Annotated in this window: 44 protein-coding genes, 3 tRNA genes and 3 pseudogenes (1 of these 50 only partly in view); 26 read left to right on the forward strand and 24 right to left on the reverse strand. The window is 51.9% G+C overall.

Annotated elements, in window-relative coordinates:
* Window positions 1–248, forward strand: a pseudogene (locus tag HMPREF2756_RS10010) (ABC transporter ATP-binding protein); the annotation flags it as partial.
* A 2-nt stretch (window positions 249–250) separates the two neighbouring features.
* Window positions 251–2,977 (forward strand): FtsX-like permease family protein, encoded by a 2,727-nt coding sequence (locus tag HMPREF2756_RS10015; protein ID WP_070620828.1) that lies wholly within the window; start codon window positions 251–253, stop codon window positions 2,975–2,977.
* 130 nt (window positions 2,978–3,107) lie between these two features.
* Here the strand turns inward: HMPREF2756_RS10015 and metG are convergent, their stop codons facing one another.
* The 5 genes from metG to HMPREF2756_RS10040 form a co-directional block, all read right to left on the reverse strand.
* The gene (gene metG / locus HMPREF2756_RS10020) at window positions 3,108–4,655 is read right to left on the reverse strand and encodes a methionine--tRNA ligase (protein WP_070620832.1); all 1,548 of its coding nucleotides are present in this window, start codon (window positions 4,653–4,655) and stop codon (window positions 3,108–3,110) included.
* A gap of 207 nt (window positions 4,656–4,862) precedes the next feature.
* Window positions 4,863–5,672, reverse strand: a complete 810-nt coding sequence (locus HMPREF2756_RS10025) for a YwqG family protein (protein WP_238382280.1) — start codon at window positions 5,670–5,672, stop codon at window positions 4,863–4,865.
* A gap of 307 nt (window positions 5,673–5,979) precedes the next feature.
* Window positions 5,980–7,008 carry a ketol-acid reductoisomerase gene (gene ilvC / locus HMPREF2756_RS10030; RefSeq protein ID WP_004004951.1) on the reverse strand — a complete coding sequence of 343 codons (1,029 nt, stop codon included), beginning with the start codon at window positions 7,006–7,008 and terminating at the stop codon, window positions 5,980–5,982.
* Window positions 7,009–7,165: 157 nt separating this feature from the next.
* On the reverse strand, window positions 7,166–7,666 hold the full coding sequence (gene ilvN, locus HMPREF2756_RS10035; protein WP_004004952.1) for an acetolactate synthase small subunit: 501 nt from the start codon (window positions 7,664–7,666) through the stop codon (window positions 7,166–7,168).
* Window positions 7,666–9,486, reverse strand: coding sequence for an acetolactate synthase large subunit (locus HMPREF2756_RS10040; protein WP_048753200.1), 1,821 nt, complete (start codon window positions 9,484–9,486; stop codon window positions 7,666–7,668). The genes ilvN and HMPREF2756_RS10040 overlap by 1 nt, the downstream gene beginning before the upstream one ends.
* Window positions 9,487–10,027: 541 nt before the next feature.
* On the opposite strand from HMPREF2756_RS10040, the gene HMPREF2756_RS10045 reads away from it, so the two are divergent.
* The gene (locus HMPREF2756_RS10045; protein ID WP_070620834.1) at window positions 10,028–10,546 is read left to right on the forward strand and encodes a hypothetical protein; all 519 of its coding nucleotides are present in this window, start codon (window positions 10,028–10,030) and stop codon (window positions 10,544–10,546) included.
* A 113-nt stretch (window positions 10,547–10,659) separates the two neighbouring features.
* On the opposite strand, the gene HMPREF2756_RS10050 is transcribed toward HMPREF2756_RS10045, so the two are convergent.
* Window positions 10,660–10,732, reverse strand: a tRNA-Lys gene (locus HMPREF2756_RS10050).
* Between the two features lie 186 nt (window positions 10,733–10,918).
* A tRNA-Lys gene (locus tag HMPREF2756_RS10055) sits at window positions 10,919–10,991 on the reverse strand.
* Window positions 10,992–11,258: 267 nt separating this feature from the next.
* Here HMPREF2756_RS10055 and bcp point away from each other — a divergent pair.
* The 8 genes from bcp to HMPREF2756_RS10095 all read left to right on the forward strand — a co-directional run bounded on the left by bcp (window position 11,259) and on the right by HMPREF2756_RS10095 (window position 20,371).
* Window positions 11,259–11,735, forward strand: a complete 477-nt coding sequence (gene bcp / locus HMPREF2756_RS10060; RefSeq protein ID WP_070620838.1) for a thioredoxin-dependent thiol peroxidase — start codon at window positions 11,259–11,261, stop codon at window positions 11,733–11,735.
* A gap of 65 nt (window positions 11,736–11,800) precedes the next feature.
* A tRNA-Leu gene (locus HMPREF2756_RS10065) sits at window positions 11,801–11,885 on the forward strand.
* A gap of 254 nt (window positions 11,886–12,139) precedes the next feature.
* Window positions 12,140–14,122 carry an ABC transporter substrate-binding protein gene (locus HMPREF2756_RS10070; protein ID WP_070620841.1) on the forward strand — a complete coding sequence of 661 codons (1,983 nt, stop codon included), beginning with the start codon at window positions 12,140–12,142 and terminating at the stop codon, window positions 14,120–14,122.
* Between the two features lie 182 nt (window positions 14,123–14,304).
* Window positions 14,305–15,786: a malate:quinone oxidoreductase gene (locus HMPREF2756_RS10075; RefSeq protein ID WP_070620843.1), complete on the forward strand. Its 1,482-nt coding sequence runs from the start codon at window positions 14,305–14,307 to the stop codon at window positions 15,784–15,786.
* A 231-nt stretch (window positions 15,787–16,017) separates the two neighbouring features.
* Entirely contained in the window at window positions 16,018–17,313 is a 1,296-nt protein-coding gene (locus HMPREF2756_RS10080) for a YihY/virulence factor BrkB family protein (protein WP_070620845.1), read from the forward strand.
* Window positions 17,314–17,476: 163 nt separating this feature from the next.
* Window positions 17,477–18,412: an alpha/beta hydrolase gene (locus HMPREF2756_RS10085; RefSeq protein WP_070620847.1), complete on the forward strand. Its 936-nt coding sequence runs from the start codon at window positions 17,477–17,479 to the stop codon at window positions 18,410–18,412.
* Between the two features lie 198 nt (window positions 18,413–18,610).
* Complete coding sequence (locus HMPREF2756_RS10090) at window positions 18,611–19,702, forward strand: S-(hydroxymethyl)mycothiol dehydrogenase (protein WP_070620849.1); 1,092 nt, start codon at window positions 18,611–18,613, stop codon at window positions 19,700–19,702.
* Between the two features lie 21 nt (window positions 19,703–19,723).
* The gene (locus HMPREF2756_RS10095) at window positions 19,724–20,371 is read left to right on the forward strand and encodes an MBL fold metallo-hydrolase (RefSeq protein ID WP_070448547.1); all 648 of its coding nucleotides are present in this window, start codon (window positions 19,724–19,726) and stop codon (window positions 20,369–20,371) included.
* Between the two features lie 105 nt (window positions 20,372–20,476).
* Here HMPREF2756_RS10095 and HMPREF2756_RS10100 read toward each other — a convergent pair whose 3' ends face one another.
* The 3 genes from HMPREF2756_RS10100 to HMPREF2756_RS10110 all read right to left on the reverse strand — a co-directional run bounded on the left by HMPREF2756_RS10100 (window position 20,477) and on the right by HMPREF2756_RS10110 (window position 26,462).
* Window positions 20,477–21,997 carry a hypothetical protein gene (locus HMPREF2756_RS10100; RefSeq protein ID WP_246825921.1) on the reverse strand — a complete coding sequence of 507 codons (1,521 nt, stop codon included), beginning with the start codon at window positions 21,995–21,997 and terminating at the stop codon, window positions 20,477–20,479.
* Window positions 21,998–22,086: 89 nt separating this feature from the next.
* Entirely contained in the window at window positions 22,087–25,278 is a 3,192-nt protein-coding gene (locus tag HMPREF2756_RS10105; protein WP_070620851.1) for an AAA family ATPase, read from the reverse strand.
* Window positions 25,275–26,462 (reverse strand): metallophosphoesterase family protein, encoded by a 1,188-nt coding sequence (locus HMPREF2756_RS10110; RefSeq protein WP_070620854.1) that lies wholly within the window; start codon window positions 26,460–26,462, stop codon window positions 25,275–25,277. Before HMPREF2756_RS10110 ends, HMPREF2756_RS10105 begins: the two co-directional genes overlap by 4 nt.
* A gap of 105 nt (window positions 26,463–26,567) precedes the next feature.
* Here HMPREF2756_RS10110 and HMPREF2756_RS10115 point away from each other — a divergent pair, with 105 nt between their 5' ends.
* On the forward strand, window positions 26,568–27,701 hold the full coding sequence (locus tag HMPREF2756_RS10115) for an ADP-ribosylglycohydrolase family protein (RefSeq protein ID WP_070620856.1): 1,134 nt from the start codon (window positions 26,568–26,570) through the stop codon (window positions 27,699–27,701).
* Window positions 27,702–27,735: 34 nt separating this feature from the next.
* On the opposite strand, the pseudogene HMPREF2756_RS10120 reads toward HMPREF2756_RS10115, so the two are convergent.
* From HMPREF2756_RS10120 to HMPREF2756_RS10150, 7 genes and pseudogenes are all read right to left on the reverse strand, one after another.
* Window positions 27,736–28,600, reverse strand: a pseudogene (locus HMPREF2756_RS10120) (YwqG family protein).
* A 57-nt stretch (window positions 28,601–28,657) separates the two neighbouring features.
* Complete coding sequence (locus HMPREF2756_RS10125; protein ID WP_070620858.1) at window positions 28,658–29,545, reverse strand: YwqG family protein; 888 nt, start codon at window positions 29,543–29,545, stop codon at window positions 28,658–28,660.
* Window positions 29,546–29,557: 12 nt separating this feature from the next.
* Window positions 29,558–30,412, reverse strand: coding sequence for a YwqG family protein (locus HMPREF2756_RS10130; protein ID WP_070620860.1), 855 nt, complete (start codon window positions 30,410–30,412; stop codon window positions 29,558–29,560).
* A gap of 144 nt (window positions 30,413–30,556) precedes the next feature.
* Entirely contained in the window at window positions 30,557–31,444 is an 888-nt protein-coding gene (locus HMPREF2756_RS10135; RefSeq protein ID WP_013399322.1) for a YwqG family protein, read from the reverse strand.
* A 408-nt stretch (window positions 31,445–31,852) separates the two neighbouring features.
* The gene (locus HMPREF2756_RS10140) at window positions 31,853–33,259 is read right to left on the reverse strand and encodes an RNA polymerase sigma factor (RefSeq protein WP_070620863.1); all 1,407 of its coding nucleotides are present in this window, start codon (window positions 33,257–33,259) and stop codon (window positions 31,853–31,855) included.
* A gap of 274 nt (window positions 33,260–33,533) precedes the next feature.
* Window positions 33,534–35,171: a DUF4192 family protein gene (locus HMPREF2756_RS10145; RefSeq protein WP_070620865.1), complete on the reverse strand. Its 1,638-nt coding sequence runs from the start codon at window positions 35,169–35,171 to the stop codon at window positions 33,534–33,536.
* Window positions 35,172–35,438: 267 nt separating this feature from the next.
* The gene (locus tag HMPREF2756_RS10150; RefSeq protein WP_070554280.1) at window positions 35,439–36,350 is read right to left on the reverse strand and encodes a PAC2 family protein; all 912 of its coding nucleotides are present in this window, start codon (window positions 36,348–36,350) and stop codon (window positions 35,439–35,441) included.
* Window positions 36,351–36,574: 224 nt separating this feature from the next.
* Between HMPREF2756_RS10150 and HMPREF2756_RS10155 the strand changes: the two genes are divergently transcribed.
* From HMPREF2756_RS10155 to HMPREF2756_RS10170, 4 genes are all read left to right on the forward strand, one after another.
* Entirely contained in the window at window positions 36,575–38,068 is a 1,494-nt protein-coding gene (locus tag HMPREF2756_RS10155; RefSeq protein ID WP_048779044.1) for a leucyl aminopeptidase, read from the forward strand.
* Between the two features lie 326 nt (window positions 38,069–38,394).
* Window positions 38,395–39,777, forward strand: a complete 1,383-nt coding sequence (gene lpdA, locus HMPREF2756_RS10160; protein WP_004004973.1) for a dihydrolipoyl dehydrogenase — start codon at window positions 38,395–38,397, stop codon at window positions 39,775–39,777.
* Window positions 39,778–39,943: 166 nt separating this feature from the next.
* A complete protein-coding gene (gene sucB, locus HMPREF2756_RS10165) occupies window positions 39,944–41,614 on the forward strand; it encodes a 2-oxoglutarate dehydrogenase, E2 component, dihydrolipoamide succinyltransferase (RefSeq protein WP_070620866.1) in 1,671 nt (556 codons plus the stop codon).
* Between the two features lie 149 nt (window positions 41,615–41,763).
* Complete coding sequence (locus HMPREF2756_RS10170) at window positions 41,764–42,111, forward strand: hypothetical protein (RefSeq protein ID WP_070620868.1); 348 nt, start codon at window positions 41,764–41,766, stop codon at window positions 42,109–42,111.
* A gap of 144 nt (window positions 42,112–42,255) precedes the next feature.
* On the opposite strand, the gene HMPREF2756_RS10175 is transcribed toward HMPREF2756_RS10170, so the two are convergent.
* Complete coding sequence (locus HMPREF2756_RS10175) at window positions 42,256–43,335, reverse strand: hypothetical protein (protein WP_246825923.1); 1,080 nt, start codon at window positions 43,333–43,335, stop codon at window positions 42,256–42,258.
* A 563-nt stretch (window positions 43,336–43,898) separates the two neighbouring features.
* Between HMPREF2756_RS10175 and lipB the strand changes: the two are divergent.
* The 3 genes and pseudogenes from lipB to HMPREF2756_RS10190 form a co-directional block, all read left to right on the forward strand.
* A pseudogene (gene lipB / locus HMPREF2756_RS10180) lies at window positions 43,899–44,606 on the forward strand (lipoyl(octanoyl) transferase LipB); the annotation flags it as partial.
* A gap of 208 nt (window positions 44,607–44,814) precedes the next feature.
* Entirely contained in the window at window positions 44,815–45,822 is a 1,008-nt protein-coding gene (lipA, locus tag HMPREF2756_RS10185) for a lipoyl synthase (protein WP_004004979.1), read from the forward strand.
* A 247-nt stretch (window positions 45,823–46,069) separates the two neighbouring features.
* Window positions 46,070–46,789: a DUF4191 domain-containing protein gene (locus tag HMPREF2756_RS10190; protein ID WP_048753778.1), complete on the forward strand. Its 720-nt coding sequence runs from the start codon at window positions 46,070–46,072 to the stop codon at window positions 46,787–46,789.
* 110 nt (window positions 46,790–46,899) lie between these two features.
* On the opposite strand, the gene HMPREF2756_RS10195 is transcribed toward HMPREF2756_RS10190, so the two are convergent.
* Window positions 46,900–47,349 (reverse strand): RDD family protein, encoded by a 450-nt coding sequence (locus HMPREF2756_RS10195; RefSeq protein WP_004004982.1) that lies wholly within the window; start codon window positions 47,347–47,349, stop codon window positions 46,900–46,902.
* A 190-nt stretch (window positions 47,350–47,539) separates the two neighbouring features.
* On the opposite strand from HMPREF2756_RS10195, the gene glnA reads away from it, so the two are divergent.
* The 6 genes from glnA to budA all read left to right on the forward strand — a co-directional run bounded on the left by glnA (window position 47,540) and on the right by budA (window position 53,263).
* A complete protein-coding gene (glnA, locus tag HMPREF2756_RS10200) occupies window positions 47,540–48,964 on the forward strand; it encodes a type I glutamate--ammonia ligase (protein ID WP_070620872.1) in 1,425 nt (474 codons plus the stop codon).
* A 615-nt stretch (window positions 48,965–49,579) separates the two neighbouring features.
* Window positions 49,580–50,095 (forward strand): nuclear transport factor 2 family protein, encoded by a 516-nt coding sequence (locus HMPREF2756_RS10205; RefSeq protein WP_070620874.1) that lies wholly within the window; start codon window positions 49,580–49,582, stop codon window positions 50,093–50,095.
* 223 nt (window positions 50,096–50,318) lie between these two features.
* Window positions 50,319–51,185, forward strand: a complete 867-nt coding sequence (locus HMPREF2756_RS10210) for a GRP family sugar transporter (RefSeq protein ID WP_070620876.1) — start codon at window positions 50,319–50,321, stop codon at window positions 51,183–51,185.
* 115 nt (window positions 51,186–51,300) lie between these two features.
* Window positions 51,301–51,783: a GNAT family N-acetyltransferase gene (locus HMPREF2756_RS10215; RefSeq protein WP_246825924.1), complete on the forward strand. Its 483-nt coding sequence runs from the start codon at window positions 51,301–51,303 to the stop codon at window positions 51,781–51,783.
* Window positions 51,784–51,937: 154 nt separating this feature from the next.
* Window positions 51,938–52,423 carry a GNAT family N-acetyltransferase gene (locus tag HMPREF2756_RS10220; protein WP_070620878.1) on the forward strand — a complete coding sequence of 162 codons (486 nt, stop codon included), beginning with the start codon at window positions 51,938–51,940 and terminating at the stop codon, window positions 52,421–52,423.
* 90 nt (window positions 52,424–52,513) lie between these two features.
* Window positions 52,514–53,263, forward strand: a complete 750-nt coding sequence (budA, locus tag HMPREF2756_RS10225) for an acetolactate decarboxylase (RefSeq protein WP_004004988.1) — start codon at window positions 52,514–52,516, stop codon at window positions 53,261–53,263.
* A gap of 225 nt (window positions 53,264–53,488) precedes the next feature.
* On the opposite strand, the gene HMPREF2756_RS10230 is transcribed toward budA, so the two are convergent.
* Both HMPREF2756_RS10230 and HMPREF2756_RS10235 read right to left on the reverse strand, forming a co-directional pair.
* A complete protein-coding gene (locus HMPREF2756_RS10230; RefSeq protein WP_070620880.1) occupies window positions 53,489–53,917 on the reverse strand; it encodes an HIT family protein in 429 nt (142 codons plus the stop codon).
* 15 nt (window positions 53,918–53,932) lie between these two features.
* Entirely contained in the window at window positions 53,933–54,592 is a 660-nt protein-coding gene (locus HMPREF2756_RS10235; protein ID WP_070524250.1) for an MBL fold metallo-hydrolase, read from the reverse strand.
* 193 nt (window positions 54,593–54,785) lie between these two features.
* Here HMPREF2756_RS10235 and HMPREF2756_RS10240 point away from each other — a divergent pair, with 193 nt between their 5' ends.
* Window positions 54,786–55,250, forward strand: a complete 465-nt coding sequence (locus tag HMPREF2756_RS10240; protein WP_037231042.1) for a Fur family transcriptional regulator — start codon at window positions 54,786–54,788, stop codon at window positions 55,248–55,250.
* A 118-nt stretch (window positions 55,251–55,368) separates the two neighbouring features.
* On the opposite strand, the gene HMPREF2756_RS10245 is transcribed toward HMPREF2756_RS10240, so the two are convergent.
* The 3 genes in view from HMPREF2756_RS10245 to HMPREF2756_RS10255 are tightly spaced (each overlapping or abutting the next) and all read right to left on the reverse strand, a layout consistent with a single transcriptional unit that may run on beyond the window.
* On the reverse strand, window positions 55,369–56,319 hold the full coding sequence (locus HMPREF2756_RS10245) for a metal ABC transporter permease (protein WP_070620882.1): 951 nt from the start codon (window positions 56,317–56,319) through the stop codon (window positions 55,369–55,371).
* Entirely contained in the window at window positions 56,316–57,302 is a 987-nt protein-coding gene (locus HMPREF2756_RS10250) for a metal ABC transporter ATP-binding protein (protein WP_070620884.1), read from the reverse strand. Before HMPREF2756_RS10250 ends, HMPREF2756_RS10245 begins: the two co-directional genes overlap by 4 nt.
* A protein-coding gene (locus tag HMPREF2756_RS10255) for a metal ABC transporter solute-binding protein, Zn/Mn family (protein ID WP_238789001.1) crosses the window boundary here: on the reverse strand, window positions 57,303–57,671 show its final stretch. It continues 600 nt past the right edge of the window; 369 of the gene's 969 nt are visible here — the last part of the coding sequence; its start codon lies off the right edge, out of view — the gene reads right to left on this strand; it ends in the stop codon at window positions 57,303–57,305.

A 57,671-nucleotide genomic window follows, 5' to 3' on the forward strand; every position in this document is an offset into this window, starting at 1 on the left:
CGGACGTCGTCTTCGCCGACGAGCCCACCGGCAATCTCGATTCAAACTCCGGAGCTGAGGTTCTGCGGCTTCTTCGGGATGCAGCAACCGAGCACCAGCAGACCATCCTCATGGTGACGCACGATGCACACGCCGCATCCTACGCAGACCGCGTGGTCTTCCTCAAAGACGGTGCGATTGCTGGCGAAATGCTTAATCCCACCCACGACGCGGTGCTTCAGGCTATGGGTCAGTTGGAAGGTGAATAACATTGGCTACAACACTTAATACGGTGGCGCGGGCAAATATCCGCTCCTCCAAGAAGAAATACATTCTCACAGGTATTGGTATCGCCATTTCATCATTCTTCATCTCGGCGGTGCTGATGCTTACCGCATCGCTTCAGGCCACGATGGATGCGACTATCGGCGATGTCTACGCTAACTCCGAGAACATGGTGGTCTCTGCGGGTGTCATGGACCAGGATAATCAGAACTCAACCGCTAAGTTCCCGATGTCCAATGACACGGTTAAGAAGATTCAGGAATCTCCAGAGGTTAGCTCATCCTGGATTCTATACACTTTTTCCGGCACCTACGGAGCCGATAAGGAGAAGGTAGCATACGGTTCTGCGCCACCGTCAAAGGACCTTTCGCCCTTTGATATTGAGGGGAATCTCCCGTCCACAGACACCGAACTCCTGGTCGCTAAGAGCTTCGCCGAGAAACACAACCTGAAAATTGGCGATAAGGTGACCATGCCCAATATCGTCGCCTCAGCCACCGATAAGGATAACGCGAAAGACACCGAGTACACCCTCACGGCTACCTTTAACACCGGTATCTCAGATTCACAGATGAGCGACAACGTTTTTATTGGTGGCACCGGTCTTGCGGATACCGCGCGTCAGCTTGCAGAGGAAGAGGGCGGGATCGTCTCAGACCCCGCTAAACCCATGGCGCCTCAGGCGTTCATTAAGCTCAAGAACAATACCCAGGACTCGCGTGACGCTCTGCAGAAAGAACTGAACACCGGTGATAAAAACACCACCCCCAAGGTGCTCTCTAACACGCAGATGATAGATCACCTTAAGAAACAGTTCTCAACGCTCTTCAACTCGCTGAATACCATTCTTATCGCCTTCGCAATTCTGGCTCTGTTGGTTTCTTCGTTCGTCATTTCGAACACCTTCGCGGTGCTGGTGGGGCAGCGCGTACGCGAACTCGCCCTGCTGCGTACTCTGGGTGCCCGCGGTGGTTCGCTGGTGCGGATGCTCCTCATAGAATCACTAATAATTGGGGTCTTCTTCTCAGTCATCGGTTCAGGACTGGTATACGCGGTCGGTGGCATTCTAAACGCGATGTTCAGCTCGTTCATCGTCAATTTCTCCCCCACGGCGTTTATTGCAGGCGTACTCATGTGCACCGCTGTGACCGTACTCGCTTCACTTATACCGGCGCGCACCGCACTGAGTATTTCCCCTATTAGTGCCATGAGCGCAAGCACAAGCCAGGCGGTCAAGAAACCTAGCGTTCTAGGAGGAATCTTCGGTATTCTCTCCGCTCTTGCAGGCGTTATTATCGCTATCGCGGCTATAGGGAATAAAGACGGCGGATCCGCTATCTCTTCCGTACTGCTGGCATGCCTCTTCCTCGGCATAGCAGTCTTTCTTCTCACCCCGTGGGTTCTCATCCCTCTGGTTCGTTTTTTCGGCGTAGCTCTGCGCGGGCAAACAGGTAAACTGGCGTTAGCAAATTCCTTGCGCTCACCCAAACGCACGGTTTCCACTGGGCGAGCCGTGCTGGTAGGAACCTTGGTTATTTCCGCTGTTCTCACCAGCCACTCAGTGATGAGCGCCTCCATTGCCCAAGAGATTGATAGGATATCGCCGATTTCGGCATACGCTCCTTTCGGTGAATCTACCGCAACTAACGGCAGCGCAAGCGTGACAAAGGCTCACGAAGTTGCTGATAAGATCAGGGGCACGAAGAATGTTGAGGCTGTCAGCGTCGGCTCGGCTGCGGGCATTATCGAATACACAGCAAAGCCCGATAACGCAGACTCCGCCAATCTCAAAGACAATGTAATCGCACTTAGCAACGATGATCTGCACAAGGTAGCAACCGGAGAATCAGGTACCAATTTAAAGAATGATGAGGTACTTGTTCCCCAGGATATTTGGGATCTGGGTAAGTTCGATAACAGCACTCGTCTTAAGGTCAGCGGCCCTCTTGGCGAGATTGAGCTCAAACCCGTCAAGGCAAACACTAAGGAACCATTCTTCGTGGTATCACCGGAAACCGGTGCCCAGGTTCAGAATGCATCTGATCCGCAGGCAGCTAGTAATCAGGCATTGCCGGACGATCCCGCCGCCCAAGAAGCGCTCATGAAAGCGGCTCAAGAAAATCCTGCTTTGGCGCGTAGTTTCGCAGCACGCGGTACAGCAACCATGATTCTGGTGCGGGCAAGCACTCCACTGTCATCAAGCGATAATACCGAGCTTCAAGGGGAGCTCGCCAAGGCAAACAACGGAACTGACTTTCAAGGTGGTCTTCAGATTCGCAAGAATAATGACCAAATACTGAATATTATGCTCAGTGGTGCCTTGATCCTGCTGGCACTGGCTATTGTGATCGCCATTATCGGTGTGGCGAATACTATGACCCTATCGGTGAACGAACGTCGCAGGGAGAATGCGATGCTCCGCTCGCTGGGCCTGTCCCGCAAACAGCTGCGGCGTATGGTTTCGACCGAGGCTGTCATGATTACTCTCGGCGCGTTGGCGATGGGTATCGTTTCGGGTGTGGGTATAGGCCTTGTACTTTCTCAAGTACTGGTACACGCTACTCGCGAGTCCATGGCGATGGCAGTAGTTCTACCTGTCAGCGGTCTGGTTCTCGTACTCATCGTGGGTATCATCGCTGCGTTTGCAGCGTCGGCTATCCCAGCTTTCCGGTCAGCGCGACAATCCCCGGTAGAGGGGCTGAGTTCCCACTAATCAGGTATGCTAGATCCTGCAAAAGGTAAGGGCTCCCGGTGTTTTAGATAATACCGGGAGCCCTTACTACCAAAAATATCCCGGAACCTCTTTGGAAGTTCCGGGATATTCTGTACTTTATAGTGTGATTCTATGCCTCTTTTGGCGCTTCGTATCGCGGGAAAACCGGGGTCGGTGCAGGAAGCTCCTTCCCAGCTGTCAGGTTCTTAGGGAGCGCAGCGAAAAGGCGTCCCTCCCCTTCTGCTACCCCCAGCAGGTCAAGAAGTTTCTCCATCGAATTGGGCATCACCGGCTGCATCAGAATGGCAACCTGACGGACCACCTCAAGAGTCACGTAGAGTACGGTATTCATACGCTCAAACTCGCCGTTCTTGCGCAGAGTCCACGGTTCCTGTTCTGCAAAGTAAGCATTCGTATCGGCAAGCACAGTCCAGATGCGCTCTAGGGCACGGTGGAACGCCTGCTCATCATAGTCCGCGCGAACCGGCTCATACAGGGCGGCAGCATCAGCCAAAATCTTACGATCAGCCTCGTTGAACTTGCCGGGGGTAGGCACCCTACCGTCGCAGTTCTTCGCCACCATCGACAGTGAACGCTGCGCCAAATTCCCCAGATTATTCGCCAAATCAGAATTAATACGGTTGATAATAGATTCTTCGGAGTATGAGCCGTCTTGTCCGAAAGAGACCTCGCGCATCAGGAAGAATCGGACCTGATCCAGCCCGAACGCTGCCACAAGATCCGCGGGGTCCACCACGTTGCCCACCGACTTCGACATTTTCTCACCATTAACCAGCAGGAACCCATGCCCAAAAACACGTTTGGGCAGCTCAAGACCGGCAGACCAGAGGAACGCAGGCCAATAGATAGAGTGGAATCGAGTAATATCCTTACCGATCAGGTGCAGATCAGCGGGCCAATATTTCGTGAACAGTTCCCCGTCCGTATTGGGGTAGCCAAGCCCGGTCAGGTAGTTAGTCAGCGCATCCACCCACACGTACATGACATGTTTATCGTTGCCAGGCACAGGAACGCCCCAGTCGAAGGTGGTGCGTGAAATCGAAAGGTCGTTCAAACCACCCTTGACGAATGAGATCAGCTCATTGCGACGTGATTCAGGGAAAACATACCCTTCATTCTTATAGAGTTCTAGAAGTTTATCGGCGTACTTTGAGAGGCGGAAGAAATAAGATTCTTCCTCAGTCCATTCGACTTCCGTTCCGGTAGAAATGGCGTAGCGCTGCCCGTCGCGTTCTTCGGTCTCGTCCTCAGCGTAATAGGCCTCATCTCGCACGGAGTACCATCCGGCATATTTATCAAGGTAGATATCCCCGTTCTCTTCCATACGCTTCCAGATTGCTTGGGATGCCTCATAATGGTCCGGATCCGTAGTGCGAATAAAGCGATCGTAGCTAATACCGAGAGCATCGTTCATAGCTTTAAAACGGGCAGAGTTCTCATCGGCGAGTTCTTTGGCGGTTTTCCCCTGTTTCTCAGCGGTGGTCTGCATCTTCTGCCCGTGTTCGTCGGTGCCCGTCATAAAGCGCACGTCAAAGCCGTCGAGTCGCTTGAAACGTGCCAGCACATCGGCGGCAATGGTCTCATAGGCATGACCGATGTGGGGGTTTCCGTTGGGGTAAGAAATCGCAGTCGTGATGTAGAAGGGGGTAGCACTCATAATTATTAATCTTACCGCAGTTTTTCAGTATAGATGCGGCAAAACAGTAATGCGACAAGCCCGCCGTCATGTACCCACACACAACACCAGCTGCAGCAGCAAACCCCCTCGCACATGTCGCGCGCTGCACACCGTGACGGTGCTCGGCACGCAGAATGTGCGAAGGGGCCGCCTGCGTTTACAGCAGTGCACTGTAGGCCGGGCCCGCTAGCCGCATGACCACTCATAGAAGACCTGCGAGAAGTCACGGGCTGCCAACCGGTCCGGAGCAATCAGCCAGTTCGCCGTACCAACATCGCCCCAGAGCACCGTGTTCCCATACGAATCCATCGTTAACAGGTTCACGGTACGCCTGCGGATATCAGAGTTTTCAGGCTCTTCGCGGCGTGGATCGCCCTGCATGAAGTGCGGTAACCCACCAAGCCTTGAGTAGTCCCCTGAACCAGTAAATTCCTCAATTTCTTCCACATCATATACGTCAAGGTCAAAAAGACTCGTAATAGCCTGTTCCGGGTATGCCTGGTTCCACTTCTCAAGCAGCGGGTGATTTATCGAATCGTTCGGGGCGAATATTTCCCGCCCAAGTGTCGTAAATTCGAGTGCACATTCATGTTTGATAGGCCACCAGAAGTCTCGCTCATGATCCTCCCAAGTCGCTACCGCATCCGGATTCGCTTCACCCAGCTGAGGATAGTAGATCACACGGTGATTCTCTTCCTTATCTATCCCCCAACATACGTTTGTGCTCACCCAGAACTGCACCATGCCGGTAGGCGGATAAATGGGATTCTCAGGTAGTTCAGTACAGTTGATTTGCGCAACCATGCCCATCGGCACCCCATCTGAGTCGGTAGGAGCTTCCACCCCAGCGGGCAGATACGGCACTCCCCCGAACTTCGAGACGGTCACCGGCAGCGGCTCAGCAGCCTCAGAGGGCTTAATCCTAATAGTGGGTAATGGGTTTTCAGCATAGAGCTCTTCAACAAGGGCAGTAGCTTTCTCAACAATATCGCTCACAGGAAGCTCTCCTTCAACGGTTCTATCTATGGTCATTGCTGGGTTGTGCAGGTGTTTCCACCTGCGCCCTGGTTTAATGAGAGCACCTTCCCGAGCCAACACACAACCGATTTCGTCATTACCTATTTTGTCCGGTAGCAGGAACAGCACCATATAGCTCCAGCCGCTCAGGCAGGTGGTATATACGATAGGAAAGAAATTCCAGAGCATTGCTATTAGTAGCCGTAAATATCTCAAAGACCAAGCACACACGAAGGGGTGCCTACCATCATGATAGACACCCCCAGAAACGCTAGTAGCTTAGTGCTTAGCGAGCCACCGAACCTTCGGTATAGTCATCGTCAACAGTGTTCCACGAGAACAGCTCGCGCAGTTTGCGACCGGTAGCTTCAATCGGGTGAGACTCGCCCTTAGCACGCAGTTCCTTGAACTCGGGTGCACCTGCGGCCTGATCGTCCATGAAGCGCTTTGCGAAGGCGCCGTTCTGGATATCGGCGAGAACTTCCTTCATGTTCTCCTTGACCTGAGGAGAAATCACGCGAGGACCGGAGACGTAGTCGCCGTACTCGGCGGTGTCGGAAATGGACCAACGCTGCTTAGCAATACCGCCCTCAATCATCAGATCCACAATGAGCTTGAGTTCGTGCAGAACCTCGAAGTATGCAATTTCAGGCTGGTATCCTGCCTCGGTAAGAACCTCGAAACCGTACTGAACCAGCTGTGAGAGCGAACCGCACAGCACCGCCTGCTCACCAAAGAGGTCAGACTCAGTCTCTTCGGTGAAAGTGGTCTTAATAACACCTGCACGGGTTGCACCGAGTGCCTTAGCGTAGGACAGAGCAAGATCCAGAGCTTTACCGGACGGATCCTTCTCAACGGCAACGAGAGCGGGCACACCACGACCTGCTTCATATTCACGACGTACGGTATGGCCGGGACCCTTCGGCGCAACCATAGCTACATCCACGCCTTCGGGAACGGTGATGTACCCGAAGTGAATGTTGAAGCCATGTGCGAAGAACAGAGCATCGCCGGGCTTCAGGTTAGGTTCAATGCTCTCTTTGTAGACCTGAGCCTGTACCTGGTCCGGGGTCAGAATCATGATGAGGTCCGCTTCAGCTGCAGCTTCAGCAACGGTAGCTACGCGCAAACCTTCTGCTTCTGCCTTAGCGCGGGACTTGGAGCCCTCAGACAGGCCAACAATAACCTTGACTCCAGAATCACGCAGGTTCAGAGCGTGTGCATGTCCCTGAGAACCATAACCGATAATCGCAACGGTACGTCCCTGGACTGGGGCGAGGTCTGCATCGTCGTTGTAGAAAATGGTTGCTGCCATTTTGTCTCCTCAAAATAATAGGTTTAGCCCGAACTCAGGCTCAGGCGTTAAGTTTACTAGACGTGGCGCCGCTCATGGGCGTTCTGTGATAAATCTCAGGATGCGGGAAGTATCGAACCGTGGGCGGCGCTTCCCACATCCTGACAGGGTTTTAGCGTTAGATACGTTCACTCATGGAACGTGGACCACGAGAGAGTGCAATGGTCCCAGCACGCACGATCTCTCGCACTCCGTAAGGTTCAAGAACATCAAGCAAGGCGTTAAGCTTTTCGGGAGAACCGGTTGCCTCAATCACCACGGACTCGGTAGAGACATCAATAACCGAAGCACGGAAAAGGTCAGCGGCCTGCACAACCTGCAGGCGAGCGGCGGCATCCGCCTTGACCTTAACCATGATGTGATCACGCTGTGTTGAAGTCTCTGGGGCTAGCTCCACCACCTTAAGCACATGGATCAGCTTGTTGAGCTGCTTAGTGAGCTGTTCCAAAGTCTCAGGCTCACCATCAGCAACAATTGTGATGCGCGAAACGTCGGGAACCTCAGTGGGACCCACCGCCAAAGACTGAATATTGAACATGCGGCGAGAGAACAAACCGGTCACGCGTGAGAGCACACCGGGTTTGTCTTCAACTAAAACGGATAGGGTGTGCAGGCTCATTAGTTTTCTCCCTCTTCTCGACCGAAATCGGGTGACGTGTTTTTAGCGATTTGGATGAGGTCGTTCGATACACCGGCGGGCACCATCGGCCACACCATGGCATCGGGGCTCACGGTAAAGTCAATCACCACGGGACGGTCGTTGATAGCGAGCGCTTGTTTGATGACCTCGTCCACGTCTTCGTCCCTCTCGCAGCGGAAAGTGGCGCATCCATAGGCATCGCCAAGCTTCACAAAGTCAGGGATGCGGTCGGTTCCATGCCCGGTGCGCAGGTGAGTGTTGGAGTATCGACCATCGTAGAAGAGTGCCTGCCACTGACGCACCATGCCCAGCGAGGAGTTATTGACCACGGCAACCTTGATGGGAATGTTGTTCTGTGCGCAGGTGGCAAGTTCCTGGTTGGTCATCTGAAAACAACCGTCACCATCAATAGCCCACACAATTGAGTCTGGGTTGGCAACTTTCACGCCCATAGCGGCGGGAACGCAGTATCCCATAGTGCCGAGTCCTGCTGAGCTGAGGAAATGCCGCGGTTTCTCCTGGCCGATGAAATGTGCGCCCCACATTTGATGCTGTCCCACGCCGGTCACGTAGAAAGCATCGGGGCCGGTGAGGGCGCTCAGGCGCTCCAATACGTGCTGGGGGGATCCCAAACCATCATCGGTCTTGGTGTACCCAAGGGGGTAGTCGTTCTTGATGGTATCAAGTTCAACCCACCACTGCCCCAAATCCGGCAACTTGTTGGCGAACTCGGTGGAGAGCAGTTCATTGAGTTCGGGGAGCACATAGCGCAAATCACCCACGATCGGCACGTCTGCGAAGCGAATCTTGGAGATTTCTGCCGGGTCTACGTCAATGTGGATGACCTTGGCTTCGGGGGCGAAAGAGTCGAGTTTACCGGTCACACGGTCGTCAAAACGAGCCCCTAGAGTAATCAGCAGATCAGATTTCTGCATAGCGAACACGGCGGGAACGGTGCCGTGCATACCAGGCATGCCCAGGTTTTGCGGGTTGGAGTCTGGGAAAGCACCACGGGCGTTCAACGTGGTCACCACGGGAGCCCCGGTAATTTCGGCGAGCTTTGCCAGCTCCTCGGATGCACCGGAGCGGATAATACCGCCGCCAACGTACAGCACGGGACGTTTGGATTCACTGATGAGCTTGGCCGCTTCACGAATCTGCTTGGAGTGACCACGGGTTACGGGGGTATACCCACGCACCTCAACTTTGGGAGGCCAGTTGAACTCCATCATACCAACCTGCGCGTCCTTGGTGATGTCCACGAGCACGGGGCCGGGGCGTCCGGTGGAGGCGATATGGAACGCGGCAGAGAGCGCACGCGGAATATCCTGTGGATCAGAAATCATGAAGGAGTGCTTGGTAATCGGCATGGTCATGCCCACCACATCCGCTTCTTGGAAGGCGTCGGTGCCCAGAAGTTTGGTGGAAACCTGACCGGTGATAGCTACCAGCGGAACGGAGTCCATATTGGCGTCCGCGATCGCGGTGATCAGGTTTGTGGCGCCCGGCCCTGATGTTGCAATACACACGCCGACTTTGCCGGTGGAAGTTGCATACCCTTGAGCTGCATGCCCTGCCCCCTGCTCATGACGAACGAGGATGTGGTTAATTTTGGAAGAATCCATCAGAGGGTCGTAGGTGGGCAGAATTGCGCCACCTGGCAGACCGAAGACATCGGTAACACCCAAAAGTTCGAGTGTACGAATAATCGCTTGCGAGCCGGTCATGCGTTCGGCAGCAGGGGCTTTTTCTTCAGCCTGCCCACTACCCGCGGAGTTAATCGAAAATCCCGTGGTCATAATAATGATGCCTCGTTTGTATTGTTTTCTAGTTCTCGACAGATGCGCGTGAAGCCCGCCTGTTCGGGTATCTTACGCACTGTTTCGCTCGCTGTAGGCTCCGGTCGGGCGCCTTTAGCTATAAAAATACCCTTCGCTATGGTGTTGCGAAGGGCGCACATTCTATTCACAGAAAATCTACCTTGTGAAGCGCCCTAGGCGACGACGACAAGGCTAAGAATTCGCTGCGTCTTGCGTGTTTGCACCTTTATATAGTCTCGCTCTTGATGTCATGAGTCAAATTTCCACGCCGTTTTTATGAGAGTTTCTCTAATTTCTTCGCATTGCGTGTATTTTCGATATATTTTCGAGCGCTTACTCAACGCTTTGGATACCATGCTGGGGTCCCTGAGTTCGAGATAGCTGTAAAGTATTCAGGGAGGCGCAGGCAAGAGTCTCGTATCCTAGACTCTCACGGTAATCTGCGAGCTCCAGGAATCCCCCAGGTAAATATGTGACGTGATACAGTGACGTAGAACGCCTTCGCCGGTAAGATGAGTACATGACCGACTCGCAAAACCTGGCTGCTTCACCCTCCCCTACACCAGAGCAGTCCAGCCAACCACAGAGCGCCGAGGCTCTTACGGGAGAACAGCTCATCAAGGTACTTCACCCTGCATTCGATGAGCAGATTATTAACTATGGGGCCTACGATTTGGTCTACGCTACCGGAAGCGCCATCTACCGCAACCCCGATATCGACCAACACCAAGAACCTATGCAGGAGCATTTTTTGGTGGGCTACCAAGAGGTTCCTGACGAGGTTATTATCGCCCCTATCCGCATGCCAGATGTTACACCTGCGGGCACCGCATCCACCATTGATAACACAAATGCGCTGCATGCATACCGGGTAGGTGAACATTCGGTGGCTATTGAATCGGTGAACGGCAGCTCTTTCCTGCTTATTTTTGAGGATGCACCTGAGATTACCACCATTCACGGGACCGGTGTTCTCAACCAGAGTCGCGACGTCTCTGCTTTCCGCGAGTTTGTAACCTCACGCTGGCCTGTTCTCTAGACTCTTAAACGGCCTGTACCATACAGGGCTGTCACGGATAATGCATATACACTAATCCAGCCGGACTGTATAAAAAGCAAACCCCGTCACAGATAGTGACGGGGTTTATTCTGTGCGCCCTCTGGGACTCGAACCCAGAACCCATTGATTAAGAGTCAATTGCTCTGCCAATTGAGCTAAAGGCGCTTAGGTAACAAATATTGCAGCTTCGCAACGGCAACAGATAAATACTATACGAGCATCAAGCGCGTTTTGCAACTTACGAACACGACTGTAGTCAGTGATTTTGGCGAACATCGACGTCCAGCATCACGACTGCAAATCACCATGGTATACAACAAAACCCCGCCATAACTGACGGGGTTTATTCTGTGCGCCCCCTGGGACTCGAACCCAGAACCCATTGATTAAGAGTCAATTGCTCTGCCAATTGAGCTAGAGGCGCTTACTTGGGGTGATGTATCGCATTCGTACGACAACAGATAAATACTATACGGATAATTAATATTTCACGCAAGTTACATATAAGTGACGCTTCACACAAACTCTCATTTTCTGCTTTCGCTCATGCTCTCGATGGCACCGCAGTACCTCATCTCATGGCACACCCTCGCGAAAAAACCTCCCAGAGATCCTATAAACCCCGTACACTAAATAGAACGTTTACGGCAACACATTCAATACCGAGAACATCTACTTTTAAGGAGAAACCATGAGCACCCGACTAGAGCCCGGCACAAAAGCCCCAAGTTTTACCCTTGAAGATTACACCGGTCAGCAATATTCCCTAGCGGATTACGCAGGGCATAAGGTCATTCTCTACTTCTATCCCAAAGCATCAACACCCGGATGCACTAAAGAAGCCTGCGATTTTCGAGATAACCTTGCCTCTTTGAAATCACTCGGATACATTGTCTTAGGTGTTTCCCCCGACAAGCCCGCAGCTTTAGAGAAGTTCACCGCCAAAGAGTCTCTCACCTTCCCCCTTCTCTCCGATGCCGATCACGCCGTTGCGCTTGCCTATGGCGCATGGGGCGAAAAGAAAAACTATGGCAAAGTCTACGAAGGACTTATCCGATCTACATTCGTCATCAATGAGCAGGGCATCATAGAGCTGGCGCAATATAATGTACGCGCCACCGGCCATGTTGCTAAGCTACGCCGTGACATTGGCATTGACCCCAAATAGTCGGATTTTTCCGTTTGTATAGTCTTATATCCTCGTGTAGACTTTCCTAGGTAGCTTTGCTCCCCGCGCGAGTGGTGAAATTGGCAGACACGCAGGATTTAGGTTCCTGTGCCTTACGGCGTGGGGGTTCAAGTCCCCCCTCGCGCACCAATCTTGGGTCCGCAACGTCTTCTTATCGAAGAAGTTGCGGGCTTTTTGTTATATACCGCACAGCAGAGTACCCTGGCGCTATATTCCTAAGCCTATAATTCGCTGTGAGTCGTGCCTAAAACCCTCTTTGAGTATCGCGACATTAAATCGTGACGTTGTATTCTAAAAGAATAGTGTTTTCGCCCAGACATAAACGCCTTATCAACCACGCATTACCTATCACGGTTCAGTAATCACCATGAAAGGGCTTGTCCGTGAATCATCTCTCCCCAACCGATGCCCCCGGTATCAGCTATAGCGGTATCAGCCGCCGCACTGCGCTGCGGTTAGGGTCTCTTCTGGCAGCGGGTTATACTTTGACGGCCTGCGGTGATTCGGCACCCGACAACGGTTCAGGAGAGACCCGCAGGATCTTTAGATTTGCTCAAGGCGCGGCACCTTACTCTCTTGATCCCGCCTTTGACCCGGTCTCTCCGACGTACCGTGTAACAGCACAGATTCTTGAAACTCTCGTGAGTGCCGACCATTACACGGGCGTTCCGCAGGAGGCGCTTGCCTCCTCATGGACGATTAGCCCAGATGGTCTGACCTATACGTTTACGCTCCGGGAAGGGGTCTCATTTAGCGATGGCACTCCCCTCACGGCAGAAGCCGTACTGCGTAATGTACAGCGGTGGCAGGCGTTAGCAACATCCCCAGAAACGGCGGCACGCTGCGTTCCCTTTCAGCCGCTCTACGGCTGGGGTTTTGGTAACATTGTGCACTCCAACTCGCCACACGCAGGTAAAGCATCACAGGAGGCAAGCTCTTCGCCGTCTGCCGCCGCAACGCAAACCCCTTCGGATCAGAAAGAAGCAGAGACACCCAAGGCTGATGCACCAAAGACTGATGAACGCACCGAGCAGATACCTTTACGTTATGCTCCCCTAGTTTCCGATGTGCGCGTCACCGATTCTAAGCTTGTGTTTACGCTTGTGCGCCCTTCACAAGCATTCTTGAGGATTCTGACCCAACCGGCTTTCGGCATCGTTTCACCCGAGGCGCTTACCGAGAACCACCATATCAAAGAGATGCCCATCGGTACTGGGCCCTTTAAAATCTCAACACCCGCTTCGCAAAATACCGATATCGTTCTCATACGCAACGATAAATTTGTGAGTATCAAGCAGGAAAAGATTGAACTCGACGAAATACATTTCTCGACTCTCAATTCTTCCGACAAGCGTTACTATGCTCTCGTAGACAATAAAGTTGATGCCTGCGATCAAGTAAGCGGCAATGACTTAGGGCCGCTGGGGCGTGAAGGGTTCCTGTACCCGCTGCGTGATCCCTTCTCGCTTCTGTATCTGGGGTTCAACCTTGCGCATCCGGTCCTCAAAGATATTTCGGTGCGCCGAGCTATCGCGCGAGCTGTCGATCGCGGTGCCCTCATCCGATATTACCTTTCTGGAACTTCTGAAGCACTGCACCTTATGCCTAGGCTTTTTCGTACCTCGGATGACTCTCTGGAACGTCTGTATAAGCGAGACGTTGACCAAGCAAAATCGTTGCTCGCGGCCTCAGGATACACAGGCGAAACCATCGAATGCTACTACCCTATTGATGTTTCGCTTCCGTGGATTATGTCACCCCAAAAAGTCTACTCTGAGATGATCGGAGCTCTTCTCGATATTGGGCTCAATATTAAACCTATTCCGCTGAACTGGTCCGATTATCATACCCGCGCTACGGAAATAAATACTACTCGCGGCATTCTCCTCGGTGGTTTCTACGGAACCTATCGTGATCCTTACGCTTTTCTTGGGCCGGTTCTTGCGCCTCTTCTGGTGGCGCAGTGGATCGATGCTATGGGATTAAACCCCGTATCGCACGATACCCCCGAGGCGAAGGCGCATCCCACCGATTCTCCGATTCCATCGCCGTCAGCAAGCGCTGCCCCGAAGGACAGTTCCGAAGCCGAGACATCGCCTACCCCGTCTCCCAGCATTACTCCTGCAAAGGTAGAACCTGCGCCTACGCTGGAACAGATTATGAGTAAGATCCGCGAAGCCGATAGCGCCACTTCTTTAGACGAACAGCGTGAAAAATATCGTTCCATCAACCAGGATTTAGCGGCATTTATGCCTGCGGTCCCACTTTTGAACGTTACGTCTAACATAGGTATTAATCGACGTATTATTGGCTACGAAACCGAACAAAGCGCTATCGAGCTCTTTGCTAAAGTGCGAATTTCCTAAGGCTTCAGTTGTGGAATTTAATGTATTTTGCAGAATTTCCTCACTCTTTTGTGAACTACATTACTGATTCTGGATTTTTCTCAGTGGAATGTGTACCTACAGACCCTCAGGGAGTACGCTAGAGTCATACAACTGTCATATGACCGTGCCCAAAGCCGGGCACCAAACCCCTGGGAGTATCAGTGGTAGCACGTACTGAACAGACCGATGTCGTCCTTGTGGGCGGCGGTATTATGAGCGCAACGCTTGGTGTCTTTTTGAAGGAATTGGAACCCACCTGGAACATTACTCTTCTGGAACGCCTTGATAAGCCCGCACAGGAGTCCTCGAACCCGTGGAATAACGCTGGCACCGGTCATTCTGCACTGTGCGAGTTGAATTACGCCCCCGCTGGTCCCGACGGAAAAGTAAGCGCCGATAAAGCCTTGGGTATTAATGAGCAGTTCCAGATTTCACGTCAGTTATGGGCTTCCCTTGTAAATGAAGGTATTCTGCCCAATAACGATTTCATCCACCCTGTACCCCATATGTCCCTTGTATTCGGCGAAGATCATTCCAAGTACCTTGCGGCACGTTACGATTCTTTCCGTCAACAGAAGCTCTTCGAGCGAATGCAGTTCTCCACGGAACGCGACCAAATTGCTCAATGGGCGCCCTTGACAGTCAAGGGCCGCTCCGAAGGAGAACCGGTCGCAGCTACCTGGGCTCCGGAAGGTACCGACGTTGATTTTGGTGCGCTTACCTCCGGCATGATCGACTATCTGCAATCTCAGGGAGTCGAAGTACGCTACGGCTACGAGGTTAAGAACCTTGACCGTGAATCTGACGGTACGTGGATCGTCTCTGCCATTAACCGCATTAATACCGAAGAACCCTTGAAAATCCACGCTAAATTTGTTTTTCTCGGTGCTGGAGGCGGTGCTTTGCATCTGCTCCAAAAGTCTGGGATTGAGGAAGGTAAGGGATACGGCGGCTTCCCGGTTTCGGGTCTGTTCCTGCGCAACACCAATGAAATTACCGCCGCTAAGCACAATGCAAAGGTGTATGGTCAGGCGTCCGTAGGCGCTCCTCCGATGTCTGTTCCGCACCTGGATACTCGATATGTTAACGGCAAGCGCTCTCTGCTTTTCGGGCCTTATGCTGGGTTCAAGACTAATTTCCTGAAGCAAGGGTCTCTCCTTGACCTGCCTCTCTCACTTCGTCTGCACAATATTTATCCCATGACTCGTGCGGGTCTCGATAACCTGTCGCTCGTCAAATATCTGCTCACCGAGTTGGTTAAAGATAAGAATGCGCGTCTGGAGTCCCTGCACCGCTACTACCCTGAGGCTAACGGCGACGAGTGGGAACTCATTGAAGCGGGTCAACGTGTGCAAATTATGAAGAAGGATGCGAAGAAGGGCGGAATTCTGCAATTTGGCACCGAGGTTGTTTCTTCGGCCGATGGTTCTATCGCCGCTCTGCTTGGCGCATCACCAGGGGCTTCAACCGCAGCACCCATTATGCTGAACCTACTCAAGAGGTGCTTTCCTTCTCAGTTTGCAGGTTGGGAGTCGCGCATCCGTGCTCTGGTTCCGGGGTATGGGGTTAAACTCAACGATAATCCGGATCTCGCTGACGAAATTATGGCTCACACTGCACATACATTAGATATCGCCAACTAAGATACACTTGAGGTGCTGACTCGAAAACCTTCATCCTGTTCCCTGCCATACACAGGTTTTTGGATGGAGGTTTTCGCTGTTAAGTAATAGTAAAACTCTTCAGTGGAGAGAACTCATACGTGCCGCGCTCTATCGTTCCTCCTCATGAGAAAAACTATTTCCTGTATTATTGCCACAAGTACTTAGTACTCCTAAGCGCCGCAAGCAAACACCAAGACAAGGAACGCTCCTATGGCACGACGCCGCAAAAAATCACTTCCTCATTCAGAATATGTAAAAATACGCGAATTTCCTCAGGGCAGTATCGCCTATATTTTTCGACGCGCGGGTTTTTCCTTTGGAGCGCACGGGGGAACAGATCTAGCCGCAGCGCTCACCTATTTCACGGTGCTCTCTGCATTTCCTGCTCTGCTCGCGATCCTGTCACTCCTGGGAATTTTTGGGCAGGGAGAAGACAGCGCCAAGGTAATCTTAGAGTTCCTCCAAGAGCGTGCCCCTCAGCAAATGTACTCGATTCTGGAAGGACCTATTCATCAGCTAACCAATGGACAAGGCGCCGGGTTTGCATTAATCATTGGTATTCTCAGTGCGCTCTGGTCTGCCTCCGGATATGTAGGGTCTTTCGGGCGTGCGCTCAATAACGTATACGGAGTACGCGAAGGACGACCCGGGTGGTTCCTCAAACCCTATAACGTACTCATCACTACCGGGGTTATAGTGCTTGTGGTTCTCATGATGCTGATGTTCCTCTTGGGAGCATCAGTTCTCGACTGGGTTGCACCCTATATGCCTGGAGTAGATATAGAACTCATCAAGGTTTTGTGGCTCAATGGGCGTTGGGTTTTAATTCTCATTCTTGCGGTATTTCTCATTGCGATGCTCTACACTGCAACACCCAATGTGCGGCGTCTTAAAATTCGGTGGACCTCGCCAGGAGCCGTTATCGCCTTGTTTGGCATGGGATTAGGCGGATTAGGCTTTACCATCTACACCAATAATTTCAGCAAATATAACGCTACCTACGGACTTATCGGTGGTGTCATCGTCATGCTGGTGTTCCTCTGGATCATGAACAATATGCTGGTCTTTGGCGCTCATGTCGATGCTGAATTTGAACGGATGCGCCAAATTGTAGCGGGTGAGGATATCGACGGAAAACTGCGTGTGGACCCCCGCGACACCCGAGCCATTACCAAGTACCAGGAAAAATTAGAGGCCCTAAGCTCAAGTGCCCAAGAGATCCAAGACCTTGCAAGCGGTCAGCAGACGCTGCCCAAACCGCCCGAGCCCTCAATCCTCGAACGGGTGCAGACTGCTGTTTCTACCAACACTGAGATGCTTCGACAGGCTGTTTCCGATACCCATGCAGGGGCAACGGAGGCACAACCCTCTGAGGATTCTAGGGACGTGAAGGAGAAGGCTTCGCAGTCCTCTCAAAAACATACCCGCGATTCCACGCCACACAGCGATAATCCTCAAAACGGCAGCTCCAAGCGTCAAGACTCTTCGCGAGACACGCTTTTTTAAGTGCAGCGTGAGCGGCACATGCACTACCGGATACACCTGTGGTAGTTGGCGGAAATACACCACACCCACCACGATTGTGATCGTCATGAACGTAATTTTTCGCCCACACGTCATATATATTTTCCTCTACACAATCAGCGCGCGCAGGTGCAAAAATATACATATGTGTGAGACTCCCATACCGCCTTTTGAATACACCCGCTACACACCTGCAAACGCGGAAAAAGGTACAACTCCCGTTCTGTTTCTGCACGGCTTTGCAACCCGTAGCGACCAGCTCTGGGGCGGTACCGGCTGGATTCGTCAGTACATTCGGGCGGGTATACCCGTGCTAACCGTCGATTTACCTTTTCACGGGCAAAAATACCTCAAAGACTCCAACTTTACGGTACATGCCAAACTCCCGGTGGGAACAATCGAAGAACACGGTATTTTTCCGGTCGTCCAGACCACAGTGTCAGAAGATGGTTCACCGCAGAACGGCATGGTTCTCTTTGCTGATACGCTTTCTGCTCTCCTTGACGAACTTGCTATCCAGCAAGTACATAGCGTGGGTTTTTCCTTCGGGTCTAGGGTAGGGTGGGAGCTCGCTCTGAGGCACCCATCTCGCGTTGCATCGCTTATGCTGGGTGGTATGCCCCTGCACAATCACCTCGAAGCCCTGCACTCTATGCTTTCTGCCTCGTGTGCTGATGATGCCATTACCCAAGATCCTGCGACAGAAGAAGCCTTCACCAGCATTATTGAATCCTCACCTTTGCGCACCGATGCTCTTCTTGATTTTGTGCATATACCCTTCGGCGAGTTCTTCTCATTGCCGTCTGCGCTTGCAGACTCTACGCGCATTCCCGTTATTCACGCTGCTAACCCGCCTTTCCCGTACCCTCGTGTTCCTCTGCTGATCGCAATCGGTTCCGAAGACTCCATCGCTGCCGAGGGGCGTAGGCTATATCCCCTGCTCCAGAGGGTACATCCGTACCTAAAATTTCTTGATATTCCGGGGAGGGATCATGTGAGTGCCCTGACCTCAGGCGTTTTTAGGCGCAACGCTTTAGCCTTTGCGCGCGATTCTCAGGTAAGTGACCGGCAAGCAGTATAAGCATCTTTCATGCGCACTAACACGCTTAGCTTATAGCTATTCGTATGTACAGACCCTAGTGATAGCCCTAGAATGGAAAGACGTATCAAGAAATCTTGATGCGTCAGAACATGTGGTCATACATGCTCTATGCGACGGGTAAAGCCGCACGAGGTCCCGAAAACTTCTTCAACGATCCCGAAGGGAATAAGCCAAAGCATGCACAAGGTTAAAGCTGTTGTAGCGCTCGCTAAGAACGAGCCCGTTACCGTAACGACTATTAATGTACCCGATCCCGGTCCGGGCGAGGCTCTCGTGAAGGTTCTTACCTGCGGTGTTTGCCAGACAGATCACCACTATGTTGCAGGCGGTGTGGGCGATGATTTCCCCTACCTGCTGGGGCACGAATCAGCAGCCGTAGTGGAGGCAATTGGCAAAGACGTAACCGATATTGCCCCCGGAGATCTTGTGATCCTCAACTGGCGTGCGGTCTGCGGTGAATGCCGTGCATGTCGTAAGGGTGAGTCACAGTATTGCTTTGCTACCCATAACGCTACCCAGAAAATGACTCTAGAGGATGGCACCGAGCTCACTCCTGCTTTAGGCATTGGCTCTTTTGCTGAGAAAACCCTTGTCGCAGCGGGTCAGTGCACGAAGATTACCGCCGATATTTCTTCCGAGCAGTACGCCGCTATTGGACTGCTCGGGTGCGGTGTGACCGCAGGTCTGGGCGCCGTTCTCAATACGGGTGCACTCAAACGCGGAGAATCCGTGGCCGTTATTGGATGCGGCGGTGTGGGCACCGCAGCAATCGCTGGCGCGCAGCTGGGCGGAGCAACTACCATTATCGCCGTTGATATTGATGACGATAAGCTCGAACGCGCACGTCAGCAGGGTGCAACACACACCGTAAACTCAGCCAAGGTAGACCCGGTCGAGGCTATTCGGGAGCTGACCGGCGGGTTTGGTGCGGATCTGGTAATAGATGCAGTAGGTATCGCCCCCACCTTCAAACAGGCTTTCGAGGCACGCGATCTTGCCGGGCGCGTGGTACTTGTGGGAGTTCCTGAGCCTGGCACCACCTGGGATATTCCCCTGGATGAGGTCTTCGGGCGCGGCGGCTCTATTAAGAGCGCCTGGTATGGTGATACGCTGCCTTCGCGCGACTTCCCCGAGTTCGTGGACCAGTACTTGCTCGGTCGCCTCGATCTAGACGGCTTTGTCTCCGAGCGTATTAAGCTGGAAGACGTCAATGATGCCTTTGAAACTATGAAAACCGGTCGAGTGCTGCGTTCCGTGGTGGAACTTTAAAACCGGGAAAGGAACTCTCATATGACTGAAATTATTGAACGGGTTGTTACTCACGGAACGTTCTCGCTCGACGGCGGCACCTGGGAAGTCGATAATAACGTGTGGATTATTGGTGATGACCAGCGTGTGACAGTCATTGACCCCGCGCATGACGTCGATAAAATCGCAAAAAAGGTTGCCGGTCGCACGGTCGAGAGGATTCTACTTACCCACGCTCACGATGATCATATTCGCTCTGCGCAAGAAGCCTCCGAGCGTTTTAAAGCATCTGTCTACCTAAACCCTGAGGATCGGGTGCTCTGGGAAATGGTGTACCCGTCTTGGGACTTCGACGAGCCCCTGCATGACGGGCAGAAAATCAGTGCTGGTAATACCGAGCTACATGTGATCGCTACTCCCGGACACTCTCCCGGGTCGGTCTGTTTCTACGCGCCCGAACTCAGCTGGGAAAACAGCGAAGGCGTACTCTTTTCGGGCGATACTCTCTTCAAGGGCGGTCCCGGAGCGACTGGGCGTTCCTACAGCGACTTCGACACTATTATCGACTCCATCGAGTCGAAGCTGCTCACTCTGCCCGAATCCACTGCGGTTCTCACGGGTCACGGAGACTCCACAGGCATCGGTGTAGAGGCGCCCGATCTAGACGCTTGGAAGAAACGCGGGCACTAAGAACCTCACGACTCTTTTGCTCATATATTGAGGTGGTACAGGATTTCCTCTCGAAGACCTGTACCACCTCATATATTATTCATATGGGTAAGTCCTACTTGCTGATCAGCCGTCTAATGGCGCCAGTTGTTCCTCGTAGCGGCGGCGCCAGAGATACCCGTAAAGATGCCCCATGCAGAAGTACAGGCAAGCGGCAACGATCGGAACGATAAAGGCGTTACGGTAGTAGGGGCCGCTTCCCAGGTACCCTCCCCAGGTAGCGCCAAAAGTAAGCCCTAGTGCCATAGCACCACTAATATAGAAGCTCATCTGGGTGTCGGGAGTGCGTACCAGCACATGCGCCAAAGCTAATTTATGGCCGCCAACAACAATTCCTAACGCCACGCCGTAGATTGCTAGGCCTACCATCATCATTGATATTCGATCGACAGTAGGCAATAAAAGTGCAGCCAGTGTGAGCACAACGCCGCTCGAAAGCCAACCGTGCCAAGGAACAATTTTATCTGCGCCTAAAAGCACCGGAAGCATAGTGATAACAGCCGTCCCCAAGCATATTGTAATCATCAAGGGGTAGAGCGATAATGCATTGTGGTTGAGAGCGAATCCCAGCAGAGCTGAACCGATAGATCCGATGCATCCGCTGATAACCATGAGTCCCAAGATCAGAACCATACTTATAGAATCTGAGGGTGTCTCCTGTACATGTAGTTGTGCGGTTCCATCTGCTCGCGCCACATCTGAATCTGAGGGGAGCGACTTTGGAGTTCTAGGAAGTACGTTGGGGATAAGAACGACAACAAATATTAACAAACCAGCCAATAAAATAGCCGCCCAGAACCCAGCGTTAATACCCATAAGGCTGTTCAGAAGCACCAAGACAAATGCAGCCAGAGGATATAGCGCCAGCTTTTCGACATTCGTCCATGCAACCATGGCAAAAAGCCACTCAGGATCAGAAGTTTTTGTGGGATTATACCGAGCTTCATGCACAATCACAGGCCATGGCGGAAGGGTGTAGCCCGCCAGCATACATGCCGCCGCATACTCAAAAGTCGTGACCGAGGCTGCGGCCTCCGTAGCCAGCATATTTGACAGATGCATGAGGTACAGTACCGCAGGAATATGCAGAACCGCACTGCCTCCTAATACGAGTCTAAGACCGCAATAACGCTCCAAAATCGGGGTTGTCGATATCTTGAGGGTATAGGCAAAGGCAAGAGCCCCTACAGCATAGCCGCCATCATGCACTGTATGCAGATTTCGCGCAATTACCAGAAAAAGGGTCATACCGATCAGGGCAACAGGCATGTGCATCATAACGTCAAATGCGCTGTAAAGAAATCCTTCTTCGCGTCGGGTGCGGATAAGGTATCTTAGGCGAATCTTCAACATCCCAAGAAAGCTGCGACCGTGAGCACGGGTCGCTTCTCGCAGATCGTATTCTTCGTAAGGAACCACAATATTTGTCTGAAGTCCAGAGCTCCAGCGGGGTACCCCGGTCCCTAAAGAGCTATGCCGCTGTTGCGAGGGCTTGTTAGTAATGCGCGTACCAGGCGCACCAGAACCTAACGGTGTAGGTGAGGTTCTCTCACCGCCGTCTCTTTCGGATGTGGTGGGGCGGCGCATCCTGTTCTCCTTGGGGGTGTTTGAGGCCGGTCTTCTCAACCGTCTAAGTGATATCTCTTTGGATAGTTTACCCCCGCATTCATCCAAACCTAAACGTTAACTCGAAGAGTCGAGCCATTTTGTCGCTTTTCTATACTGACTTGGGCAGAAATACGCTCTTTCAGATCTTCAACGTGTGATATAAGTCCAATAACACGACCGTTCTCTCGAATATTCTCCAGCGTTTCCATTACAAGCTCCAGAGTCTGCGCATCGAGAGTTCCAAAACCTTCATCAATGAAAAGTGTCTCAATCTCTATACCACCGTTACGTGCTTGAACAACTTCGGCAAGGCCCAAGGCTAATGAAAGCGATGCGAGGAAAGACTCGCCGCCGGAAAGAGAACTCACCTCACGCTGGTCGTTATTCCAGTTATCCTCAACGCTAATACTCAGACCACCGCCAATACGCGCTCGTTTCTCTCGCTTGTCGCTGAGTACCAAACGGTAACGATTATCGCTCATACGCTGCAGATGCTCAGAAGCCACTTGCAAGACTTGCTCAAATTCACCGCCGAGCACATAGCTCACAAGATCTATCTGATGGTTTTTATCAGGATTGTCACCCCGAGCGATGCGCGCCAGCCCGGCGTAAAGATTGGCCTGTTCCACGGCATGGGCTGATTCCCCTTGCCGGTCTTGGTAGTCCTGAAACAGAGATTCTAAAGTTTCAATACCATTTGTACGAATACCCTCGCGTGTCATCAAAGTTTCATACTGTTGCTCAACGTTATCGCGTTCTTGCCGTATGCGGGTAAGTTCTTCTTGAGAAGGAGCCTTCTGTCCATGCTCAATAAGCGTGGCAACGGTACGCATGGCTGGTCGGTCAAGAGAGGCTTGAAGAGTGGCATGTTCTTCTCGATAAGCCGAAATAGCCTGCTCAAGATGCTGTTGCTGTGCCTCCGTGAGAACCGCCTGCTGAACCGCCTCGAAAGTCTCGAAAACCGACCGTTCCAGACTTTGCTGTGCCCGATGCGCGCTCTCTGCGGCGCTAATTGTGGCATCGTCAAGACGACGGCTTGCATCAACGGCGCGATGCGCCTGCTCCACGTAGCTCTCAAGCATGCGTACCCGGTCGGCAAAACTTATGGTAGCCACCACCTGACAAAGTTTTTTCTCAAGCTTTTTCAGGGTTTGCTGCTCACTCGCCTGCTGAGTCTGCAGTTGGGTTAAAGATGTACGTGCCCGGGTCTGCTCTTCCGAAATTTTCTGAAGTTCAAGCGTCTCTTTTTCCTGTTGATGCTGCGCTTCACGCTTGTGTTTTAAGGCTTCTTGAGCCTGGTTATAGATATTTTGTGCTTCTGTCACCTGACTCTGTGCTTCTTGAGAATCAGGCATGTGAGACTCGTTAAGTTGGTCCAAAACGGTCTGGGTTTGTGCCACGGAAGTAGCTGCTACCGATGCTTTCTGCTGCTCCCGGTGGGCACGTTCCTCGGCGGCATCAATCTCAGATTGTTCCACTAAGGTAATGCCGCTGACGCTGGGCTGGGCCGGTTGCGGATGCTCCCGAGAGCCGCACACCATGCAGGGCTGTCCTTCGTCCAGCTCCTCTGCAAGTGTGAAGGCGACCTGTTCTAAGCGCCGTTTTTGAAGCCTCGTGTACTCTTCCGATGCGGTAATAGATACCCGCTGAATTAGCTCATACGCCTGCACTGCCTGGTCGTGAGCAGTTTGCGCCTGCTCTAATTTTTCTGCATGGGCAGCGACTTCTTGCTGGGTCTTTTTCGCAGTTTCTAGGGCAAGTTGGGCTCGAGCGTAGTTCTGTTCAACATCGTGCAGGGAGCTTAGCCGCTTGCTAATATCACTGAGTTTTTGCTGGCTCTGGAGCTCGCGTTTCGCAATTCCTTCCACCGTCCGTTGCGCTTTCTCGGAGTCCCGCTTGAGCGCTGTAAGGGCTGCTTTTGCCTCTTCTAAAACTTGTTCATCATGCTGGTATACCCGAAGCTGCGCTATCACGCTTGGAGCTTGATTGAGAACCCGTTGAAGATCCTGCGCCGTGTCTATCCGGTACAGTGAAGCCTCAAGGTGCTCGGTGCAGTCCCCTAGGGCTTCTAGAGCTTGTGAGGCGCTGCTCCGAGCCATGTTCAGCGTATCCTGTGCGTGCTCGGCGGCGTGCTTCCGGCGTTCCTCATCACGACGAGAACGTTCCAGTTCAGCCTCCACAGGGGCTGCTGCCCGAGAGTTACTGAGCGTTCGGCACTGTTTCTTATGTTCCTCTTCCTGGGATTCGTGTCGCACCCATGCCGACTGCAGTTTCTCATATTCCGCCCAATCCTGTATTCGCTGGGCTATGTCCTGCTGTTGCGCGGCAAGTTTTTCACGTTTATCTTTGAGGTCGGTCAGGGCGTGCTCATCCTGCTGTTCTTGCCGGCGTACAGCGTGAAGATGCTCCGTGTACCACCCCTCGAAATCATGCCGTGCAGTCTCAAGATCGGTCGCTAGGTCAAGTTTGGTATATGCTTCAGGAACTTCGCGCTCCTGCGCATCAACGATATTTTTGTTGTCGTCAAGGTCTGTGCCGCTACGCGAAAGTCGTTCACATAGTTTTGTGTACGTCGTGACGGTCTGCTCAAGAGTCCTGTCTAAAGCATGTTTAATATCCTGTACAGCACGCTCACTAATCTGTTCTTTCTCTCGAAGCCTATTCATTACCTGTTCATAGGTATCAACCGGAAAAAGCTGTTTAAGCAACGGAATTCGGTCTTTACTGCGAGCTTTAAGAAAATCTGCGAACTGCCCCTGTGGTAAGAGCATAACCTTCAAGAATTGTTCTCGGTTGAGTCCTATAAGTTTTGTCAGGTAGTCCGCCGAGTCTGCCATGCCCTCCGCGGCTTTACGCCAGGATTGTTCATCCTGCGGGTCTCTGCCCGAGATAAGTTCAGAAACTAAAGCCTGCGGATTTTCGAGGGTGGGTGTTCCTTTATTTTTCCCGCGCGTTATGAGCCGACGATAGGCCGGGGTGCGGTCGATCCTTAGACGACGATTCTGTATGCTCAACTCCAGAAAAATATGGGGTTTTATTTCTCCAGGGGGCACATGGGTAGAGTACAAAGATCCTATATCACGCTCGGAAGAGGGCATTCCGTACAGTGCATAACAGATAGCGTCGAGTACGGTCGTTTTTCCCGACCCGGTGGGACCATTAAGAAGAAAAATACCGGCTTCGTTGAGGGCATCAAAGTCTATGACCTCTCGCTTGGGGTAGGCCATGAATGCTTCAAATTCTAGGCGATGAAAAATCATGCTGACCTCCCGCTGCTGATAACCTCATCAACAATATGTTCAAGGGCTCGGGTTTCTGCTGCCTCCAGCGGATGCGCCCGCACGGTAGCGTAAAATTCCTCGCACACATGCGCCGGGTTAGTGGTTTCGGTGATGCGCGGGCGGGCGTTCGCGCGCGGTTGTTGATGCAGAGGCTCAAAAACGAACGAGGCAATATTCTCATATCGTTTACGGAGCTCGTCGAGAGTACCTACCGGCTGCTTATCATCGCGCAGGATAATACGGCAAAAATACTCGGTTTCGTAGGGCGAGAATTCGTCGCTTTCCATCAGCTCATCGAAAGTTCCCGTCAGGGTCTTGAGGGGCAGCCGAGTGCGCCATTCATGAGATTCAATCTGCGCCTTCACGCACCCTTCGCGTGCTGTGAGGTTCAGTAAGTAGGCTCCGTTCTTATTAGCTTCTTCGCTGAAGGAAAAAGGTAGCGGCGAGCCGCTGTATCGTACACGATCCATCACCGGGTAGCGGCGATGAATATGTCCCAAGGCCGTGTAATCGAAGCCATTGAAGAGCATGGCTGGCACCCAGTCCACGCCGCCTACGCTGATATTTCGTTCCGAAGAAGAACGCACAGATTCATCGAAGTCACCATGCTCGCTCACGGTGGCATGGGTCATGACAATGGTGAAATCTGCGGGGTTCTCCCCTGCGTTCCGTTTCTCATTGTCTTCTCGAATTCGTGTGCAGACCTCTCCCAGCACGGCTGCATGGGTGGGCTCAACATCAAGCTGACGCCCATAATAACGTGGGTTTAGGTAGGGTATGGCGTAAATACGCACTCGTATATCGTCTCGGATAAGTTCTACCGGTTCAAATGTTTCCTTCAAAGTCGTCACAGGGTATATACCCTGCCTCGCTAAAGTACCTGCCCCATACCCTAACCTACGAGCGGAATCATGATTTCCCGCGCTCAGAACTACCTGAATTCCCGCGAGCGCCAGACGGTCTAAAGTCTTGCCAAGAAGCTCGGTGGTTTCGGCGCTGGGGTGGGCGCTATCGTACACGTCTCCGCTGATAAGGAGCACATCAATCTTTTCGGCAGTCGCATAGTCGATAAGTTCATCGATGAACCGTTGATGCCATTCGTGCAGGCTGTGCCGGTGGAAGGTACGCCCTAAATGCCAGTCGGAGGTGTGCAGAATCTTCATAGTTTTTAGTATTACATTGGGTGCTGGAACATGCACCCTGATTTCATCATGTACGTAACTTACGCCCGTACTTTGGCGTTATGGGGGTATGGGATAATGTGCGTTATGGGTGATTTTACTCGGGTGCCTCATATTTCTTCTCCAATGTATGCCGAACGCCTTCGGTCTGCCCTGATTGCGGGTACACTAGGCGATGCGCTCGGGTATCCTTTAGAGCTTCTGAGCGCCACCGAGATCGCGGAACGCCCGCAGAACATCGTAGCGGAAAATACCCCATTGGTCTTTAGCGATGACACCCAGCTGACCTGCTATACCGTTGATGCCCTGACCGAGGTTTTGGAATGGAACAACCAAGGAGCAGCTGCCGATGAAGCGGCATGTCTGTGGCTCGCCTATCTGCGCTGGTACCGAGGTATGGGTTTCGTTTTACCCGAGAACGCTCCTTATGCTCTGCCTCGTACCATCGATCATGGTACGTATATGACCCGAAAGGAAGGTCCAGGGAAAGCAACTCTGCGTGCTTTAGCAAGTGGAGAGATGCAGACCGCTACGCAGAACATTAATCCTGAGGGGCTAGGTTCTGGTGCTCTTGTACGGTCGGTTGCCTTCGGGTTTTTACCGGTGGAGCAGGAACGTACAGTTGTATCGTTGGCGGTACGTGGTGCGGCGCTTACGCATGGACATCCGGAGGCTCTGGTTTCTGCAGCGGCATATGCTCTGCTGGTTCGTGATGTTCTGGGTCGGGTAACTTCGGATCAGCCTTCACGATCTTCAGACATACTCGCCGCATCAGTAAAGACAATTATCGAGTGGTGCGGCACGGTGAGCACGGATGAGGTATTTCCTGGTGACGGTTCGCAGACCCGCTATGTTCTAGAGCAGGCGCTTCGTCTCGGGGGTGGGGAATATCCTGTAGAACCCTCTGCAGAAGCGGTAGCACAAGAGTTCGGCACTGATTGGACGGCTACGACGGTATTGGGGATCGCCGTGTGGGTGGCGCTCTACGCGGAGTCGCGCGCCCGCGCCTCCTCCGGTCTAGCCCGTCATATTTTGCTCGATGCTTACACGCAGGCCGTATCGGTAGATTCCGATTCGGATTCCATTGGGTCTGTGATGGGTTCTCTCGTGGCGCTTTGTTTTCAGCTCGGCAACTTGGTGGAGTCGCAGATAAAACGTGTTCGGGGTCTTGATGAAGTGCAGGCCGTTGCTGAGCGGTTTCTTGCTCAACTTGGACTATAGACTATATTTCACGCAAACAATCGGCGCGAAGCAGCTAGCCACAGGACCATTCAAAAAGGACTTTTGAAAAGTCCCGGTTTTTCAGCTGTTCGGGGGTGATCAGCCAGTTTGCGGTACCCATATCACCCCACATAATGTCACCGTCACCATCATTTTTTTGCTTCCTCGGAGGCGATGGTAAGCAGGTTAACCGTATATTCTTGCAGTTCTGGGTTGTTCTCGCGCGGGTCGCTCTGCACAAAGCTGGGGTACCCGCCAAGCTTATGGTACTCAGTGCTGTCGGTCAGGTCGTAGGCAATATTCTCCCCATCGTGCAGGCGGTCTATCTCGTAGACCTCGTTAATAGTCTGCTCTGGGTGTTTCTCGTTCCACCGGTGTACGAACCGGGCCTCAAATTCACGGCTTGTGTCGCTCAGGCTCTCATGTTTTTTCTTGAAAGTGAGCGCAAGCTCAGCCTCTGGCGGGTAGATAGGCCAATCTTCGCTCCGTGCTGCGGTGACTGCGGGGTGCCCCACAGGGGCGGCTTCACCCACCTGGGGGTAGTAAATAACCCGAATATTCGCCTGGTTGGCTATATCATTGGCGTTGAAGCCCCAGTTTTCATCGCCTTCTTCTTCGCCGGAATCAATCCAGAACTGAAGTATCCCGGTCTTGGGATAAAGCTCATTTTTAGGTAACTCAGCACAGTTAATCTGCGCGATCATCCCTAAGGGCTTCCCGCTTTCATTGGTGGGTGACTGAGCCCCGGCAGGCAGGTACGGGGCGCCGCCAAATTTCGAGGCAGTCACCGGCAGCGGTGCCTTGGCACCGGCTGTTTTAATACGGATTACTGGCTGCCGTGTGGCGGCAGTGATTTCTGCCGCGATTTTCCGTGCTTCTTTAGCTACTGTACGGCCCATAATATTTTCCTCCCAATACCTGACTTTCGTTTTCACCAGTCCTATTGATAGTTGCAGCTAGCCACAGGACCATCCAAAAAGGACTTCCGAGAAGTCTCGGTTCTTCAGCTGTTCCGGAGTTATCAGCCAGTTTGCAGTGCCCTGATCTCCCCAAACAGTAACAATTTTTTCAGCATCCTCAGAGAACATGGTGAGCAGGTTGATTGTGTAGTTATCGAGCCCATCATGCTCTTGACGCGGGTCCTGCTGGGTAAACTCTGGGTGTCCGCCAAGTTTGTGGTAACTTCTCTGATCTATGTCGCGGTAGAACGTCACGCTCGGGCGTTCCTCATCTGTGGGCGCGTATGCATCAACACCCGTGAAATCGCCGATAGGCTGCTGGGGGTATAGTTCATTCCATGACTCTACAAACCGGCTCTGGTAGACCCACCAATTCTGTGGGGTTATTCCTTCTGAGGCTTCTTCAAAGCTGAGTCCGATTTCCCATCCCTGATCCATGTGTACTGGCCAGGCCATAAATTCCATCTCGGTTTGTTTCTCTTGATCTGGCATAACAAGAGTGTGGGCACATGGGTTTGTTTCCTCAAGATTAGGATAATAGATCACGCGAGTATTGACCTGCGACACCGGGTTCTTCAGATCGACGCCCAGTCCCAAATCATCATACGGATCCAGCCAGAACTGAAGCATCCCAGTCTGCGGATAAGCCGTGTTCTGGGGCAGGTCGGCGCAGTTAATCTGCGCGACCATACCCAGCGGCCTACCGTTCTGGTTGGTGGGTGACTGAGCCCCGGCGGGCAGGTACGGCACTCCCCCAAATTTAGAGGCGGTCACCGGCACAGTTCCCTGAACTGCGTGAGGAATGACGCGCACGGTGGGTTTGCAATCCTCCTGCTGGCTCAGCCGATGATTAAGGTGCTTGACCCGCTCAAAAATAGTGCTCATGGTGTATTTTCTTTAGCAGCTATCCCACGAATAAAAGACCTCAGAGAAATCTAAATTCTTCAGTTGCTCTGGGGTAATCAGCCAGTTTGCCACTCCGGCATCGCCCCACATGATGGTTATGGTGTCACCTTCATACGCAGAGACAAGAGTGAGCAGATTAATCGTGTAGTCCTTCCATTCTTCATTGTCATCTCGGGGGTCCCAGTCGATATACTCGGGAACACCGCCCAGCTGGTGGTGATCAAGATCTTCGTAAAAGGTGCTCGCAAGGTCATCGCCTTCAAGCCCTGCAAGCTCATCAAGATCCCAAGGACTTTCAATCTGCTCCTGCGGGTAACGTTCATTCCACAACCGCGTAAATAACTGCCCGGTACTGTATTGTTTGAGTTTTAGCCCGGGCTCTAGGTTTTCAGGCTCGAAGCTCAGGGCGTATTCTCCGCCCAAAAGAGGCCATATAAAGCCATTATCCTCGGTAATGACTAGTTTATGAGCCTTCCTGTTCGCTTTTCCCAGCTTGGGATAGTAGATCACGCGATCATATCGTGATGAGGTGTAATCTTCCGTATCGGTCTCGGTCGGGCTAATCCAGAACTGCAGCAGCCCCTCCGCCGGGTAAATACTATTCGGTGGCAGGTCGGCGCAGTTAATCTGCGCAATCATGTGCAAAGGTTCACCGTCAACGTCTACGGGTCCGTCCTGGCCCTTGGGCAGGTACGGCACTCCCCCGATTTTGGAGGCGGTCACCGGCAATGTCTTGTACTTAGCGAATTCTGTATTGATACGCATTGCGGGAACTTGATGTCCCACATTCATCTCAGCCAGTAAAGCGCGAGCCCGTTCTAGTATCTCTGCCTGTTTATTCGTCACGCGTTCTCCTCGTTGGGTTGGGTGCCCAGTATTATATAAAGATGACTCACACCTTAGCATGAAGCATTATCTTTACACCCGGTCAGAGAAGATACACGCCGGAGAATTTTGTGTGTACAGCCAGCTGATCCTAAGTATTGGACCTTATGACCATTCGAAGAGAACCTTCGAGAAGTCTCGGTTCTTAAGCTGGTGCGAGGTCACCATCCAGTTTGCGGTTCCCATATCGCCCCACATAATGCCCTCATGGCTACCTGACTCCACCCGTGATATAAGCGTCAGCAGATTCACGGTGTACTGAGTAAGAGCCGCATCACCATCACGCGGATCGCGTTGCTCGAAGAGGGGGTAACCACCAATTTTGTGATGGGTATAGCTTTCGGGGGTGCCCGTCATATCGCGTAAAGTCTTGAGAGTGTCAGCACCGCCGTCGAACTTTCGAAGGTCCCAAATGCTCGCTATAAGCTGCTCGGGGTACATATCGTTCCAGATTCGAGTAAATTCCGAATGCGGGCGTCCGTCAAAAATCCATTCTTCATTACTCTGGGATTTGGCGATAAGACCATACCCATGACGTCCGCTGACCGGCCAATATAAGTCATCTTGAGGATTATTAACTATAAGTTCCGTTACGGCGGTACCGACCCCGGAGTCTGGCGCATCCAGAGTGGGATAATAGACAACTCGAGTTTTTTGTTGGCTGGTGGGATCGTCTAAGTTTAGCCCCCACAAGTCTTCGTGCGGATCAAGCCAGAACTGTAGGATTCCGGTTTCGGGGTAAATGTCGTTTGTGGGAAGCTCAGAACAATTAATCTGGGCAATAAGCCCCAAATTCTGTCCACTGCCGTTGGTCGGCGCCGCGGTACCAACCGGAACGTAGGGAACACCTCCAACCTTAGAAGCGGTCACTGGCAGAGGTTCTGATGTCTGCTGAGTGTCAAAGAAAATAACAGGCGATATCTGCTGTGCATTGATGCGGTCAATAACGTTCAGGGCTTGTTGTTCAAGAGCGGTCTTTTCAAGAATACTCACAGTATCGTCCCCTATCGGTGATGTGGATGTGGGATGCGGTTGTTGGTTGCATTTCCGGAAAAATGCGGGTTCGTTATCTTGTGGTAACCACTACTTCTAGGTAATCACAGATAAACACGCTATGCCATACCTTGCGTTCCGTGTCGTGTACCTGCAGGGTCGACTTTATACGCACGAACATGCCTCAGATTTGCGTTGTTTACCACCGCCTTGTTAGCGGGCCCTTCCAAGCCGCAACAGCGCGGTATTCAAGGCTGCGAGTTACGCTCTTTCACCCTCAAGATAGATTTCAGCAGGGGTGTTTTCTATTCGCATACTGCTTAATTGTATTAAGTGTTATACGTAAGTGCGCCCATCAGAAAGGTCTGATGGGCGCACTCAACACGTTACGACTAGGGGGTATTGTCTCTAGTCTAGATAGTCACGTAAAACCTGCGAACGCGAAGGGTGACGCAGTTTCGACATGGTCTTTGATTCGATCTGACGAATACGCTCACGCGTCACGCCATATACCTTGCCAATTTCGTCTAAAGTCTTCGGCTGCCCGTCGGTCATGCCGAATCGCATAGCAACCACGCCCGCTTCACGTTCGGAGAGCGTATCGAGCACCGAGTGCAGCTGCTCTTGGAGAAGAGTGAATGACACTGCGTCAGCCGGAACGACAGCCTCCGAATCCTCAATCAGGTCGCCGAACTCGGAATCGCCATCCTCACCCAGCGGCGTGTGCAGAGAAATAGGTTCGCGCCCGTACTTCTGCACCTCAATAACCTTTTCGGGAGCCATGTCCAGCTCTTTACCGAGCTCTTCGGGGGTGGGTTCACGCCCCAAATCCTGAAGCATCTGACGCTGCACACGGGCGAGCTTATTAATGACCTCAACCATGTGCACAGGAATACGAATAGTACGCGCCTGGTCCGCCATTGCACGGGTAATCGCCTGACGAATCCACCAGGTGGCGTAGGTGGAGAATTTAAAGCCCTTCGAGTAGTCGAATTTCTCGACCGCGCGAATCAGACCAAGATTACCTTCCTGAATAAGGTCAAGGAATAGCATTCCGCGGCCCGTATAGCGTTTAGCGAGTGAGACCACGAGGCGCAGGTTCGCCTCCAACAGGTGGTTCTTCGCACGCTTACCGTCATGGATCACCCAGCGCAGTTCCTTCTTGAGCTTCGGATCCATATCGGGGTTGTCGGCAAGCTTGTGCTCCGCATACAGACCAGCTTCAATGCGCATCGCAAGATCGACTTCCTGCTGCGCGTTCAGGAGCGAGACTTTACCGATCTGCTTCAGGTAGTCTTTCACAGGGTCAGCTGTTGCTCCGGGGGTAACGACGCGTTGAGCAGGCGCATCGTCATCATCGCTGGCGGTCAGCACGAAGCCAGAGCCTTTAGCTGCCACTTCTTCGGCAGCTTTCTTTTCTTCCTTTTTGGCAACGGCTTCTTCATCTTCGTCAGCGTCTTCGTGCTCTTCGCCGTCAACGTTCTCGGGATCTAGCTCGTCGTCAAGGTCAAGATCAAACTCGTCCTCATCGGTCTTCTTCTTACGTCCACCGGTTTTACGTTTAGTGGTTGTTTTACGCGCGCGCTTAGGCTTCTCTTCAGACACGGCCTCGGCAGTGGTTTCGACCGAGTCCTCTGCATCAGATTTTGCGTCTTCTTGAGTTTTGGCTGCTGCGCGTTTCTTAGCAGGCGCTTTTTTTGCAGGTTTGGATGTGGCTGCAGTTTTTTTAGTGCGGGTTGTCTTTTTGGGGGTTTCGGCTACAGTCTCTTCAGAGGTTTCACCGGTCGCGGTCTTCTTGCTGGTTGCAGGTGCCACAAGAACCCTTTCTAACTCGTGTTGGGGTGCTTTGTCTGCAAAACACCTAAGACCCTGTCAAGTCTTGCTCCTCACATTATTGGTGAAAGCAGGGCTGGCGGAATAAATATAACCGCTAGATACTGGGGATTATTCCCTGCGTTTTCACCTCATGAAGGCGCGCGCAAAAGCACAGACTTTACGGGGTCATCATCAAGTATGGCAGAATCTTATTTTCTTTCAAATAAGGCTCGCCTAGACAACCCTGTTTTATTCCCTGCAAACACAACGTTCGCTACCCTGCCTTGGGCTCAATCGTCTCTACCTTGGCGGCGGCTGCCTCGTGAGGCAATAGAGTACTGAAGTAAAGGTCGCCACGCCAACACCGCACGGGATCCGTAATCCAGAGCGGAAATACAGATTCTGATAGGGCCTGAAAAAGAGGCATATCTTCATCACAGTGAAGCCTAGCGATATCGGCGAGAATACCTGCATAGGTGTTTCCTCCACGTAGCCAATTTATCCAGGCTTGAAGAAGCCTCAGTCGACCATACTGTTCACCCGATTGAACCGCATGCACCAACAGATTACAGAGAACTTCGAGAGCGTTAAGACGGCTCCAGGCCGGTTTATAGTCCTTTGTTAGACCGCTTAGAAATTCCACCATCCGGTCTATCTTCGTTATGTGTTCTTCCGGTCTGGTCTCAGACGAGTCGCATGTGTCGTCTAAAATCTGCTGTTGAAGTATACGATGCGTACGCCGTATCCAGTCGTGCCAGCTCACGCGACCGTGCGCGATACCTCCGATACGGGGGCTTTCGCCCCGAAGAGTTTGATAAAAGGTCTCCGGCAGCATCGTGCGCCGACGAGTTGTTGGTTTGCCGTAACATAGCGGCTCCACCGGTTCGGATGCTCTTTCACCGCATGCGGCATGCATACAGTCATATCCGTCTAGTACCCCCAATGCTTCCGGCAGGTCTTTAGCCGCTTGGTACAGTATAAATTCTGGGGTTGCCTGGGTATTCATGCTGCACAGCAGATAGCCGGCTATTTCGGGCGATATCAGCGAACGTAACCGGTCCCCAAAACTTATGGCGTTATCGTGCGCTTCGGTGTTTTCAGGCGGATAGGTACGCATTACCCAGCGTACAGCCTCAAGGGCGCTTTCCCAGTAGCAGAGTTCAATACTTTTCTGACGGTAGTAGCCGGGATGTTCTAAAACAGTATGCCGACCCGTAGCTTGGTTAATTTCTTCTTCAAAGGTATGCATCCACAACAGACTTGCTTGTTCCCATTCTGTCACCTCATTCGTGGAGGCACTGGTTGCAGTATCCCAGAGGCATTGCGTATATGCAGACAGGGGTTCTGCGGATACTCGGCGTCCCTCATACACCCGATCGAGATAGTACGAGCTATGCATAATGTCTTCAATAGGGCCGCGGTAAGTGAGCGCAAGCTGGTTTTGATCAAGTGACCATCGCGATACGGACCCGCAGTACAGCACATCGTAAAGATCAAGATGAACATTGTTGCAAGCTGCGTAGAGTGTGGGCAGCCACTGGTTGAATGAGATTCCAGCGCGATTATCGATATACAAATCCGTATTGTGTAAGACAGTGCGTGTAGCAGGTGAAAGTTGCCGCTCTCGAGTTGCCGCATTGCCGCTAAAGATCAAAGCAAAGACCCCAGTAATGGGCTCGTACCCGTCAACGGTGGCGGGTACCAGATTCGCTAACGTATCAAAATATTGTTCTAGATCTTGTTGCTCATCAGGAAGATTAACGCGTATACACGGCCCTACAGCATGCTTCGTCACGCTTAAAAGCACCAGCGATTCTTGCGGCCAGTATCCAAACTGATGCAGCACGAGAGCTATCAAGTCTTCTTCGGTATGTAAGCTATAGGTTGTCGTTAGGTTACTCGTTGTTGTCATATCTTTACTATGGCAAGATTGCTCACCTTAAAAGTTCGCAGACCAACTAACCTGTGGATAACCCAGGTGCATTCGCTTCGTTAGGACACATATTTCGCTTCTGTGGATAAGAATTAGCTGTTTTCTATCCAAATATTACGATCCATACCCACACGAGCAACACAAGGCATATGTGACCCCTAAAAGTTTAGGGATGACCCACCATAGCTTGAATTTTCTATGTTGCGTGCACCCCTGAGTTAAACCATGGGATCTTTTGAGCCTTACTTATTCTTCATGCTCCTCAAGGAATCGCTCAAACATGGCACCGATTTCATCACGTCCAGGAATCTTATGGGCGTCGCGCTGCGAGAGCGGAATAGCGACGTTTGAGGTACGGAAGTTTTCATCGTAATTCGCTTCCATCGTCGAAATCATACGCCCAATCTCTGGGTTCTCCTTGACCTGCTCATTAATTTGCCCATGAACAGCCCTCGCAGCCTCCCTAAGCTCATCACTCGGAAAAGCCAATCGGGTTGCCATACTCACGTGTTCAAGCGCGGTCAGCGTTCCCTGCGGTAAATCAGCATCAGAAACATACTGGGGAATATTAATACCGAATCCCACAGTATCGAAGCCGTTCTCGGTGAAAAGAACCTCTAAAAGATTCGTCATATTAGCATGCAAATCAGCTTTAGGACGCCATGGCGAAATCCCTTCAATGAGGTCTTTCCGAGAGCCATGCGCCGTCACCGGCATAGGACGTGTATGCGGCACAGGCATTGGAAACGCCGACACCAGCACCACAAGTGAAGGATCCAGCGTCCGCACAATAGACAACAACGCCTGCTGAAAACGCTGCCATTGATAATCAGGTTCTGAACCGGTCAAAAGCAAGAAAGGCTTATCAAGGGTATCTTCGACCGCATAAAGCTTCAGAGCAGGCATAATTGGCTGCTCAAAATGGTCTTTATTGAAGAAAATATGTGGTCTGCGGCTACGGTAATCATGAAGCTGATCCGTATCAAACTCCACAATCTCAATATTCTTAAGTTCCTTGAGAAGAAAATGCCCCAGCTGCCCCGCTGTGGATCCTGCATCCTGTGGGCTTGAGAGAGCAATAACCAGAGTGAGATTTTTCAACCGTGCATCATGAAGAATTTTATTATTCGCCAAATATAAATCTTCAGGGTTTAACATCTTCACTCCTTTCCCTCGCCGGGTTTAGTCTCTGAACTTTTTATTTTAATGTATGTGTCTAACCGCAACAGTACTATTTCCTAGTCTCTCGCGCGAGGCGAACACTCGTAAAAGCGTTAGAAGGGTATTTTCACCGTACTGTTCGTCAAGATTTCCGATACCCGCAGTGTACAGTAGAAACACATTACCCAATATCAATATTCCAACCCATTCGCGGAGGAACTATGTCGACAGCACTTTCTCTTCACACCAACGACCTGCAATCGCTGAATGCTGAGGTACTTGTTCTCGGTGTCTTTTCGGGAGAAGACGGACCTTACCTAGCCTCAAATTCACTTCCTGATGATTCGGCGCAGAGCATCAATAAACTTCTGGAGTCTCTAGGTGCCACAGGTGCTCTCGACCAAATACTTCGCCTCCCCGGCGTAGAAGGGGCATCGTCCGACATCATCGCTCTCATCGGTTTAGGCTCAGACACCACAATTGACCAGGAGCGCCTAGATGCCCTTCGCTTCGCTGCTGGCTCGGCAACCCGTCAGCTTTTAGGAACTGCACATATCGCGCTCGACTTCGGTAGTACCTCACGCGACGAAATTGAAGCTGTAGCTCACGGTGCCGTTCTCGGATCATTCTCCGAAGAAGGAGTACGCAGCAAAACTGCAGATTCTGTTCGAGACGAAGCGGAGTCCATCACCATTGTGGCAAAAGCCGATGCCAGCGAAGCCGAACCCGCCCTTGTGCGCGCCGTTATTCTGGGCGAAGCTGCCAAGGATGCGCGCCGCCTCGTCAATATGCCTCCTTCACACCTGTACCCGGAATCTTTTGCAAATCTCGCCACAGAGCTTGTCAAAGATTATTCAGATGTCAGCATTGAAGTCTACCCTTATGACCGTTTGCTCAAGGAAGGTTTTGGAGGCATCGCAGGAGTCGGTCAAGGCTCCCCACGGAAGCCCGCACTCGCCGTTGTTAAGTACACCCCCGAGAGCCCTTCTGCACATGTGGCTCTCGTTGGCAAAGGGATTACTTTTGATACCGGTGGAAACTCCCTAAAACCTGCGGCATCTATGATGACGATGAAATGCGACATGGCAGGTGCAGCATCGGTTCTGCACGCAGTTCTTGCGGCGTCCGAGCTGGAAATTCCGGTTGAGGTCACCGGATACCTTTGCCTCGCTGAGAATATGCCCGGCGGAGCTTCCCTGCGCCCCGAAGACATCATCACGATTCGTGACGGTCGCACGGTTGAAGTTCTCAATACAGACGCTGAAGGTCGCCTAGTCATGGCGGATGGTATTGCTCTTGCCTCCGAATCAAACCCTACCGTAATCCTGGATATTGCAACGCTCACGGGTGCAGCCATGGCGGCGCTGGGATTGCGTACCGCCGCGCTTATGGGTGATGAGGATATTCGCGACCGTGTACAACAGGCAGGGGCAAAATCCGGTGAGGCATACTGGCAAATACCACTCGAATCATATCTGCGTGCCTCTATGAATTCCCCAGTAGCTGATATTAAAAATATGGGTTCGCGCTACGGTTCCATGATGATCGCAGGGCTCTTCCTGCAAGAATTTGTAGGTGAAGGCATTCCCTGGGCACATCTCGATATTGCTGGTCCTGCCTTTAACGAAGAAGGTGCTTATGGGTTCACCCCTAAGGAAGGTACCGGTTTTGGCACCGCGACCCTGGTGAATTTCATCGAATCGTACGCACGGTAAAGGAAATATCCGCCTTATATCGGGGTCCCTAGACTGACGGTCTCAGGGCCCCGATACTGCTCTTCTTCTACGTGCAAAATATCACATCATAAATTCCAGGACGGTTACGCTCTTCAAAAAATTTGCACAGTTTGTGCGATTATTGCCCCAAATTAGCGTCAGGTGAACTTAAAGGGTCTAAAACAGAGGTATTGTTGTAGTGAGTGTTTTTCTGCTCTCTCATAGATGCGTGCCCTCACGCAAACCGGAAGGTGCGGGTCTGCTGTTTGACAGAAAAGCAATATAGATAAAGAACGCATTGCACCGGGGTTACAGCCCCACAATCTATGCAAGGGAGCAACATCGTGGCTCAAGAATTCGACATCCTCATCCTTGGCGGCGGTTCCGCTGGTTACTCTGCCGCTCTGCGTGCGCGCCAGCTGGGTTTTACCGTTGGCCTCGTTGAAAAGGAAAAAGTAGGCGGCACCTGCCTGCACACCGGTTGTATTCCGACGAAGGCATACCTACACGCCGCAGAATTGGCGGAGGACGCTCGTGAAGCCTCTAAAGTAGGCGTAAACGCCACCCTAGAGTCCATCGAAATGGGTAAGGTACGCGATTACAAAGATGGTATTGTCGCGGGTAAATTCAAGGGTCTCTCCGGTCTTTTGAAGATGAAGGGCGTAGAGGTTATCGCTGGTGAAGGCAAGCTGACCGCTCAAGATACCGTGACCGTCAACGGTACGGATTACAAGGGCAAGAATATTATTCTTGCTTCCGGCTCTATTTCTAAGACTTTTGGCCTGCCTATTGAAGGTCGAGTTCTGACCTCCACCGAGGCTCTTGAAATGGACTACCTGCCGAAGAGCGCTATCGTTCTCGGAGGCGGCGTCATTGGCTGTGAGTTTGCCTCCATGTGGAAAGCTATGGGTGTAGACGTCACTATTATCGAGGGTTTGCCCAACCTCGTTCCGAACGAAGATCCCGCCATCATCAAGGTTCTTGAGCGTGCCTTCAAGAAGCGCGGCATCAAGTTCAATACTGGTACTTTCTTTGAGAAGGTTGAGCAGGACGCTAACGGTGCAAAGGTAACCCTGGCAGACGGTAAGGTATTTGAGGCCGACATCGTGCTCGTTGCTGTTGGCCGTGGCCCCAACACTGCAAATATGGGTTACGAAGAGCAAGGTATCCCCATGGATCGTGGCTTCGTGCTTGCTAACGAGCGCCTGCACACCGGTGTTGGAAATATCTATGCTGTGGGTGACATTGTTCCTGGCGTTCAGCTTGCACACCGTGGTTACCAGCAGGGCATCTTTGTTGCCGAAGAAATTGCTGGTTTGAACCCCACCGTTGTTCCCGATGTTAATATTCCGAAGGTGACCTTTTGCGATCCTGAGATTGCTTCTGTGGGTTACTCCGAGCCGAAAGCGAAGGAGAAATTCGGTGAGGACAATGTTGAAGTTGCCGAATACAACCTAGCTGGTAATGGCAAGTCCTCAATTTTGGGTGCTTCCGGCATCGTCAAGGTCGTGCGTGAAAAGGACGGTCCGATCGTAGGCGTTCATGCTATCGGTAAGCGTATGGGCGAGCAGATCGGCGAAGCTCAGATGTGGGTTGATTGGGAAGCATTCCCCGAGGATGTTGCTAAGTTTATCCACGCTCATCCGACTCAGAATGAGTCTTTGGGTGAGGCTGCCATGGCTCTGAACGGTACCCCGCTACACGGCTAATTATCGCCTTATCAAATTATGGGTATGTCACAATAGACTGAGATGCCCTATCACCAGGGCAGAGAGTTACCCCATGTTTTGTTATCACACGAAAATTATGCGCGGGTGGCCTTGCCCAGTAAAAGTTTTTCTAGTTCAAACATTCACAAGGAGAATGGGAAGAGATATGTCCCACACCGTAGAATTGCCCGCATTGGGCGAATCCGTGACCGAAGGCACCGTGACCCGCTGGCTTGTAGCTGTCGGCGACACTGTAGCTGTGGACGATCCTATTGTCGAGGTTTCTACCGATAAGGTCGACACCGAGATCCCCTCGCCCGTAGCAGGCGTTGTTGAGCAGATCTTGGTGGAAGAAGACGAAGATGTTGAGGTTGGCGCTGCTCTCGTTGTCATTGGCGATGGTTCCAGTGCTCCCGCAGCTGCACCTGCCGCGCCCACTGCCGAGGCTCCTGCAGCATCCGCCCCTGCCGCTCCTGAGGCACCCGCAGCCGCTGCGGCGCCCGCTGCTGGCTCTGCCTCCGGTCAGGAAGTAACTCTTCCCGCATTGGGCGAGTCTGTCACAGAGGGTACCGTGACCCGCTGGCTGAAGGAAGTTGGTGAGCAGGTCGAGGTAGACGAACCTCTCGTAGAGGTTTCTACCGATAAGGTCGATACCGAGATTCCTTCGCCCGTGGCAGGTACCCTGCTCGAAATTCGGATTCCAGAAGACGAGGAAGCAGAGGTCGGCCAGGTTCTCGCCATCATTGGTGATTCTTCCGCCGCAGCTGCGCCTGCTGCACCGGCCGCCCCCGCACCTGCTGCGGCAGCACCGGCTCCTGCAACTCCCGCTGCGCCTGCAGCTCCTGCTTCTGCACCCGACACCCCCGCTACCCCGGCGGCTCCCGCCGCCGATGGCGAAGCATACGTAACCCCGCTGGTTCGTAAGCTCGCCAAAGACAATGGTATTGACCTGTCCACTGTGAAGGGCACCGGCGTAGGCGGTCGTATCCGCAAGCAGGATGTTCAGGCAGCTATTGACGCTAAGGGCTCGACTGCTCCTGCTGCTCCCGCTGCATCGGCAGCTCCCGCCGCAGACGGTGCTCCCAAGGCAGCACATACCTTTGAGGTTTCGACCAAGCGCGGTACCGTTGAGAAGACCGCACGTATCCGCCAGGTTATTGCAAAACGTATGCGTGAGTCCCTCGATATTTCCACTCAGCTGACTCAGGTTACCGAAGTGGATATGACCCGTGTAGCACAGCTGCGTGGCAAGGCTAAGGACGGCTTCCTCGCTCGTGAGGGCGCAAAGCTGACCTTCCTGCCGTTCTTCGCACAGGCTGTAACCGAGGCCCTGCAGCAGCACCCCGCCCTGAACGCTTCCATGACCGAGGATCTGAAGCAGATTACCTACCCCGATTCCGAGAATATCGCAATCGCTGTAGATACCCCCAAGGGTCTGCTCGTTCCCGTTATCAAGAACGCATCAGATCTCGGCATCGCTGGCTTGGCTAAGGCAATTGGCGACTTGGGCGGACGTGCACGCACCGGCGACATTGCTCCCGAAGAGCTGACCGGCTCCACCTTTACCATCACCAACATCGGTTCCTTTGGGGCTCTGTTTGATACCCCGATTATCAATCAGCCGAACGTGGCGATCTTGGGTACCGGCTCCATCGTGAAGCGCCCCATGGTGGTTAAGGACGTTGATGGCAACGATTCAATTGCGATTCGCTCCATGTGCTACCTCTCCCTCACCTACGATCACCGCGTGGTCGATGGTGCGGATGCAGGTCGCTTCCTGTACACCCTCAAGACTCGCCTGGAAGAGGCAAACTTTGAGGCTGAGCTCGGTCTCTAAAGGGGTCCTGGCATGATGTAGCATCGTGTTTCAAGGGGTGTGTTGGCGCATAAGCCAACGCACCCCTTTTTTTATTTTTTATTCTCCGTAGTTATGCCGAGTTTTTATTAAAGTAGACATTATAGTGACAGAGTGTCAGAATATTAGCTATGTTTCTTCTCAACAACGTTCTTGTGTTTTTGCACATCATAGGTGCCGCGATTATTATTGGGCTCTGGATTGCTCATTTTCGCACACCTAAAGTTCTGCCCGGGCAGTTTCACGCATCGCTTCTGATGCTCGTAACGGGCTTACTCCTGGTAGGAATTGCTGAGGTTACCGGCAGTCCTAACCACGTCAAAATTGCGGTTAAAATTCTTATTGCATTGAGCATTGCTGCTGCCGCATTCATCGGTCAACGCAAGTACAAGGCGGGAGAACCAATTTCAACAGGCTTAGCGCATGCAGTGGGCGGTCTTGCCGTCATTAATGTTGCCGTTGCCACCATCTGGCACTAAACAGCTCTTCACTTCGGCACAATGCTCTTGCCCATGTTCCCGGTAGTTTTTATAGTCCTACCGGGGATATGTTTTTAAGAGCTGTACGCTTGAACTCGCAGCTACCTCATCTATATGCAGCTCTCCCCTGGTGGTTATTTTTATTCACGGCTCACGGACGACCGTAGGCTGCACATCGGGCTCGTTGGGTGTTTCATCCGTGACTGGTGTTGCCGTGACAATACGCCATACCCCCTCGTCGCAATGCAGCTCAAAGATAACTGTCTGCACCGGCACACCGTCCACAAGGTGAACACCGGATTCTTTCTGCTCCGCATCCGTTGGGGCGTATCCGGGCGACTCTACTTCTGCGGTTATTCCTAAAGAGTCAGAGTCTCTGTGCAGAATACGGGTCAATGAGCGCAGTTTCAGCGTCGCCGCCCCCTGGGAGCTCAACGACTGATTGCGCTCCTCTATAACCTGAGTGAGAATAGCCTGCTCATCCTGCGGAGAGTTCACGACGGCAGGCTGAGTACTGTAAGAATCATGATGATGCATGGCTTCCGGAACCCAGATTGCCCCGGCTATTGCTCCAGCTCCTAAGATTATGAGACTCCCAACCCCCAGAATCATAAGTTTGCGGGTCGTAAAATTACGAACCTTTGAACGCCCACGGCTATGCCCAACTTTGAAAGTACTCTTCCCTATAAGTTTCTGAGCGTTCTGATGTCTAACCTTGGGCAGGGTCTTAGTGCTTTTAACGGTATTCGGTTCTCGCGAAGCAACAGGGAGTTTAGACCGTACTGACTCAGGCGCGCTGGTATAAGCGTTAAGAGGCTGCGTTTGGAATGCGCTGAATGCGTCAAGAACCTCCTGTACAGTAGCCTTAGGATCATCAAGCAGACGCTCAAGCTCGGTTCCCAATGTCTGCGGTACATCGGCAAGGAGCGGCAGCGGAATGCGTTGATGAGTCTGCCGAGGCGACTCTCCGGTGAGCGCATACCACAGAAGAGCCACAAAATCATGAACTCCGACATGTTCATGTTCATCCGGCTGGCGTTTACTCGCTTTGACAGAACTGGGCAGACAAAGAAACTCGGGGAGTCCAGCAACGGTTACCATCACGTGCTGAGGCTCTAGATGCTCAGGATAGATATGCGCTGCGTGTAAGCTCTTGAGACCCCATCCTATGTGGTGTGCCAAGGTCGCAACCTCGGCGAGCGGTAAGGTTCCACGTGCCTGCACAAGGGATTCGAGTGATCCTGCCTCAACCGGTTCGTACCAATAATAAGTTCCTGTCTCTGTGCCAGACGATTGCCTTTCGTCCCGCGTTACGGCTAGTACAGTGGCGACACCGGGTAAGGGTGGTAAACCGCAAAGTTTTTTAATCTGGTGCGATGGTATTTGCTGAGAATCATGACTTATCGCAAGGGTGTAAAGCCCCGGGGCTAATTGTTTGGGAAGTATACGATTCTTAACCGATGAATCTCTATTTGCATGTATCTTAACTGTCCAAATACTCAGGTTTGGTTCTTCGTGAAGATTTTCAAGGTATGTGATGCTATCGGTGTTCATACTCTAGATGTACCGGATTTTAGAAAAGCACCGTGAAAGTTATCCACAGGAACAAGGTTTTTAGCGATTTTCATGCTGTATAACGCGTTTCTGCTCGCCTTCTGCCTTGTTTATGACGTCATAATCTGTCATACAAAGTACGAGTTGTTTTCCTAGAGCGATGCTGCGGCCCAGAGCACGTGTAATCAGGAAGCCCTAATTTTTATCGTGGTCGTTCCGGTACTAAGGTAGAAGCTATGTCCGTAATACTTGAACGTGTGGGGTTTGCCCCTGACTATGTGAATTATGTTGAGAGCCTTGATATGCAATCTCGCCTTCATGCAGAGGTAGCGGCACGCGCTCGGCAAAACACTATTCTTCTGCTCGAACATGAGCCCGTGATTACGGCTGGCAAGCGCACTGAAGATCATGAGTACCCCACAGACCGTTCAACTCCAGTCGTGAAAATTGACCGCGGCGGAAAACTTACGTGGCATGGTCCCGGCCAACTGACCGGGTATCCCATTCTGAAACTTCCTGAACCTCTTGACGTGGTAGCGTATGTGCGCCTCCTAGAAGAAATTATTATGAATGTGCTCGCTCAGCTTGGCATCAAAGGCGAACGAGTGGAAGGGCGCAGTGGCGTATGGATTCTGGGCGATGGTATTACACCGGATAAGAAAATCGCCGCTATTGGGATTCGCGTTTCAAAGCAAACCACAATGCACGGGTTCGCCATTAACTGCTGCAATGAGACCGCGCCGTTCATGCAGTTCATTCCCTGCGGTATTACGGATGCTGGTGTCACAACAATCTCAGAGCAGCTCGGTCGTACAGTAACCCCGGCAGATATTCTAGGGCCCCTTGAGCGTGAGCTCATCAAATATCAGGATCGTTTGGCGATGCCTTTTGAACCCCTTGTTCCGCAGGAGCACAAGGTGGCACACGAGACGGCTGCGTAGCCACAAGGCTCAAGTATTTCACCTTGTCAGTGCCGCTTATCGATATTCGGCGGGTAATCCGAATAGAGATTTGTGTGCGTAAACAAGACTTAAAGACAAATAAACCATAATCCACGCCACAGTGTTTTTCGCCTGCACGATGCGGGCGTAAAATAGGTTTCAGCCCGTTTTAAACCGAGGGCGCATCCAGTTAGAAGGAGCAACACACATGAGCATTAAGCCTGAAGGCCGCAAGCTGCTGCGCGTCGAGGCTCGCAATGCTGAGGTTCCCATCGAGAAGAAGCCTCACTGGATTAAGACCAAAGCCGTTGTGGGGCCTGAATACAATGAAATGAAGGAACTGGCCCGGGGCCAGGGGCTTCATACAGTGTGTGAGGAAGCTGGCTGTCCTAATATCTACGAGTGTTGGGAAGACCGCGAGGCAACCTACCTTATTGGCGGTTCCGAATGCACTCGCCGCTGCGATTTCTGCAATATTGCGACTGGTAAACCTGCTGCAGTTGATTACGCTGAGCCCTTCAAAGTCGCTAAAAATGTTAAGGTTATGGGTTTGCGTTATGCCACGGTGACTGGTGTGGCACGTGACGATCTTGAAGACGGCGGTGCCTGGCTCTACGCAGAGACTACACGTCAGATTCACAAGATGTGCCCCAATACCGGTGTTGAGATGCTGATCCCTGATTTCAAGGGTAAGCCAGAGCATGTGCAGAAAGTCATTGATGCACGTCCAGAGGTTTTTGCGCACAACTTAGAGACTGTGCCGCGTATCTTTAAGCAGATCCGCCCGGCATTCCGTTATGAGCGATCACTCGATGTGATCACCCAGGGTAAAGAGGCTGGCATGGTCACGAAGTCCAACCTGATTCTGGGTATGGGTGAAACTAACGATGAGATTTACGAGGCGCTCTGCGATCTGTACGACGCCGGATGCGATATTATCACCCTGACTCAGTATCTGCGCCCCGGTCCCCTTTTCCATCCCATTGAGCGTTGGGTGAAGCCCGCCGAATTCCTGGAGTTCTCAGCTATGGCAGAATCCATCGGTTTTGCTGGCGTTATGGCTGGTCCGATGGTTCGGTCCTCATATCGTGCCGGTCGTCTGTGGGCACGCGCGATGAAGAAGAACGGCTATGAGATTCCAGAAAACCTTGCGCATATCGAAGATGGTGGTGCGGCTTTGCAAGAGGCTTCTTCCCTCGTCGCAGCGGGTTTCTAGAATAGTTCAGTCCGCAGAGACATAGATTTAGAAGGTTCCCCGGCTCGTTTCTTCCTAAAGGTTACGAATCGGGGAACTTTGTTTACCCCAACGAGTGCCAAACTTTAGACACATTTGCCGGGTTTGGCTGTTAGGTGAGTTTTTCCTTAGGAGAATGCACGGGCATCCAGGTCAAGAACAATCTAAGATAGAATAAATACTGCAGTCTTATACTGCATTTTCCTACCCGTTGTCCAGAGGAAGCACCGTGGCAGAAAAGCGCGAAGAGAAGAAAAAGCAGAAGAAAGATAAATCTCCGGGTACGTTTGCCCAGATGAAGCAGGTCTACCAGATGACCAAAAAATCTGACCCGAATATCGGGTGGATTCTGCTTCTTGCAGTGGTCGTTACCCTGCTTGTTTTTGTCCTGATCGGAGCGTTACTCAACAACATCATCACTTTTATTATTCTTGGTCTTGCGGTTGGCGTTCTTGCCGCCATGATTATTCTGGGTCGTCGCGCGCAAAAAGCAGCATTCACGCAGATCGAAGGACAACCTGGGCGTGCGGGTGCCGCCATGAACTCCGTGCGCCGTGGCTGGATTGTGGAAGAGCAGCCTGTAGCTGCGAACCGCAATCAGGATCTTGTTTTTCGTGGTCTCGGTAAGCCGGGGATTGTGCTGGTAACCGAGGGCCCGTCATCTCGTGTGCAGAACCTTGTGAAAAATGAGAAGAAACATCTTAACCGCGTAGTTCCCGGTGTTCCCGTACACGTGATTGAGACCGGTCACGACGAAAATCAGGTTGAGTTGAAAGATGTCGTCAAGACTATGAACAAGCTGCCTAAAGCCCTGACTCAGCAAGAAGTTCAGGGAGTTTCTAATCGTCTTAGTACCCTCAACCATGTGCGTAACCCCATGAACAGCATTCCAAAGGGTATAGACCCGAACCGTGTGCGCCCCGATCGTCGCGCAATGCGTGGGCGTTAAGAAACGGTACATCCTATGGTTGAGCCCCGACATCATGGTGAGGTCGGGGCTCAGCTTTTCTGTCTAATACCCGGAAAACAATATAAGCTCTCCGGCAATACAGTTCGCATCTAGCGGATGCGCACAAGTATAGTTCCTGCCGCGCGATCGTGAAGACCGCGTGAATTCGCATCCAAAATTACGGTGGGCAACACCAGCATGGTCAGCACAGCTCGGATAAGGGCTCGCTTCCAACCAGCGGGCCTGCCATCTAGAGTTTGCACCTGGACTCCAACCAGAAAATGCCCCAGAGTGTGCCCCATAAATCCCACGAGCACGATCAGGTACAGCAGAAAAATTCCTAGTGTCGTTAGACCATGTATTTGTACGTTTTGGCCTCCGACTAGCAGAAACGCAAGACCCAAGCATAGATACCAATCTATGATGAAACCTAAGAGGCGGCGCATTGGACGGGCTATAGCACCAGGTCCTGTTTCTGGTCTCCCCATGATCTCTCCGGGGTATTTTTGGTTACTGGGCGCGCCATTGATCCACGACCCAAGATCGTCACGTTCAATCATGGCTTCTATTATCCTGTATCTCTTTCCTAAACGTACGCCACCCTACCACATCTGCAACTTTGTAACACTACCGAAACATAATAGACACGACAGAGCAAAAAATACCCCCTATGCTAGATAGTGGTGCACAACTCATAAACTGGGCGCCACACCAGACACCAAGGACAAAACACCACGAGGAGCAGTCCGTATGTTTACCAGTCCCCAAGAAGTTCTCGATTTTATTACGAGCGACGAAATTGTCTTCGTCGACATTCGATTCACCGATATGCCCGGGGTGCAGCAGCACTTCAACCTTCCGGCGAAGGCGATCGACGAGGATTTCTTCGTCAACGGTCAGCTTTTCGATGGCTCGTCTATTCGTGGTTTCCAGGGCATTGCCGAGTCTGATATGCAGCTTATTCCTGATGTTAAGTCGGCGTATGTTGATCCTTTCCGTCTTGAAAAAACCCTTGTTATTATCTGCTCTATCGTGAATCCCCGCACCGGTGAGCCCTACCACCGTGACCCTCGCGGTGTAGCCGAACGCGCTGAAGCATACTTGCAGTCCACAGGTGTTGCCGATACCGCGTTCTTTGCTTCTGAAGCCGAGTTCTTCGTCTTTGAGGATGTCCGTTACCAGGTAGAGCCCAATTCCGTGTTCTATAAAATCGATTCCGATGAAGCATATTGGAACACCGGCCGCAAGGAAGAAGGCGGCAATCTTGGTAATAAGACCCCTATCAAGGGCGGTTATTTCCCGGTCTCCCCTGTCGATAAGCAAGCCGATCTGCGTGATGCTATGTGCGTAGCGATGGATCAGGTTGGGCTCGAAGTTGAGCGCAGCCATCACGAGGTCGGTTCCCCTGGACAGGCAGAGATCAACTACAAGTTCTCAACCCTCACCAATGCCGCCGACGACCTGCTGAAGTTTAAGTACGTTATCAAGAACACCGCCGATGAGTGGGGCAAGTCTGTGACTTTCATGCCGAAACCTGTCTTCGGCGATAACGGTTCGGGGATGCATTGCCACCAGTCACTGTGGTTAGGCGGCGAGCCACTCTTTTACGATGAGCGTGGGTACGCAAACCTCTCCGATATCGCTCGCTGGTACATCGGCGGTCTGATTGAGCATTCCTCCGCTGTGCTGGCGTTTACCAACCCGACCGTTAACTCCTACAAGCGCCTTGTGCCTGGCTACGAGGCCCCCGTGAATATGGTGTACTCGCAGGGTAACCGCTCTGCCGGTATTCGCATTCCGATTACTGGCGCCAACCCGAAAGCTAAGCGCCTGGAGTTCCGTGCCCCTGACCCCTCATGTAACCCCTATTTCGCGTTCTCGGCTCAGCTTATGGCCGGTTTGGATGGTATTCGCAACCGTATTGAGCCACCAGCACCGATCGACAAGGATCTATACGAGCTGCCCGCCGAAGAGGCCAAGGATATCAAGAAGGCCCCCGCTAACCTTGAGGAAGCGCTGGCCGCGCTTGAGGCAGACCACGACTTCCTGCTCGAAGGCGGTGTATTCACCGAGGATCTTATTCAGGCGTGGATCGATTACAAGCGCACCAATGAGCTTGAACCGCTCTCATTGATTCCTCACCCGCTGGAATACCAGCTGTACTACGGTGTCTAACCGTTAGTTGCAGAAGTTAGAATGCTCCATGTTCTCATATAATGAGGGTATGGAGCATTCTCGTTAATATCTTTGTCATAGAAGCTAGGTCTGCATCTCTGACCCTAAGATATAAATAGAGCAAAAGAGCTCTCTTTTTTCTAGCGTAACGGAACCTAATGTCCGATATATGTGCATATCAAAAACTCATAATGACAGGTCCTGAGAGTTTAAGAATATGACCTCTGACAAGCATATTTATTAGATTTATAATAATTTTTAGATATTCTTATAGTTTTTTATCTGCCTTTGCTTCATCATAGATTATGCTCATGGCGAGCATACACATACTAACCTTTCCAGAATTTGTATATTCCGGTTGTGCTTTCATATTGACAATACACTGCGGCATTGCCTAGCATAGTAGCCTTCCTTAACTAGTAAACACTGAGAAGATAGACCTATTCGCAAGTTTCCCCACTCAGAAAGAACAGCTCCACAAGGTACTTGATTCCCTCAGTGGCCATAATGTGGAATACTTACAAAATCTGGAATTAAGGCTTAACCTTCACGTATGATGAAGCCGCAAGTAAGTTCTTAGGGGATTACTGCCTCCACGTTCTAAAGGAGTTTGACGTGTCGCATGTACTATCACGCCGTACTGTATGTCTATCAGCTGGTCTTACAGCAGTTGCAACTTTCGTAGGTTGCGCTTCCAGCTCGCTGTCATCCGATGAAGCACTATATAAGAATGACCAGCTATTACCCTCTGCACCAGGCGAGCCCTATACAGGTTCCGATGAGCAGCCTATTCGCACACAAGAGCGTATGTTTATGGCGATGATGGATGCTGACACCGAGTCTCTCCGTTCCACTCTCACTGAGGATGCTACACTCACCCACATCACAGGCCAAATCCAGACTCGCGATGAGTGGGTACAGTCGGTTGCCGACAAAACTATGTCCTACAGCAATATTGAGGTAATATCTGCTCGCGTGGAACGAAGTGACAATGGAGCTCAGCTCGTAGCACGCACGCGCACGACCGCAAATATTAATGGGAGCGATGGAACCTGGAATCTCCAGCTTGTATCGCAGATACACCCCGATGGTACGCACTTTACGAAGACTGTCGCCTCCCTATGGTCTTAAAGCTCGACCGAGCTATCCTAAAGATGCCCTTATGTAAGGAGGGCATCTTCTGTTTTAAGATCTCAAACAGGATGTTTACCTACAGGGCTCGAATTTTATAAAAACAAGATAAGCTGGAGTGAGCTTACAGCGTTATAGACGTTTCTAAAATGGTAATTTACTATTCTTTCCACGGAACAGCTGTATATTCTGTGTTCTCATAATGCCTAAGGAAATAATTTCCATGAATATACTTATCGGTCTTATCCCCGCGCTATTCTGGGGCATTCTGCCGCTGTGCGTATCTAAAATCGGCGGTAAACCGACTCAGCAAATTATGGGTACCACAACGGGCGTGCTCCTCGTGGGTATCGCGACTTCCCTGCTTTTCTTCCCAATTCGCCTTGACGCTTGGGCGTTTTTTCTGTGCTTCCTCTCGGGGGCAAGCTGGGCGTTCGGGCAGATGAACCAATATCGCGCGTTTACCCAGATCGGTGTTTCTCAAACCATGCCTTTATCGACTGGTATGCAGCTGGTAGGTACTTCGCTGATGGGCGTGGTGGCGTTCGGTGACTGGGGTACCGTTCAAGCTAAGATTATCGGTGCAGTGGCTCTGGCGCTCATTATCATCGGTATTTGGATGACCACGAAGCAAGAGAATCCTGACCCACAGTCTGGCGGGAATATGCGGGCCGGTATTATCACACTCTTAATTTCTACCATCGGATATGTTGGATATTCGTTCTTTCCCAACTATGTGAGTGTAGACGGGTGGTATAAATTCCTGCCCCAATCAGTGGGTATGGTGGTAGCAGCTATCACGATGTCTATGCTGACCCGTGACGGTACCCGCCCTTGGGATAAGAAGTCTTTACAGAACATTATCTGTGGCGTGATTTTCTCGGGTGCTGCGTTAGCCTACCTAGTGTCTATTGAGCCGCATCGCAACGGTGTTGCCAGCGGGTTTACACTCTCACAGATGAACGTTATTATCTCCACTCTGGGCAGTATCTTACTACTGGGCGAGAAGAAAACGAGGCTGGAGCTGCTGTATGTGTTAGGAGGACTCGCCCTCGTAGTTATTGGCGGCGTTCTTATTGGTACGCTTTAGCTGTACACGCCGCACATTTTCACCGTATATTCTCTAGATTTCGTGTGATTCGCACACATCACGTTAGAATAATGAGAACTGTCTTTTCACCGATATGACCAACGCAGGAGAGCCCGTGTCCAAATTCATCGCCAAGCATTTTGACGAGCTGACCGCTCACGAGTTGCAGCAGATTCATATTATTCGTTCGCTGGTGTTCACAGTGGGTCAGCAATCAACTGATCAGGAGCCTGATGACGCTGATTTCGAATGCATCCATATGGTGAATGAGGACGATTCGGAAAAAGTGCTCGCGTATCTGCGTCTATTCGATCTTGAGAAGGTTCAGGATGCACGCCACCGCTACATTCCGGGCGCGTGGACATTCGGTCGTGTGGCAGTTCACCCAGATGCACGCGGTACCGGTCTGGGACGCAAGCTTTTACACGCAGCCTTGGAATGGATCCGGAATAACACGGACGCAAAAGAAATCGTGATCGCCGCTCAAGCATATCTGAAAGATACCTACTACAGTCCTGAGGGGTTTGTTGAGCGCGGTGAGCACTATATGGAGTCTGGAATCGAGCATGTCGAGATGGTGCTCGATTTGCAGCGCTAATCCGGCGATTGAGCACTAGCGCATCCACGAATGATGCGGGACGGGCAAGTTTTAGGAAACTACAGTGCCGGATATGTGCCTCTAGTAGTGTAGGTTTTTACGCATTATATGCCCGCCCGCTCTCAACAGACCGTTCGTCAGACAAGCAGGATTCATGACTTCCTCTCCCGGTTTTACGGCCAAACTATTTGATGAGCTCACACCGCATGAACTTCAGCAGATTCATATAACACGCACCCTGGTTTTTACTGCGGGGCAGAAGATTACTGAGCCCGAGGCTGATGAAAGCGATTTTGAATGCGTCCATTTCTTTTCCGCTGATGATTCTGGTCGTGTACTCGCGTATCTGCGCATGTTTGATCTGGAACATGTAAATGACGGTAATCACCGCACCATCGCAGATGCATGGACGCTGGGTCGTGTTGCGGTACGTCAAGAAGTACGCGGAAATGGGCTAGGACGCAAACTTTTACACGCGGCCATTGACTGGATTCGCACGAACACATCTGCACGGCAGATTGTGATTAGCGCGCAAGCATATTTAAGAGATACCTACTATGGGGCGGTCGGTTTTGTGGCTCGCGGTGAACCCTATCAGGAAGCTGGAATCAAGCACATTGAAATGGTACTCGATCTCTAGCATGGGCATATTTTATATACAAACACGGCATTTGGAATATGCGGCGTAGAATGATGGTGTAGTCAAATATACGCGATGGAAGGTAAAACGATGGCATATCAGCCGACTCAGCTCAATGGAGAAACCGTATTCCGCAACGAGGTCTTCCAGACCGGTCTTATGTCGCAGCTGCTCGACGGCGTGTACGACGGCGAAATGACAATTGGTGAACTGTTGAGCCACGGTAACTTTGGGGTAGGAACTTTTAACGGCCTTGATGGGGAGATGGTGGTGCTCGACGGCGATTGTTACCAGGTGCGCCATGACGGCTCGGTTTCTATCCCCCAGCTTACTGATCGAACCCCATATGCAGTGGTCACAAACTTCGTACCCATGATCCGTCGTGAGCTTCCGCAAAATATGCTGCGCACCTCCACCTCACAGGTTCTCGATAATTTTACGGTGTCAAAGAACTACATGTACGCTATCAAGATTTATGGCGAGTTTGAGTGGGTTCGTACTCGTACCGTGGTCAAGCAGGAAAAGCCCTACCCGAAGATGGTGGACGCAACCGAGAATGAGGATATCGTTCAGTTCGATAATCTGACAGGAACGATTGTGGGTTTCCGTACCCCCATCTATGAGCAGGGCATTTCCGTTCCGGGGTGCCACGCCCACTTTATTGACGATGACCGTACTCATGGCGGACATGTAGTCGATTTCAAATTAAAGTCAGCAAACGTAGAAATCTGCCCCGGTACCGGTTTACAGCTGCATCTGCCGCTGACTCCCGAGTTCTCTTCCGCCAACCTCTCCCCCGAAGATTTGGCAGATCAGATCTCAAAGGCGGAAAAACACTAAACCTACCTACGGCGATGGCGAGCCTCCGAATACTTTTTTTGCGAGTATGCGGAGGCATTTGCCTGTTTCACAGCAGCAACAGGGCAGCATGCACCGTTCAAAGCGTACCGCTGAGGGGCAAGCTGTACATCATGCTCACCACAGACATGGAAAAGTGCCTTTATCTGAATAAAGGCACTTTTCCATGTCTGTGGTGAAACGGAATATTAAGAGGATCAGGCTCTCCTAAGCCTCCGGCACAAATTCACCGTGTCCGAGGTCGCGCAAGGCGGTACGCACCGCCTCCGCGTCAGCATCCAGTTCCTCGGCAGTCACGTTAGCGAGCGCATTCGCCGGGTCATATTCCGCCATACTATCCGCTGGGAACAGATGAATATGCGTGTGTGGCACATCGAACCCGGCAATCATAAGCGCCACCCGGTCTTTATCGAAAGCTCGATCTAGCGCACCGGAAATCTTATGTGCTACTGCGAAAAGATGCGCTGCAAGCTCCGCCGGAAGCTCGGGCCAACGGTCAATCTCTTCACGCGGAACCACAAGCAGATGCCCGTGCGATGCCGGCTGAATATCCATAAACGCCACGCATTTCTCATCTTTCCAGACAAAACGGCCCGGAATCTCGCCGTCAATAATCTTGGTAAAAATACTGCTCACTCTATCCTCCAAAATCTAGAACTTGACCGTGTCACCGGGGTTTAGATGCGAATATTCGGTACCGTACTTGTTGCTAAAGGTAGTAATCAAACCCTCGATAATTCCCGTACCATTCTCATTAATCATGCCATTGTGAATGGGGTACGCATGCCGTGCTCCCACCGCGATCACAAAATCGATAACTTCTTGAACCTTGCTCCAGGGCGCGTGCACCGGCACCAACACATGAGGAGCTTTCACGCCATGTGGCACCACGAGGGAATCACCGGGGTGGTACACAACACCGTTAATGAGGTATCCAATATTGGCGATCGTAGGGATCAAAGGGTGAATCAGCGCGTGCTGACCGCCAAAGGTCTGTACATCAAAACCGGGCACCGAAAATTCGCTATCTGCCGATACAACGGTGACGTGGGCGTTTGGCGCGGTATCAAGAATTTTCTCTGCGACAGCTTGCGGCGCCCAAATACGTAACTGTGGCTTTTCGGCGATCAAAGGCAGCACACGATCGGCATCGAAATGATCGGGATGCTCGTGTGTAATCAAGAGGTAGTCCGCGCCATCAAGCAGCTGAGCATGTTCTCCCTCAGGCGCGAAATTTCCGGGGTCAAACACTAGTACATGACCGTCGTGCTCCATCCGCACACTTGAATGGGTATATTTTGTCAGTTCCATGGTTCCAGTCTACTCGCCAGAATCGAGCCTGCTCTAGTGCTGTACCATGGCTAACTACAGGGTAATCTAGAATTTTCACCACGTGAGAGAATTAATAACTCGCACTTGATATGCAAAATTTTAGTGTAGAGTCATTAAAAAGGCTCACAAACCCGCATACTACTTGGGTGTGCCCCACCCGGAAGGTTATGTTTTGGATACTCATATTCCCGTCCGCAAGATCGTGAAACAGGCAGAGGCGCGCAACACCAAGCAGCGCCGCATTATCAAGGCCACGATGGCCGAACTGGGCGATTTTATTTCGGCGCAGGATTTGCACCTCACCCTAGCTAACCGTAAAGAGCAGGTGTCTTTGGCGACGACCTACCGTGTGCTCCAGTCTCTCGCTAATTCGGGAGAACTGGATGTCGTGAAGGGTGTCGAAGGCGAGTCACTTTACCGTCATTGTCAAGGCGATACGCACCATCATCATCTTCTGTGCCGCCGTTGCGGTAAGGCCGTGGAGCTTGAGGCACCCGCTATTGAGGATTGGGCTCTTGATATGGGGAAAAAATACGGGTTCTCGGAATTGGAGCATGTAGTTGAAGTTACCGGCTACTGCCCTGAATGCACTCTGGAACTCCGTGATGAAGAAAATCGGTTGACGGGGCGCCAGTAAATAAGACCTGAATCCTGGTTCATCCCGCAGAGTATGCACTACTCTTAAAGTCTGTTGCCCACAACTCTTGGTTGAGTTGTGGGCAACAGACTTTAAGATTCTCTAGAAAGAGTCGCTACTAGACGCTCGCAGGGTGATGATGTGCATCCTCCTGTGTCTGACGGGCGATGCGACCCGATGCACTGTGCCGCCTCCTAATTCCGCCAATAATGCGGCAGATAATATAAATTACGAAGGAGACACTGGTGACATAAGGGCTAATCGGTAGCGAACCGGCAAGCGCAAGCAAAATACCGCCCACAATAGCCAGTTCCGCAAAAATCACCGAGAGAATAAGCGCTTTAAGCGGGGATGCAGTCACCTGAAGCGCTGCGGCAGACGGAGTAATCAAGAGGGCCAGCACCAGCAGGGAGCCAACGACCTGAACCGAAAGCGCTACAGCGATACCCAGAACCACCATAAAGACCAGGGATAGGGTACGCATAGGAACGCCTTTTGCCTGGGCCACTTCGGGATCGAGTGAAGCGAAGCTCAGTGGCCGCCAGATCAGAGTCAGGATTGCGATAATTACGATGGCTCCAGCGATCATGGCGTTCAGCTGATCGCCGTCAACCGAAACAATCTGACCGGTTAAAAGCGAGAATTTATTGGCGCTCCTGCCCTGGTAGAGCGAGAGAAAGAGAATGCCTAAACCCAAGCCAAAGGGCATGAGGGCACCAATGACCGAGTTTGATTCGCTTTTCTTCACGCCCATCATGCCGATCAGCAAGGCGGAGATAATGGACCCAATCATTGACCCGGTAATGACATCGTACCCCAGCAGAAGTGCCAGCGCGGCGCCCGCAAACGACATTTCAGATACACCGTGCACGGCGAAGGCATGATCGCGCATCATAACAAACATGCCGACGAAACCGCCGATAATACCGAGGACTGCACCCGCAAGAATAGAGTTCTGCAACAGCTGAACTAGTTCGCTGTATCGGTCGAAAACGAAAATCCGCGAGAGTAAATCGTTCTGTTGCTGGCTTGCCGCAAGCACCGGAGAGATTACTGTGGAAAGAATCATTGGGGTGTCCCTCCGCCCTTGTGCTCGGCGTGATATTTCGTAGTATTAGAAGAATCTTCTAGGGCACCCGCCGCGCTCGCGGTTTTGACCGGTTTGCCCGAGGATGCATCATGATCCGTCTCGACTGCAATTTCTCGAAGGTCCTGATGCGCACCATGAACGTTCTGCTCCCCACCTACCACATTGCAATGGTCGCTGGCATGGGTCTCCCCTACCACAACGTAGCGCCCGTTAGATTTCAGCACGTTGATGGGGGTTCCGTAAAGATCGCTCAGGGTTTCGCTGTTCATGACCTCGGGTACAGTTCCTACGGTAAATCGCCCGTTGGCGAGATATAAGACGCGATCAACATGCTCAATGATGGGGTTAATCTCGTGAGTTACGAAGATAACAGAGCCACCCTGATCGCGGTTAAACCGATGAATCAGATCAGCAACCGCGTATTGATGGTTCAGGTCGAGAGAGAGAAGAGCTTCATCAGCAAGCAGCATTTGGGGGTTATTCGCGAGAGCTTGGGCTATGCGCAGTCGCTGCTGTTCGCCCCCTGAAAGCAGACCAACCGGAACATTGGCGTATTCTAAAGCGCCGACGGCCTCTAAGAGTTCATTGACTTTTGCACGATACTTTCTGCTGCCCAACCGGATTCCCCAGCGGTGGCCGTCGATGCCCAGGCCAACGAGGTCGCGGGCACGCATCGGGGTTGATGGGTCGATTGCTTTTTGCTGGGGAATGTAGCCTACGCCGGGGTTTCCGGCGCGAGCTGGTTTGCCCAGAACAGAGATCGTGCCGGTATTCATCACGGTGAGTCCGAGGGCTACTTTGAGGAATGTAGATTTTCCGGAACCGTTCGGCCCAAGGACCGCGAAATATTCTCCTTGAGCAATGGACAGGTTGAGGTCATTCCAAAGGATACGGGTTCCAAAAGCGAGGCTACCCCCGCGTATTTCTATCACGGGGGTGCCTGACGGTGTCGTATTTTTCACTTAGGAAAGTGCCTTTTCGAGATTTGAAACGTTCGTCTTCATCCACGACAGGTAATCGGTGTTTTCGGGGAGAGTTTCGGTAAAGGAAACATGGGCAACCCCCGCGTCTTTAGCCGTTTGAAGCACCTCTTTGGTCTGTGAGGTTTCGGTTTGCTCATTGTATGCCACCAGGGAGACCTGCTTCTCAGTCACCAAATCTTGGGTTTCCTTAAGCACAAGTGCCGGAACGTCTTTCTCAGCTTCGATAGATTCCGCGAATTCCTCAGGGGTTGCATTCTCTGCACCCGTGGAGGCAATCAGGTAATCCGGCACAGGTTCGGTTGAAATATATTTCTTGCCCTTACCGTTAATCTTCTTCGCTGAGGAGTC

This window comes from Rothia sp. HMSC067H10, from assembly GCF_001810635.1.
In the GTDB taxonomy this organism is placed as follows: domain Bacteria; phylum Actinomycetota; class Actinomycetes; order Actinomycetales; family Micrococcaceae; genus Rothia; species Rothia dentocariosa.

Excerpts from the sequence above, each read along its gene's own strand:
- glnA (WP_070620872.1), top strand. The coding sequence starts at position 47,540 with ATGTTTACCAGTCCCCAAGAAGTTCTCGATTTTATTACGAGCGACGAA.
- HMPREF2756_RS10235 (WP_070524250.1), bottom strand. The coding sequence starts at position 54,592 with ATGGAACTGACAAAATATACCCATTCAAGTGTGCGGATGGAGCACGAC.
- HMPREF2756_RS10150 (WP_070554280.1), bottom strand. The coding sequence starts at position 36,350 with ATGTTAAACCCTGAAGATTTATATTTGGCGAATAATAAAATTCTTCAT.
- metG (WP_070620832.1), bottom strand. The coding sequence starts at position 4,655 with ATGAGTGCTACCCCCTTCTACATCACGACTGCGATTTCTTACCCCAAC.
- HMPREF2756_RS10105 (WP_070620851.1), bottom strand. The coding sequence starts at position 25,278 with ATGATTTTTCATCGCCTAGAATTTGAAGCATTCATGGCCTACCCCAAG.
- HMPREF2756_RS10110 (WP_070620854.1), bottom strand. The coding sequence starts at position 26,462 with ATGAAGATTCTGCACACCTCCGACTGGCATTTAGGGCGTACCTTCCAC.
- HMPREF2756_RS10040 (WP_048753200.1), bottom strand. The coding sequence starts at position 9,486 with ATGACCACGGGATTTTCGATTAACTCCGCGGGTAGTGGGCAGGCTGAA.
- HMPREF2756_RS10115 (WP_070620856.1), top strand. The coding sequence starts at position 26,568 with ATGGGTGATTTTACTCGGGTGCCTCATATTTCTTCTCCAATGTATGCC.
- HMPREF2756_RS10245 (WP_070620882.1), bottom strand. The coding sequence starts at position 56,319 with ATGATTCTTTCCACAGTAATCTCTCCGGTGCTTGCGGCAAGCCAGCAA.
- budA (WP_004004988.1), top strand. The coding sequence starts at position 52,514 with ATGGCATATCAGCCGACTCAGCTCAATGGAGAAACCGTATTCCGCAAC.
- HMPREF2756_RS10220 (WP_070620878.1), top strand. The coding sequence starts at position 51,938 with ATGACTTCCTCTCCCGGTTTTACGGCCAAACTATTTGATGAGCTCACA.
- HMPREF2756_RS10080 (WP_070620845.1), top strand. The coding sequence starts at position 16,018 with ATGGCACGACGCCGCAAAAAATCACTTCCTCATTCAGAATATGTAAAA.
- HMPREF2756_RS10100 (WP_246825921.1), bottom strand. The coding sequence starts at position 21,997 with ATGCGCCGCCCCACCACATCCGAAAGAGACGGCGGTGAGAGAACCTCA.
- HMPREF2756_RS10145 (WP_070620865.1), bottom strand. The coding sequence starts at position 35,171 with ATGACAACAACGAGTAACCTAACGACAACCTATAGCTTACATACCGAA.
- HMPREF2756_RS10210 (WP_070620876.1), top strand. The coding sequence starts at position 50,319 with ATGAATATACTTATCGGTCTTATCCCCGCGCTATTCTGGGGCATTCTG.
- lpdA (WP_004004973.1), top strand. The coding sequence starts at position 38,395 with ATGCAAGGGAGCAACATCGTGGCTCAAGAATTCGACATCCTCATCCTT.
- lipA (WP_004004979.1), top strand. The coding sequence starts at position 44,815 with ATGAGCATTAAGCCTGAAGGCCGCAAGCTGCTGCGCGTCGAGGCTCGC.
- HMPREF2756_RS10195 (WP_004004982.1), bottom strand. The coding sequence starts at position 47,349 with ATGATTGAACGTGACGATCTTGGGTCGTGGATCAATGGCGCGCCCAGT.
- sucB (WP_070620866.1), top strand. The coding sequence starts at position 39,944 with ATGTCCCACACCGTAGAATTGCCCGCATTGGGCGAATCCGTGACCGAA.
- HMPREF2756_RS10125 (WP_070620858.1), bottom strand. The coding sequence starts at position 29,545 with ATGAGCACTATTTTTGAGCGGGTCAAGCACCTTAATCATCGGCTGAGC.
- HMPREF2756_RS10155 (WP_048779044.1), top strand. The coding sequence starts at position 36,575 with ATGTCGACAGCACTTTCTCTTCACACCAACGACCTGCAATCGCTGAAT.
- HMPREF2756_RS10170 (WP_070620868.1), top strand. The coding sequence starts at position 41,764 with ATGTTTCTTCTCAACAACGTTCTTGTGTTTTTGCACATCATAGGTGCC.
- ilvC (WP_004004951.1), bottom strand. The coding sequence starts at position 7,008 with ATGGCAGCAACCATTTTCTACAACGACGATGCAGACCTCGCCCCAGTC.
- HMPREF2756_RS10045 (WP_070620834.1), top strand. The coding sequence starts at position 10,028 with ATGACCGACTCGCAAAACCTGGCTGCTTCACCCTCCCCTACACCAGAG.
- HMPREF2756_RS10095 (WP_070448547.1), top strand. The coding sequence starts at position 19,724 with ATGACTGAAATTATTGAACGGGTTGTTACTCACGGAACGTTCTCGCTC.
- HMPREF2756_RS10085 (WP_070620847.1), top strand. The coding sequence starts at position 17,477 with ATGTGTGAGACTCCCATACCGCCTTTTGAATACACCCGCTACACACCT.
- ilvN (WP_004004952.1), bottom strand. The coding sequence starts at position 7,666 with ATGAGCCTGCACACCCTATCCGTTTTAGTTGAAGACAAACCCGGTGTG.
- HMPREF2756_RS10090 (WP_070620849.1), top strand. The coding sequence starts at position 18,611 with ATGCACAAGGTTAAAGCTGTTGTAGCGCTCGCTAAGAACGAGCCCGTT.
- bcp (WP_070620838.1), top strand. The coding sequence starts at position 11,259 with ATGAGCACCCGACTAGAGCCCGGCACAAAAGCCCCAAGTTTTACCCTT.